This window comes from Corallococcus sp. AB032C (assembly GCF_003668935.1).
Classification (GTDB): Bacteria; Myxococcota; Myxococcia; order Myxococcales; family Myxococcaceae; genus Corallococcus; species Corallococcus exiguus.
Window position 1 is genome coordinate 1 of sequence record NZ_RAWP01000043.1, and the last position, 57,671, is coordinate 57,671.

Annotated in this window: 46 protein-coding genes (1 of these 46 running past the window's edge); 22 read left to right on the top strand and 24 right to left on the bottom strand. The window is 69.9% G+C overall.

Annotated elements, in window-relative coordinates:
- The 6 genes from D7X99_RS20070 to D7X99_RS20095 form a co-directional block, all read right to left on the bottom strand.
- The coding region (locus D7X99_RS20070; protein ID WP_121779185.1) for an ABC transporter permease at positions 1–992 on the bottom strand (992 nt) is incomplete at its 3' end.
- 4 nt (positions 993–996) lie between these two features.
- Entirely contained in the window at positions 997–2,235 is a 1,239-nt protein-coding gene (locus D7X99_RS20075; RefSeq protein WP_120579770.1) for an ABC transporter permease, read from the bottom strand.
- Positions 2,232–2,987 carry an ABC transporter ATP-binding protein gene (locus tag D7X99_RS20080; RefSeq protein ID WP_120579769.1) on the bottom strand — a complete coding sequence of 252 codons (756 nt, stop codon included), beginning with the start codon at positions 2,985–2,987 and terminating at the stop codon, positions 2,232–2,234. Before D7X99_RS20080 ends, D7X99_RS20075 begins: the two co-directional genes overlap by 4 nt.
- Entirely contained in the window at positions 2,984–4,237 is a 1,254-nt protein-coding gene (locus D7X99_RS20085) for an efflux RND transporter periplasmic adaptor subunit (RefSeq protein WP_121779186.1), read from the bottom strand. Before D7X99_RS20085 ends, D7X99_RS20080 begins: the two co-directional genes overlap by 4 nt.
- Positions 4,234–5,559 carry a TolC family protein gene (locus tag D7X99_RS20090; protein ID WP_121779187.1) on the bottom strand — a complete coding sequence of 442 codons (1,326 nt, stop codon included), beginning with the start codon at positions 5,557–5,559 and terminating at the stop codon, positions 4,234–4,236. The genes D7X99_RS20085 and D7X99_RS20090 overlap by 4 nt, the downstream gene beginning before the upstream one ends.
- Positions 5,556–6,254, bottom strand: a complete 699-nt coding sequence (locus tag D7X99_RS20095; protein WP_121779188.1) for a YIP1 family protein — start codon at positions 6,252–6,254, stop codon at positions 5,556–5,558. The genes D7X99_RS20090 and D7X99_RS20095 overlap by 4 nt, the downstream gene beginning before the upstream one ends.
- A 216-nt stretch (positions 6,255–6,470) precedes the next feature.
- Between D7X99_RS20095 and D7X99_RS20100 the strand changes: the two genes are divergently transcribed.
- Together D7X99_RS20100 and D7X99_RS20105 are read left to right on the top strand one after the other, a co-directional pair.
- Positions 6,471–9,041 carry an AAA family ATPase gene (locus D7X99_RS20100; protein WP_121779189.1) on the top strand — a complete coding sequence of 857 codons (2,571 nt, stop codon included), beginning with the start codon at positions 6,471–6,473 and terminating at the stop codon, positions 9,039–9,041.
- 242 nt (positions 9,042–9,283) lie between these two features.
- Entirely contained in the window at positions 9,284–10,126 is an 843-nt protein-coding gene (locus tag D7X99_RS20105) for a Rossmann-like and DUF2520 domain-containing protein (protein WP_121779190.1), read from the top strand.
- Between the two features lie 45 nt (positions 10,127–10,171).
- Here the strand turns inward: D7X99_RS20105 and D7X99_RS20110 are convergent, their stop codons facing one another.
- On the bottom strand, positions 10,172–11,497 hold the full coding sequence (locus D7X99_RS20110) for a hypothetical protein (protein WP_121779191.1): 1,326 nt from the start codon (positions 11,495–11,497) through the stop codon (positions 10,172–10,174).
- Positions 11,498–11,718: 221 nt separating this feature from the next.
- Between D7X99_RS20110 and D7X99_RS20115 the strand changes: the two genes are divergently transcribed.
- Positions 11,719–14,706, top strand: coding sequence for a hypothetical protein (locus D7X99_RS20115; RefSeq protein ID WP_233613553.1), 2,988 nt, complete (start codon positions 11,719–11,721; stop codon positions 14,704–14,706).
- Here D7X99_RS20115 and nadD read toward each other — a convergent pair.
- The 5 genes from nadD to D7X99_RS20140 form a co-directional block, all read right to left on the bottom strand.
- Positions 14,703–15,263, bottom strand: coding sequence for a nicotinate (nicotinamide) nucleotide adenylyltransferase (nadD, locus tag D7X99_RS20120; protein WP_120598149.1), 561 nt, complete (start codon positions 15,261–15,263; stop codon positions 14,703–14,705). The genes D7X99_RS20115 and nadD overlap by 4 nt on opposite strands.
- A 10-nt stretch (positions 15,264–15,273) precedes the next feature.
- Positions 15,274–15,948 carry a hypothetical protein gene (locus tag D7X99_RS20125; protein WP_121779193.1) on the bottom strand — a complete coding sequence of 225 codons (675 nt, stop codon included), beginning with the start codon at positions 15,946–15,948 and terminating at the stop codon, positions 15,274–15,276.
- 7 nt (positions 15,949–15,955) lie between these two features.
- Positions 15,956–17,146, bottom strand: a complete 1,191-nt coding sequence (locus D7X99_RS20130) for an exo-beta-N-acetylmuramidase NamZ domain-containing protein (protein WP_121779194.1) — start codon at positions 17,144–17,146, stop codon at positions 15,956–15,958.
- A 44-nt stretch (positions 17,147–17,190) separates the two neighbouring features.
- Positions 17,191–18,522: an adenylate/guanylate cyclase domain-containing protein gene (locus D7X99_RS20135; RefSeq protein ID WP_121779195.1), complete on the bottom strand. Its 1,332-nt coding sequence runs from the start codon at positions 18,520–18,522 to the stop codon at positions 17,191–17,193.
- Positions 18,523–18,589: 67 nt separating this feature from the next.
- A complete protein-coding gene (locus D7X99_RS20140) occupies positions 18,590–19,324 on the bottom strand; it encodes a lipopolysaccharide assembly protein LapB (RefSeq protein ID WP_121779196.1) in 735 nt (244 codons plus the stop codon).
- A 75-nt stretch (positions 19,325–19,399) separates the two neighbouring features.
- Between D7X99_RS20140 and D7X99_RS20145 the strand changes: the two genes are divergently transcribed.
- The 7 genes from D7X99_RS20145 to D7X99_RS20175 all read left to right on the top strand — a co-directional run bounded on the left by D7X99_RS20145 (position 19,400) and on the right by D7X99_RS20175 (position 32,509).
- Positions 19,400–21,805 carry an endonuclease MutS2 gene (locus D7X99_RS20145; RefSeq protein ID WP_121779197.1) on the top strand — a complete coding sequence of 802 codons (2,406 nt, stop codon included), beginning with the start codon at positions 19,400–19,402 and terminating at the stop codon, positions 21,803–21,805.
- 79 nt (positions 21,806–21,884) lie between these two features.
- Positions 21,885–24,128: a putative metal-binding motif-containing protein gene (locus D7X99_RS20150; RefSeq protein WP_121779198.1), complete on the top strand. Its 2,244-nt coding sequence runs from the start codon at positions 21,885–21,887 to the stop codon at positions 24,126–24,128.
- A gap of 78 nt (positions 24,129–24,206) precedes the next feature.
- On the top strand, positions 24,207–26,393 hold the full coding sequence (locus D7X99_RS20155; protein WP_121779199.1) for a putative metal-binding motif-containing protein: 2,187 nt from the start codon (positions 24,207–24,209) through the stop codon (positions 26,391–26,393).
- Between the two features lie 358 nt (positions 26,394–26,751).
- Positions 26,752–27,270 carry a putative metal-binding motif-containing protein gene (locus D7X99_RS44675; protein WP_368667777.1) on the top strand — a complete coding sequence of 173 codons (519 nt, stop codon included), beginning with the start codon at positions 26,752–26,754 and terminating at the stop codon, positions 27,268–27,270.
- Between the two features lie 372 nt (positions 27,271–27,642).
- Positions 27,643–28,233, top strand: coding sequence for a DUF642 domain-containing protein (locus tag D7X99_RS20170; RefSeq protein WP_121779202.1), 591 nt, complete (start codon positions 27,643–27,645; stop codon positions 28,231–28,233).
- A 275-nt stretch (positions 28,234–28,508) separates the two neighbouring features.
- Positions 28,509–28,931 (top strand): hypothetical protein, encoded by a 423-nt coding sequence (locus D7X99_RS42345; RefSeq protein WP_147476198.1) that lies wholly within the window; start codon positions 28,509–28,511, stop codon positions 28,929–28,931.
- 197 nt (positions 28,932–29,128) lie between these two features.
- Positions 29,129–32,509, top strand: a complete 3,381-nt coding sequence (locus D7X99_RS20175; RefSeq protein WP_121779203.1) for an ATP-binding protein — start codon at positions 29,129–29,131, stop codon at positions 32,507–32,509.
- A 4-nt stretch (positions 32,510–32,513) separates the two neighbouring features.
- Here D7X99_RS20175 and D7X99_RS20180 read toward each other — a convergent pair whose 3' ends face one another.
- Positions 32,514–35,951 carry an ADOP family duplicated permease gene (locus D7X99_RS20180; RefSeq protein WP_121779204.1) on the bottom strand — a complete coding sequence of 1,146 codons (3,438 nt, stop codon included), beginning with the start codon at positions 35,949–35,951 and terminating at the stop codon, positions 32,514–32,516.
- Between the two features lie 167 nt (positions 35,952–36,118).
- On the opposite strand from D7X99_RS20180, the gene D7X99_RS20185 reads away from it, so the two are divergent.
- The 4 genes from D7X99_RS20185 to D7X99_RS20200 all read left to right on the top strand — a co-directional run bounded on the left by D7X99_RS20185 (position 36,119) and on the right by D7X99_RS20200 (position 38,647).
- On the top strand, positions 36,119–36,901 hold the full coding sequence (locus tag D7X99_RS20185) for a class I SAM-dependent methyltransferase (protein ID WP_121779205.1): 783 nt from the start codon (positions 36,119–36,121) through the stop codon (positions 36,899–36,901).
- A 15-nt stretch (positions 36,902–36,916) separates the two neighbouring features.
- Positions 36,917–37,375: a YdeI/OmpD-associated family protein gene (locus D7X99_RS20190; RefSeq protein WP_121779206.1), complete on the top strand. Its 459-nt coding sequence runs from the start codon at positions 36,917–36,919 to the stop codon at positions 37,373–37,375.
- An 80-nt stretch (positions 37,376–37,455) separates the two neighbouring features.
- On the top strand, positions 37,456–38,100 hold the full coding sequence (locus D7X99_RS20195; protein ID WP_147476199.1) for a hypothetical protein: 645 nt from the start codon (positions 37,456–37,458) through the stop codon (positions 38,098–38,100).
- Positions 38,101–38,143: 43 nt separating this feature from the next.
- Entirely contained in the window at positions 38,144–38,647 is a 504-nt protein-coding gene (locus tag D7X99_RS20200) for a hypothetical protein (RefSeq protein WP_121779208.1), read from the top strand.
- On the opposite strand, the gene D7X99_RS20205 is transcribed toward D7X99_RS20200, so the two are convergent.
- From D7X99_RS20205 to D7X99_RS20215, 3 genes are read right to left on the bottom strand one after another with little or no spacing between them, the layout of a single operon-like run.
- The gene (locus tag D7X99_RS20205) at positions 38,614–39,576 is read right to left on the bottom strand and encodes a bifunctional 2-polyprenyl-6-hydroxyphenol methylase/3-demethylubiquinol 3-O-methyltransferase UbiG (protein ID WP_121779209.1); all 963 of its coding nucleotides are present in this window, start codon (positions 39,574–39,576) and stop codon (positions 38,614–38,616) included. The genes D7X99_RS20200 and D7X99_RS20205 overlap by 34 nt on opposite strands.
- 24 nt (positions 39,577–39,600) lie before the next feature.
- On the bottom strand, positions 39,601–39,720 hold the full coding sequence (locus D7X99_RS20210; RefSeq protein ID WP_199756355.1) for a zinc-binding dehydrogenase: 120 nt from the start codon (positions 39,718–39,720) through the stop codon (positions 39,601–39,603).
- A 28-nt stretch (positions 39,721–39,748) separates the two neighbouring features.
- The gene (locus D7X99_RS20215; protein WP_121779210.1) at positions 39,749–40,972 is read right to left on the bottom strand and encodes an MFS transporter; all 1,224 of its coding nucleotides are present in this window, start codon (positions 40,970–40,972) and stop codon (positions 39,749–39,751) included.
- A gap of 77 nt (positions 40,973–41,049) precedes the next feature.
- On the opposite strand from D7X99_RS20215, the gene D7X99_RS20220 reads away from it, so the two are divergent.
- A complete protein-coding gene (locus tag D7X99_RS20220; protein ID WP_158627039.1) occupies positions 41,050–41,943 on the top strand; it encodes a LysR family transcriptional regulator in 894 nt (297 codons plus the stop codon).
- A gap of 4 nt (positions 41,944–41,947) precedes the next feature.
- Here the strand turns inward: D7X99_RS20220 and D7X99_RS20225 are convergent, their stop codons facing one another.
- A complete protein-coding gene (locus D7X99_RS20225; protein WP_121779212.1) occupies positions 41,948–42,829 on the bottom strand; it encodes a sigma-70 family RNA polymerase sigma factor in 882 nt (293 codons plus the stop codon).
- Complete coding sequence (locus D7X99_RS20230; RefSeq protein WP_121779213.1) at positions 42,816–43,277, bottom strand: carboxymuconolactone decarboxylase family protein; 462 nt, start codon at positions 43,275–43,277, stop codon at positions 42,816–42,818. The genes D7X99_RS20225 and D7X99_RS20230 overlap by 14 nt, the downstream gene beginning before the upstream one ends.
- A gap of 116 nt (positions 43,278–43,393) precedes the next feature.
- Between D7X99_RS20230 and D7X99_RS20235 the strand changes: the two genes are divergently transcribed.
- Positions 43,394–44,005 carry a pyridoxamine 5'-phosphate oxidase family protein gene (locus D7X99_RS20235; RefSeq protein WP_121779214.1) on the top strand — a complete coding sequence of 204 codons (612 nt, stop codon included), beginning with the start codon at positions 43,394–43,396 and terminating at the stop codon, positions 44,003–44,005.
- A 3-nt stretch (positions 44,006–44,008) separates the two neighbouring features.
- On the opposite strand, the gene D7X99_RS20240 is transcribed toward D7X99_RS20235, so the two are convergent.
- The 3 genes from D7X99_RS20240 to D7X99_RS20250 form a co-directional block, all read right to left on the bottom strand.
- Complete coding sequence (locus D7X99_RS20240) at positions 44,009–45,043, bottom strand: ABC transporter ATP-binding protein (protein ID WP_169827409.1); 1,035 nt, start codon at positions 45,041–45,043, stop codon at positions 44,009–44,011.
- The gene (locus D7X99_RS20245) at positions 45,043–46,701 is read right to left on the bottom strand and encodes an iron ABC transporter permease (RefSeq protein ID WP_121779216.1); all 1,659 of its coding nucleotides are present in this window, start codon (positions 46,699–46,701) and stop codon (positions 45,043–45,045) included. Before D7X99_RS20245 ends, D7X99_RS20240 begins: the two co-directional genes overlap by 1 nt.
- A gap of 424 nt (positions 46,702–47,125) precedes the next feature.
- Entirely contained in the window at positions 47,126–48,172 is a 1,047-nt protein-coding gene (locus D7X99_RS20250; protein WP_121779233.1) for an ABC transporter substrate-binding protein, read from the bottom strand.
- 158 nt (positions 48,173–48,330) lie between these two features.
- On the opposite strand from D7X99_RS20250, the gene D7X99_RS20255 reads away from it, so the two are divergent.
- Complete coding sequence (locus D7X99_RS20255) at positions 48,331–49,323, top strand: aldo/keto reductase (protein WP_121779217.1); 993 nt, start codon at positions 48,331–48,333, stop codon at positions 49,321–49,323.
- Between the two features lie 73 nt (positions 49,324–49,396).
- Positions 49,397–50,755 carry a family 16 glycosylhydrolase gene (locus tag D7X99_RS20260; RefSeq protein ID WP_121779218.1) on the top strand — a complete coding sequence of 453 codons (1,359 nt, stop codon included), beginning with the start codon at positions 49,397–49,399 and terminating at the stop codon, positions 50,753–50,755.
- A 58-nt stretch (positions 50,756–50,813) separates the two neighbouring features.
- Here D7X99_RS20260 and D7X99_RS20265 read toward each other — a convergent pair whose 3' ends face one another.
- Positions 50,814–52,022 carry a polysaccharide deacetylase family protein gene (locus D7X99_RS20265; protein ID WP_121779219.1) on the bottom strand — a complete coding sequence of 403 codons (1,209 nt, stop codon included), beginning with the start codon at positions 52,020–52,022 and terminating at the stop codon, positions 50,814–50,816.
- A 102-nt stretch (positions 52,023–52,124) separates the two neighbouring features.
- Between D7X99_RS20265 and D7X99_RS20270 the strand changes: the two genes are divergently transcribed.
- From D7X99_RS20270 to D7X99_RS20285, 4 genes are all read left to right on the top strand, one after another.
- On the top strand, positions 52,125–52,994 hold the full coding sequence (locus D7X99_RS20270; RefSeq protein WP_233613557.1) for an ABC transporter substrate-binding protein: 870 nt from the start codon (positions 52,125–52,127) through the stop codon (positions 52,992–52,994).
- An 11-nt stretch (positions 52,995–53,005) separates the two neighbouring features.
- Complete coding sequence (locus D7X99_RS20275) at positions 53,006–53,785, top strand: ABC transporter ATP-binding protein (RefSeq protein ID WP_233613559.1); 780 nt, start codon at positions 53,006–53,008, stop codon at positions 53,783–53,785.
- Positions 53,782–54,717, top strand: a complete 936-nt coding sequence (locus tag D7X99_RS20280) for an iron ABC transporter permease (RefSeq protein WP_121779222.1) — start codon at positions 53,782–53,784, stop codon at positions 54,715–54,717. Before D7X99_RS20275 ends, D7X99_RS20280 begins: the two co-directional genes overlap by 4 nt.
- 142 nt (positions 54,718–54,859) lie before the next feature.
- On the top strand, positions 54,860–55,699 hold the full coding sequence (locus D7X99_RS20285) for a lipopolysaccharide assembly protein LapB (protein ID WP_121779223.1): 840 nt from the start codon (positions 54,860–54,862) through the stop codon (positions 55,697–55,699).
- Positions 55,700–55,720: 21 nt separating this feature from the next.
- Here the strand turns inward: D7X99_RS20285 and D7X99_RS20290 are convergent, their stop codons facing one another.
- Together D7X99_RS20290 and rnr are read right to left on the bottom strand one after the other, a co-directional pair.
- Positions 55,721–55,939: a DUF3185 family protein gene (locus tag D7X99_RS20290; RefSeq protein ID WP_014396547.1), complete on the bottom strand. Its 219-nt coding sequence runs from the start codon at positions 55,937–55,939 to the stop codon at positions 55,721–55,723.
- A 51-nt stretch (positions 55,940–55,990) separates the two neighbouring features.
- On the bottom strand, positions 55,991–57,671 hold the 3' portion of the coding sequence (gene rnr / locus D7X99_RS20295) for a ribonuclease R (protein ID WP_121779224.1). Its footprint extends 1,571 nt past the window's final position; only the last 1,681 of its 3,252 coding nucleotides appear in the window; its start codon lies beyond the right edge, outside the window; the stop codon is at positions 55,991–55,993.

A 57,671-nucleotide genomic window follows, 5' to 3' on the forward strand; every position in this document is an offset into this window, starting at 1 on the left:
TGAGCGTCTCGTGGGCTCGGAGACGTGTATAAGAGACAGCCAATCTCCCGCGTCCGCTCCGTCACCGACATCAGCATGATGTTCAGGATGCCGATGCCGCCCACCACCAGCGACAGCAGGCACACGCCCACGCCCGCGAGCGCGATGACCTGGGACAGCTCGTTGAAGGACGCCGTCATGGACTCGTTGGTGTGCAGCTCGAAGTCGTTCGGCTCCTGCGGCGTCAGGCCCCGGCGGCGGCGCATCAGGTTCACCACTTCATCCTGCGCCTTCTGGAACGACGCCCCGTCGCGCGCCTGGATGTCGATCTCCACCGAGCGGTTCTTGCCGTAGAACTGCTGGAAGGCGCGCATGGGCAGGATGGCCTGGTTGTCCTGGCTGGCCATCCCCATGACGCTGCCGCGCTTCTGCAGCACGCCAATCACCTGGAACGGCCGGCCCTGCAACCGCACCTCGGAGCCCACCGGGTTCATGCCCGGGAAGAGCGTGTCCGCCAGGTCCACGCCAATGACCATCACCGGGCGGCCGTCCAGCGTCTCCGTCTCGTTGAAGAAGCGGCCGGTCGCCACGACGACGCCGCTCGTCTCCAGGTACGTGGGCTCCGTGCCCAGGACGCTCACCGAAGGGGGCGTCTCCCGGAACGCCGTGGTCAGCTTCTTGCCCCACTCCTGGGCCAGGGGCGTGGCCGCGCTCACGGAGGGACACGACTCCACGATGGCGCGCACGTCGTCGCCGAGCAGGTCCTTGCGCTTGGCGTACTTCGCCCAGTTGATGCGGCCGAAGCCGGTGGGCCACTTCGTCACCTCGAAGGTGTGCGCGCCCAGGCTGCCCAGGTTCTTGTTCACCTGTTCGCGCAGGCCCTCAATCAGCGCCATCATCGTGATGACGGTGGCCACGCCGATGACGATGCCCACCAGCGTCAGGAGTGAGCGCAGCGGGTTGCCCAGGAAGGTGCCGAGCGCCAGCCGCAAGTTGTCCAGGAAGGCCCGCATTGCCCTATTCGTAGCGGAGCGCTTCCACCGGGTCCAGCCGGGCCGCACGCGCGGCCGGCCAGATGCCGAACAGCAGGCCCACCAGCGCCGCGAACGCCACCCCGCCCACCACCGTGCCCGGGCGCACGTCCGCCGCCAGCGGCGTCACCAGTGACACGATCTTCGCCGTGCCCAACCCCACCGTCGTCCCCAACAGTCCCCCCACCGCGGACACGCTGGAGGCCTCCATCAGGAACTGGAGCACGATGGTGCGCTGGCGCGCGCCCAGCGCCCGGCGGACCCCAATCTCTCGCGTCCGCTCACGCACCGACACCAGCATGATGTTCATGATGCCGATGCCGCCTACCAACAGCGTGATGAGTCCCACGCCCGTGGCCACCGCGTAGAGCGCGCCGGTGAGCTGCTCGTAGGTCGCCGCGAGCGAGTCCGTCCGGTTGACGTTGAAGTCGTCCGGCTGGCCCGGTGGCGTCGCGCGCACGCGCCGCATGATGCCCACCAGCTGGTCCTCCACCTTCGCCATCTGCCCCGCGTCCGCCACGGCGATGGCGATCTGCATGGGCCGCCCCTTGCCGAAGTTGGAGTTGAAGGTCTTGAACGGCATGAACACGGACATGTCCATGTTCTCCGCCACGACCTTCCCCTTGCGCCCCAACGTACCCACCACCTGGAAGGGCCGCCCGTCGATGCGCACCGTCTGACCCAGCGGACTGATGCTGGGAAAGAGCGAGGCGGCCACGTCCGCGCCCAGCACCGTCACCGCCCGGTTTACCTCTTCGTCCGCGCGGGTGAGGAAGCGTCCGGACACGACCTCGTAGTTGCCAATGGCCAGGTAGTCGCTCCACACACCGTTGATGCGCACGTTGGAGACCTGGAGGGCGCCGTGCGACACGTCGGACGTGCGCAGCACCGCCGGGGAGATGGCGGTGATGAAGTCCGCCTGGGCGCGCAGCTGCGCCACCTGCTCCAGCGTGAAGTTCTTCCGGTTGCGGTAGAGCCACCAGTTGCCCTTCACCATCCAGGGGTACTTGGAGATGAAGATCGTGTTCGCGCCCAGCGTGGCCAGCTGCTTGTCGAAGGACGCGTTGAGCCCCTGGATGATGCCGACAATGGCCAGGAGCGTCGCCACGCCAATGCCGATGCCCAGTGTCGTGAGCACCGTGCGCATCCGGTTCGCCCGGAGGGAGAACACCGCGATGCGGGCCCCCTCCAGCACGTCCACGCGGAAGCCCTTCCGGAAGCTCACGCGGTGCCCGCCTGGGGTGCCGCGTGCACGCCCAGCGCCACCTCCGGCCCCGGCCCGTCCGCGACGATCTCCCCGTCGCTCAACCGGATGGCCCGGGGACAGCGCGCGGCCAGCTTGGGCTCGTGCGTGACGAGCACCAGCGTGTGCCCCGCGCGGTGCAGCTGCTCGAAGAGCTTGACGATCTCCTCGCCGGTGGCCGAGTCCAGGTTGCCCGTGGGCTCGTCCGCCAGGAGCATGGACGGCTCCGACACCAGCGCCCGCGCGATGGCCACGCGCTGGCGCTGACCGCCCGACAGCTCGTTGGGCCGGTGGTGCATGCGGTGCGTGAGCTGCACTTTGTCCAGCGCCGCCTTCGCCCGCTCGCGCCGCTCCTTCGCGCCCATCCCCCGGTACACCAGCGGCAGCTCCACGTTGGCGAGCGCCGTCTCCCGGGGCAGCAGCTGGAACGTCTGGAAGATGAAGCCGATCTCCACGTTGCGGATGACGGCCAGGTCGTCGTCGTCCATGCTCGACACGTCCTTGCCGTTGAGCATGTAGCGGCCGCTCGTGGGCGTATCCAGGCAGCCCAGCACGTTCATGAGCGTGCTCTTGCCGGAGCCGGACTGGCCGATGATGGCCACCCACTCACCCCGCTGGATGCCAAAGGACACGCCGCGCAGCGCGCGCACCTCTTCACCGCCCACGAAGAAGGCCCGCGTGAGCCCCTCCACCTGGATGAGGGGGCCCGCGTCCGGTGCAGGGGCCGACGTCACGACTTGCCCTTCGCCGCGGCCTTCTCCGGCTCGCGCACCGCGTCCCCGTGGGACAGCTCCTTGGACAGCGTGCGGTAGGGGCCTTCCACCACGCGGTCCCCGACCTGCAGGCCCTCCAGCACCTCCAGCTCCGTGTCGGAGGCGATGCCGGTGCGCACGCGGCGCACCTGCGCCTTGTTGTCGTTGTCCACCACGAACACGACCTTGGCCAGCGACTCCGTGCGGCGCTTGGCGGTGAGGGACGTGCCCTCCACCGGCGCCTGGTAGTCCGGCAGCGAGCGCTCCGCGCGCACCGTGACGGCCTGGATGGGCACCAGCACCGCGTCGTTGTGCGTCTCCGCGCTGATGCGCGCCTCGGCGCTCATGCCGGGGAGCACGCCCGGCGGACGCGCGTCCAGGGCGACGGTGATGGGGAAGCTCGTCACTTCGGCCTCCGTGCCCGGGTTCTTGATGGTGGCCTTCTGGGCGATCTCCACCACGGTGCCGGTGAAGGACTGGCCCTCCAGCGCGTCCAGCGTCACCTCCGCGGGCTGGCCGTACTTCAGGTGGACGACCTCGTGCTCACCCACCTCGAACTTCACCTCCATCTGGTTGAGCGCGGCGATGGTCATCACCACGTCCTCGGAGAAGTCGGAGCCGCGCACGCGCTCGCCCACTTCACGCGTCAGCTCAATCACGTTGCCGTCGATGGGGGACAGGAGCGTGGTGCGCGCCAGGTCCGTGGAGGCCTGCTCCAGCACGGCGCTGCTCTGGGCCACGCGCTGCTTGGCGGCCGCGAGGCGCGCCGCGGCGGTGTCCACCACCGCCTGGGACTGCTCCACCTCCGCGGCGGACGCGAGCCCCTTCTCCGCGAGCCCCTTCACGCGGGCCAGCTCCGCGCGCTGGCGCACGGTGTCCACCTCCGACACCTGGACCTCGGAGCGGGCCGCGTCGCGGGACGCGGTGGCCTGCTTCACGGCCGCCTCGTAGTAGCGCTTGTCGATCTGTCCCAGCACCTGCCCCTTGGTGATGGGGTCACCGTCCTTCACCTTGAGGGCGACGAGGTCGCCGGACAGGTTGGAGGAGATCTTCACCGTGGTGGCCGCCTGCACCTTGCCCGCGCCGGTGATGGTGCGGGTGATGGTGCCCTTGCGGGCCTTGGCCATCTGGACTTCCTGCGTCGGGGGCGGCCGGTCCCGCAGGCCGCCCACGGTGATGGCCACCGCTCCAAGCAACAGCGCGCCGGCGATTGCCGCCTTCCACCACGTCATTGTGAGTCTCCCGGGTTCAGCGTGCCCATGGCCCGGAACAGGGCATAGCGGGCGATTTCGACATCGATGCGGCTCTGGAGCAACACCAGCTCCGCCTGGGTCAACTTGAGCTGCGCGTCTCGCACGTCCAGCGTGGAGCCGGCGCCCGCGCGGAAGCGCTCCTCCGCCAGTGCCAGGCCCTGCTGGGCGACCGTCAGGTTGTCCGCCGCGAGCTTCGCGGAGGCAATCTGTCCTTCCAGCACCTGGTGGGAGCGGCGCACCTCCGCCTCCAGCTCCCGCGCCGTCTGCGCGAACGTCAGCTCCGCCTTGCGGATGTTGACCTGGGCGCGCGCGGACTGGGCGTCGGTATTGAAGCCGTTGAACAGGTCCCACGTCAGCGTGACGCCGCCGTTGAACATGTTGCCGTAGCCGGGCTCGCTGAAGAACGAGCCCGGGGCCTGGCTGTTGTGCGAGTACCGCGCGGACAGGCCCACGCGGGGGATGTAGTCCCCCTGCACGATGGCCCGCTGGAGCTCCGCCACCTGCACGCGCTGCTGGAGCGCCTTGAGCAGGGCGCGGTGCTCGCGGGCCTGCTTGATGGCGTCATCCAGGGGAGGCGCCGGCGCGGGCTCCTGCTGGAACACGCCGGGGTCCACCGCCTGGAGCAGCTCGGTGCCGGGGCGCGCCAGCCACACGGCCAGCTGCACCTGGTCCGCCACCAGCTGGTTCTGGCGCTGCACGATGTTGATGCGGTCGTTGCCCAGGTTGACCTGGGCGGCGATCTCCTCGGACTTGCCCACGCGGCCCGCGGTGAAGAGGGCGCGCGCGCGCTCCAGCTGCACCTCGCTGCGCTGCGCCGTGGCGTTGAGCACGCCCAGCGTGGCCTGCGACAGGAAGAGGTTGAAGAAGCGGCGGATGGCCTCCAGCTCGGAGGTATCCGACTCTTCAATGGACTGGTTGCGCGTGGCGTCCACGTTGACGCCCGCCTGCTCCAGCTGCTTCCAGAGGCCGCGGTTGTAGATGACCTGCGACACGCCGAGGGACGCGAAGTAGCTGTCCGCCGTGTTGGAGGTGGCCACCACCTCCCGCGTGACGGTCTCCGTCTCACTGATGGGGACGGTGAAGACCTGCCGTCGCCGGCCCACGTAGTCCAGGCTGGGGCCCAGGTTGAGCTGCACCTGCGGCAGGAGGCCGGAGCGCGCCACGCGCTGGTCCTCCTGGGCCACGGCGACGTCCAACGCGGCCTGGAGCGCCTGGGTGTTCTTGCGGCCCAGCTGGCGCGTCTCCTCCAGCGTGATGGGCGTGGCGGTGAGCAGCGTCGCGACAACGAGGAAGGCGCTCACTGCGCACCTCCCGCCGGCAGGCCGATGAAGAAGACGCCCACGTACATGAGGTACATCACCCCGATGAGCACCAGCGCGCGCCCGAGGCGCATGCCGGTGGCGGTGGAGAAGCCCACTCCCAGCAGGCCCACGCTCCACAGGTTGAAGAAGTCCACGCCCTTGAGCACGCGCTGCATCTTCGGCGTCAGGCCGTCCAGCAGGGCCAGGCTGGAGGGCACGAGCCGCTCCGCGCGCAGGTCGGTGAGCGAGTGCTGGTAGCCCGCGCACAGCGCGTAGATGAGGTGGTACAGCGCGATGGGCAGCAGCGCCACCGCGGCGGCCGTCATCAGCTGCCCGAAGGCCGCGGGCTTGTTGAAGAGCCAGGCCGCGATCCAGAGGATGCACGCGAGCGCCAGCACCATCAGGGGCATCACGATGAGGCCCTTGGCGATGCCGCCCACCAGCGCCTTGCGCGACGCGGTTTGAATCTGCTCGGCGATGTCGGACTCGGACACGCTGGACGCGGTCGAGTCCGTGGGCAGGGCGCTCACGATGGAGGTGGTGGCGTCCCAGCGCAGCGCGTAGACGGTGCCGGAGATGGCGACGCAGAAGGCGAGGATGAGGAGGGGCCACAGCCAACGCCGGGCCTCGACGGCGGCGCGCATCCCCCCAAGAGGGTCCACGAAGACGCGCGCCGGTTGAGCAAGGGAGGTCATAGGGATGGGGTCTCTGGGCGGATTACGCAGCCCTCCCGGAGTGATTGCCCGGTCCCTTGAATTGAGTCGGGAAACGGGCGGGCAGCCAACCGAAATCCGGCCGCGGCCCAAGGTTTACCCTGCCTTGCATCCATCCTGTAGCGGTCTGTAGCCTAAATTTTGCGGCCGAGCGGCGGACGGTGTATTCCGCTCGGCTGGACGCTTGCCGGAGCATGAATGGTCGACAGCACGGATCTCGCCCAGGTTCTCCATGAGGCGCATGACATCGCCCGCAGCGTCGCCCAGAAGCCCACGTCGGCCCACGTGTTGCTGGCGCTCTTCACGGTGGAGAACCGTGCCCAGCTCCTCCTGAAGGAGAAGGGCGTGGACGAGGACGCGCTCCTCCAACTCATCACGGAGGCCCCGGCGGAGACGGGCAACGTGGTGCAGGAGCTGACCGCGCGCGCCCGCGAGCTGGCCAGTACCTTCCGTGCGGGCGAGGCGGACTGCCTGCACCTGCTCATCGCCATCATTCGCAAGCGCTGCGCCGCGAGCGACCTGCTCGGGCGGACGGGGTTGGACCTCATCTCCCTGTCCAACACGGCGCTCGCCTATTCCACCAGTGGCGGCCTGCCACGTCGGCTCCAGCCGGGCTACGGCCAGGCGGTGGCCACGCGCGCGCCGGTGAGCCGTCCGGTGGGCGCGCCGCCATCTCCCCTCCCCTCCTCCACGTTCGCGCTGAGCGTGCCGCGTCCGGCCCCCGCGCCGGCTCCGGTGATGACGCCCCCGGTGACGACCCCGCGCACGACGCCCGCGCTGTCGCCGAGAGATCTCATCGACGTGGACGAGGACGACGTGACGCAGGACGCCGTCTCGGAAGCCCCGCCGCCGCCGATGCCGCGCATGGCGCCGCCCGCGCCTCCGGCCCCGGTGGCCCGCGCGACTCCGCCCGCCCCGCCGCCTCCCGCGCCCGTGGTCAAGCCGTCCTCGACTCCGCCGTCCCAGGCCAAGGGTCAGCCGCTGACGCTGGACGCCAAGGCGTTCCCGATGCTCACGTCCCTGGGCCGCAACCTGAGCCAGGCCGCGCGCGAGGGGAAGCTGGACCCGGTGGTGGGCCGCGCGCGCGAGGTCGAGGAGGTCATCGACATCCTGGGCAAGCGCCGCACCAACAACCCGTGCCTGCTGGGCGAGCCCGGCGTGGGCAAGACGGCGGTGGTGGAGGGCGTGGCGCAGCGCCTGATGGGCCTGCGCGGCACGCTGGCGGAGAAGATCCTCGTCGAGCTGGACATGGCCACGCTGGTGGCGGGCACGCAGCTGCGCGGCTCGTTCTCCGAGAAGCTCAACGCACTGAAGGAAGAGGTGCGGCGAGCCGAGGGGCGCGTGGTGGTCTTCATCGACGAAATCCACACGCTGGTGGGCGCGGGATCCACGGGCGAGGGCCCGCAGGACGCGGCCAACGAGCTGAAGACGGCGATGGCTCGCGGCGAGTTCCCCTGCATCGGGGCGACGACGCACGACGAGTACCGCAAGTTCATCGCGGCGGACCCGGCGCTGGAGCGGCGCTTCACGCCGGTGGTGGTGAATGAGCCGTCGGTGCCGGAGACGGTGCAGATCCTCCAGGGCATCATCGGGCGCTACGAGGAGCACCACGCGCTGCGCTACCTGCCGGAGGCACTGGAGGCGGCCGCGTCGCTGGCGAGCCGCTACGTGACGGACCGGTTCATGCCGGACAAGGCCATCAGCGTGGTGGACCTGGCGGGCAGCCGCTGCCACCGCGAGGGCAAGCACCGGGTGGACGCGGCGGACGTGGCGCGCGTGGTGGCGAAGCTGGCGGGCGTGCCGGAAGAGCGGCTGCTGATGAACGACTCCGCGCGGCTGCTCCGGCTGGAGAACGACCTGGCGGAGCGCGTGATTGGCCACGGCGACGCGGTGGTGCGCATCTCGCGGGTCATCCGCCGCAACTACGCGGGCTTCGCGTCGCGCCGTCCCATGGGCAGCTTCCTCTTCCTGGGCCCCACGGGCGTGGGCAAGACGGAGATGGCGCGGGCGCTGGCGGAGGTGCTGTTCGGCAACCGGGACGCGCTGGTGCGCCTGGACATGAGCGAGATGTCCGAGTCCCACGGCGTGTCGCGCCTCATCGGTTCGCCCGCGGGCTACGTGGGCTTCGGTGAAGGTGGGCAGCTCACGGAGCCGGTGCGCCGCCGGCCGTCGTCGGTGGTGGTGCTGGACGAGATCGAGAAGGCGCACCGCGAGGTGCAGATGCTGATGCTCCAGGTGTTGGAGGAGGGGCGGCTGACGGACGGCAAGGGCCGGCACATCGACTTCTCGAACACGGTCATCGTGATGACCACGAACCTGGGCGCGGAGGCGTTCAGCCGCACGGGCCGCGCGGTGGGCTTCGGCGCGGCGGACGCGGCCGAGGGCAAGGCGCTGGACATGGCGTCGGACACGGCGCGCAAGGCGCTGCCGCCGGAGCTGTGGAACCGCATCGATGAGCGGCTGCCGTTCCGTCCGCTGGCTGAGCAGGAAGTGGCGAAGATCGCCACGCTCATCCTGGCGGAGAGCAGCAAGCGGCTCGCGACGGAGCGCGGCATCGTCTACACGGCGGGCACGGACGTGGTGGGTCACCTGCTCAAGTCCGGTGGCTTCGACCCGATGCTGGGTGCGCGGCCGATGCGTCAGGTGGTGCAACGGCTGGTGGAAGGCCCCCTGGCGGAGCGCATCCTCTCCGGCGAATTCGGCGCGGGCGACCGCGTGCGCGTGGCCGTGCAGGCCGGTCAGCTCCAGTTCGCCCGGGACGCCGCCTGACCGTGGCGCGGCGAGGCCGGAGCAGCACCGTTCGCTCCGAGCCCGAAAGTCCAGCGCGTCCTCGCACGGCGGGCTCGCGCAGCCGGCCGGCTCGCGATGCTTCAGTTCCCGCTGCGACGGCACGAACGGCTTCGATGGCATCACGAAGCCAGCCGGCGAGGGAGCCTTCGGCTCCCGCTGCGACGGCACGAACTGCTCCGATAGCATCGAAAGGTCGTCCTGCGCCGCGCACCACAGCGTCTGTGACGGCAAAGGCGCGACGGGTCCCCGTGGTCATCGTCGGCGCGGGCCGGCTGGGAGGTGCTCTCGCATTGGCGCTGCAGGCGAAGCGCTGGCCCGTGCGAGTGCATTCGCGCGACTTCGCGGGCCATGAGCGCACGCGGGCCCTGGGCCTCAAGCCCGCGACCCCAGCGGACCTGAAGAAGGCGCGCGTCTGCGTGCTGTGCGTGCCGGACGCGGCGGTGCCTTCGGTGTCCGAAGCCCTGTCACGCGAGCTGCCGCGCACGGTGGCGCTGGTGCACACCGCGGGCGCCCTGCCCCTCTCCGCGCTGGGCACGCAGCGGGGCCGCGCGGTGGGTTCATTCCATCCACTCTGCGCCGTGTCCTCCGCGTGGGACTCGCTCGCGGGCCACACCGCAGCCATCAGCACGCGCTCCCCTTCCCTGCGCGCCGTGCTCCAGCGCATGGCCGAGGACGTGGGCTTCGCGATGTTCGACGTGCCGGAAGCACACCGGGCCGCCTACCACGCGGGCGCGGTGCTGAGCGCCGGTGGACTGGTGGCCCTGGCGGACGCGGCCGTGGGCGCGCTGGGCGCGGCGGGCATCGAACCCGAGGCCGCGCTGAAGGCCCTGCTGCCGCTGATGCGCTCGGCGCTGCGAGGCATCGAAGCGCGCGGTCTCTCGGGTGGACTCACCGGCCCCATCGTCCGAGGGGACGCGGGCGTCGTCGCGGCGCACCTCGCGGCGCTGCCTCCCGACATCGCTCCGCTCTACGCACAGCTCTCGCGGCGGGCCCTACAGCTGGCCTCGGAGCGGCTCCGTCCGGAGCCCCATGCCGCGCTGGAAGCACTGCTCGCGAAGAAGTAACGGCGCGCGTCCCGGTCGCCCCGGACGCGCGCCCGTCCCACCGGACTAGGTGAGGATGATGCGCGGGCTCTGCAGCGCGCGGCGCACGATGGCCAGCGCCTGCTCGGAAGCGGCCTCGGCCTCCGTGAGGCGGCGCAGGCAGACGTCGCCGCCCACCGACACGGAGCGCTTCAGGTCCGCCAGCAGCGTCAGCGCCGCCTGCAGCATCTCCTTGCTCTGCGGAGACTCCGCGGCCGGCTTGCCCGCCGCCTGGGTCACGTGCGCCGTGAAGCGCTGCACCGCGTCCATGGTCGCGTTCGGGTCGTACTTCTCCAGCATCGGCTTCAGCCGGTCCGGGTTGATGCGGATGAGGCGCAGCGCGCCGACCTTCTGGAAGGCCGGGTGCACCAGGCCGATCTCCGACATCTCGAACGCGCCCAGCAGGCCCTCGTCCGGCGCGCGGTGCGAGTGCGGCACCACGTCCACGAAGAGCGCCAGCGGATCCGCGCCCTGCTTGAACGCCTCCAGCTCGTCGTCGTCCAGCGGCGGGAAGCTCGCGGGCGTGCCGATGAACAGCAGCGGCAGCACCACGTCGTGCCAGAACTCCTCCGGCGCGGAGCCCGTGCCGCCCACCGTCGCCACCAGGTGCGTCAGCAGCTCCGCGAGCCGCGGGGCGCGCTCGGCCTGCTCCGCCAGCGTCTTGCCCTGCTCCATGCGCTGCAGCGACGTGACGATCTGCCCCTCGAACTGCTGGCGGGCCTCCGGCGGCAGCGGCGGCTGGGTGCGGCCCAGCGCGTCACGCACGTCGCGCGCCAGCGCGTCCGTCTTCGCCTCCAGCGCCTGCTTCGCCTTGGCCGGATCCACCACGATGAACTGGAGGAAGCCCGGGTCGAACAGGCGCTGGTACTCCTGGGGCCCCAGCCGCTGGGGCTGACCGCCACCCAGGGCCTGCGCCGGGTTGGTGCCGAACTTCACCTGCCCCAGCGAGCGGCGGATGTCGGCGGCCAGGTCGTCCAGCCGCGTCAACTTGCCCTGCGCCAGCGCGTCCATCACCGCCCCGAACGGGGACAGCATGATGATGGCCTCGGGGAAGCCCAGCGAGGCGCCCTCCGGCGAGTCCCGGTTGGGGAACCAGAACGCCTGGTGCTCGGAGATGAGGCGCAGCGCGAAGCCGCCCGCCAGGCCCAGCGCCGCGCCCTGGTGGTTCGGGTTGTTCGGGTCGAACCGGCCGCCCAGCAGCTGGATGACCGACGTCTCCACGTCCGCCCACGGAGCCTTCGTCAGGTCGACCGGTGCGCCGCTGGCCTTCTCCAACGCGGCGGAAAGCTGGAGCTGCGCATTGTGGACGTGCTGCGGAACAGGGAGCCCCTGGGGCTCGGCGGGTTCGGTCATGGGAAGGTTCCTGTGAGGAATGCGACGCGTTCCCTTATCGTGAAAAACGCGCTCCTGACTACGATTTGTGCTCGGTAGGATGCACCGCCATGTCAGCTTCTCGCGGGTCTGCCCGCCAGCCCGCCATCCTCGCTTGTCTCCTCCTGCTGCTGACATCGGGGTGTGCTTTCGTCGCACCCCGTTTCCCGCAGAACGTCCAGGCGTCGTTCGCCCGGGACGACATGCACAAGCTGACCACGCGGTCGATGGAGCTGTACTACCCGGCCCATCTGCGCGGGACGGCGCTGCGGGTGGCCGCCCGGATGGAAGGCTGCGTGGAGCGGCTGCGCGGCGACGCGTGGAGCAAGGCCGAGCGCAAGCGGGTGCTCGTCTACCTGACGAGCGCGGACTTCAACAACGCGTACGTCCAGTCGGAGTTCGCCAGCACGCCGCAGCAGATGGTGCTGCCGCAGCACATGACGCTGGAGCAGTTCAACCTGCTGGGTCTGGGTGAGACGGACATCGGCGACGTGGCCTGTCACGAGTCCGTCCACTACGTGCAGATGCAGCAGGTGGGCGGACTGTGGAACGTCCTGAACCAGGTCACGGGCGGCCTCTTCCAGCCCAACATCTTCACCGAGTCCTGGTTCCTGGAGGGCCTGGCCACCTACTACGAGGGCCGGCTGGGCAAGGACACGGGACGTCCCTACAGCCCGGTGTGGCGCGGCTGGTGGGAGGGCGCGGTGGTTGCCCAGAAGGGCGAGCTCAACGCGGGCTACCTGTCACCGGAGAACCGTGCGCTGGATCCGTTCGGCGGCAACTACCTGACCGGTATGAACTTCGTGGAGTACCTGGCGAAGACGTACGGCGAGAAGCGTCTGTGGAAGCTGGTGGACGAACAGGGCAGCTCGTTGTTCCCACCCCTCGCGGTGACGCTGCGGTTCAAGCGGGTGTACGGCAAGGACATCGGTTCGCTGTTCAGTGAGTACGAGCAGAGCCTCCAGAAGAACCTCCAGGTGCGCGAGCGCCCCGCCACGCAGCAGGTGCTCGTGCGGGAGGCGGGCTACTTCTCGCGGCTCGTCGCGAACCCGGTCGACGGGAGCACGGCGCTGGTGAGCGTGGGCCGTGAAGCCATCACGCACCTCACCGTGTACGAGCGCGACGGCCGCGAGCGCTTCAGCCGCGCGCTGGTGCGGCTGTTGCCGGGGCGCCGCTGGGTGGTGGCCAGCTCGTCGCTGGTCAGCGGCATGACGTTCAGCCGGGACGGCCGGTGGCTGTACCTGGTCAGCGCGGACATCGACTCGGTGGGCAGCTACACGGGGAAGCTGTGGCGGGTGGACGCGCGCACGGGTGACGTGGTGCGGCTGTGGGACGACCTGGTGGGCATGGGCGGCGACCTGACGGCGGATGGCCGGTCCTACGTGTTCGTGGAGGTGAGCGGCGACGCGGCCAACCTCGTGCGGTTGGATCTGGAGACCGGTCAGCGTGAGCGGCTGACTGACTTCAAGGCGCATACGGCGCTAGGCACGCCCGTGACCTCACCGGACGGTGGACGGTACGTGTTCCCCATGTACGGCGTGGAGGGGTGGGACCTGGTGCTGCGCGAGCCGGACGGTTCGCTGCGCTGGCTCACGCGGGATGGGCTGTTCAACTACTCGCCCCGGTGGTTGGACGACGATCACCTCGTCTTCCTGCGCGAGCACGAAGGCCGGCTCCAGGCGCACGTGATGACGGTGTCCACCCGGCGCATCGCCCGCGTCACCGACGCGCCAATCCTGGTGATGGACGCGGCACCCGCGGGCGGGGACGCCGTGGTCTTCCTCAACCGCGACGGCATCAACTTCACCGTGGACCGCGCGCCCCTCACGGAAGCCCTGGCGGAGCTGAGCGCGACACCCGAGCCGCCGGCCGAGAGCGTCGCGACCGCACCGGCACCGGAGACGGAGACCACCGCACAGGGCACGGAGGCACAGGAGGGCTTCGTCGCCTTCCCAGGCCAGCCCGCGCCTCCGACGGAGGCCCCCACGCAGGCCGCTGCCGACGTCCCCCTGGCACCGGTGGCGCCGCCGCCCCTGCCGGTGGACCCCGCCCATGACGTGGACGCGCCCGTGACGCCTCCGGCCGTCGTCGGCCACGCGGTGGACGTGCTGACCGACGAGCCCTATTCGCCGCTCGAAGGCTTCTTCATCCCGAACTACCGGGTCCCCTACTTCTACACGGTGCCCAACGACGTCGACGAAAACGACCCGTACTTCGCGGGTGGCATCTCCATCGCGGGCCAGGACCGGTTGGGCTTCAACGCCTACGCGCTCACGCTGACGTACGACCTGAAGGAGAAGCAGCCCGGCGTGTCGTTCGCATACGGCAACGCGATGCTGTCGCCCTTCTACCTCCAGGTCTCCGCGTCACGCCTGCGCGAGAACGAACGCACGGATCTGCAGGCCACCGTGTTCGCGTCCCGGACGTTCTGGACGACCCCCGTGAGCTTCGGCGTGCTCGCGCTCGACCGCCGCTTCGACGCCACGGATCGCCGGCCGTCCATCACCACGCGCCTCATCGGACCGGAGGTCGCCGCGTCGTACTTCGCCGGCGAAGGCACGTCCTACGGCGGCACGCAGCGCGGACTGGGCCTGTCCGTGAGCGGCGGCATCTTCCCGAAGGCCTTCGCGCGCGACTCCACCGTGGGCGACGTGCGCCTGGGCGTGGACGGCTACCTGGGCGGCCTGCCCTTCATCGGCAAGGACAACCTCCTGCTCTCCGTCGCGGGCCGCGCCCTGCCTGGCGCGCCGGATGACCTGCTGGAGGTCGGCGGAATCCTTCCGGGCCAGGCCTTCTTCATCAACCGCGACAGCACCACCGACGGCGGCCTGCCGCTCCAGCTCCAGCCGGGCCTCGCCTTCAGCGAGTACCTGCGCGGCTACGAGGACCACACCTTCCGCGCGCGCAACGTGCTGCTCGCCAACGCGCGCTACCGCTACCGCTTCATCATCGACTACGGCTGGGCGTCCACGCTGTGGGTGCTGCCGTCCCTCTTCGTCAGCCAGCTGGAGCTGGACGCGTTCGGTTCGCTCGCGCGCACGGACAACCGGACGAACCACGGGGCCGTGGGCGGCTCCGCCACGCTGCGGCTCACCATGGGACAGGCCTACGCGCTCTCGATCTTCTACCAGTACGCCCACCGCTTCGATGACGGCTTCGGCGACCTGCACATCATCGGGATGACCTTCTAGCGAGGCCCGCGCAGGCCATACAGGCCTTCATCGCGCGCCACCTGGAGCACCGCGGAGGGCACCAGCTCCGACGGCTCCAGGCCGCGCGTCAGCTGGTCGCGAACCTGCGTGGAGGACACCTCCGCCAGCGGCGGCCCCACCGTGTCCGGCGCCGGGTAGCCCGCGCGGTAGAGCACCGTCACGTGCGCCATGCGCTGGATGCGGTCGAAGTCCTTCCACTGCGGCAGGTCCCTCAGGATGTCGCTGCCGATGATCAACGAGAACCGCGTGTCCGGGTGGCGCTCCACCAGGTACGCCAGCGTGTCCACCGTGCGCCCGCCGCCGCCCAGCTCGCGCTCCACCAGGCTCGTCTGGAGCCAGCCGGACGTCTCGCGGCAGAGCGCCTCGCACATGCGCACGCGCGCCTCGAAGGGCTCCAGCTGCTTGCCGAACGGATGGTGGAACGTGGGCATCAGCCAGACGGCATCCACGCCCTGCGTCGCGTGGACGTAGGAGGCCGCCATCAGGTGGCCCACGTGCGGCGGGTTGAACGAGCCTCCGAGCAGCGCGACCTTCACGGCGGGCCTCTTATTTGACGGTGAGCTTCGTCGAGCGCGAATCGACCTGCAGCACCCGGGGCGGCAGCACCAGGTGTCCATCCAACCGGAACGCGGAGAAGCTCAGGTTGCGCTCCGCCTTCTCCAACAGGCCGCACGTCTGCTCCGCGGCCCCCACCAGCCGGCCCGGCGTCACGAAGTAGCGCGGGCCAATCTGCACCACCGCCGGCTCGGACTCCTTGCCGTGGATGAACACCTGCGCGTTGAGCAGGTCGTCCCGCACCAGGTCGTTCTTGTCGTGCACCACGCAGCAGAGCGTGTCCCCCACCAGGTCCATGGCCTTGTTGGCCACGGCGAGATCCCGGTACGCCAGCGAGTCGCGGTCCGGCACGCGCACGAAGCGCTCCATCACCAGCCGCCGGTCGTCCTCGGACGCCAGGTCCGAGGGGGCCTCGCGGGACGCGGGCGTGCGCCCGAGTCCGTCCTGGGGCGCCACCAGCCACTGCGTCACGTCCGCCAGGAAGTCCGCGTCCGAGTACTCGCGCCCTCCCCGGCTCTTCTTGCGGCGCCACAGCACCCACTCATCCAGGTCCGTGTAGCGCGCGCCGGTGAAGAGGAAGCGCCGGGCCCCCTTCGCCCGCAGCAGCTCGTAGGCGGCGTCGAAGGCGTCCAGGTCGCCATGCGTATCGGAGAAGACACCAATCACGTGGAGGTCACCGCGAGGAAGCGTACAGCAGGGCGGGCTCGCGGCGCTTGCGGAAGGCCTCCGTCTGCGCCTCGAAGCCTTCGAGCATCCGGTCCAGGGGCCACCCCTCCTCGATGCCGCGACGCACCTGGTCGGTGCCGCACAGCAGGTCGAACGCGGGCACGTCCTCCACGAACTCGTACGCGTCCGCTCGCCAGGCGAACTGCCCCGGCCCGATGTCGTGCAGCGCCTGGGTGATGGCGATGCCCGTGCGCAGCGGCTGGAACACCTTGCGGTCCGTGACGTGGATGAAGGCCCCGCTGCACGACTGGCCCGTGTACTTGTCGAACGTGGGGGTGAAGCCCACCGGACGGAAGGACACGCCCGGCAGCCGCTCCTTGTCCAGCCGCGCCATCAGCTGATCCGCGTCCACCCACGGCGCGCCGAACTGCTCGAAGGGCCGGCAGGTGCCGCGGCCCTCGGACACGTTGGTGCCCTCCAGTTGGCACATGCCCGGGTACACCAGCGCCGTGTCCGCGGTGGGCATGTTGGGCGACGGCGGCAGGAACGGCAGGCCCGTGTCGCTCCAGTGCATGTCGCGCGTCCAGCCCTCGCACGGCACCACCGTGAGCTCACAGCCGAAGCCCTCCTGCGCGTTGAACAGCCGCGCCAGCTCCCCCGCCGTCATGCCGTGGCGGTTGGGCAGCGCGTACAGCCCCACGAAGGAGCGGAACTTCTCCCCCACGAGGTTGCCCTCCAGCGTCACCCCATCCAGCGGGTTGGGCCGGTCCAGCACGTAGAACGGCACGCGGGCCTGGGCCGCGGCCTTCATCGCCAGGGCCATGGTGTAGACGTAGGTGTAGTAGCGGCTGCCCACGTCCTGGATGTCGAACACCAGCGCGTCCAACCCCTTCAGCCACTCCTTGCGGGGGGAGAGCGACTCGAAGGTGGAGCCGTAGAGGCTGTGCACCGGGACGCCCGTCTTGCGGTCGCGGGCCTCGTCCACGGCCACCATGTACTGGGCCTCGCCGCGGATGCCGTGCTCCGGCCCGAAGAGCGCCGCCAGCGTCACGCCGTCCGTGCCGGCCAGCAGATCCGCCAGGTGGCGGAAGCGCGAGTCCACGCTCGTGGGATTGACGATGGCGCCCACGCGCTTGCCCTTGAGCGCGGAGAACCCCTGCGCCGCCCACACATCCAGTCCCGTCTTCACCTTCGTCACGTTCAGTCGCCTCGTCCCGCGGATACGCGCGGGCGCAGGAAGGGTCAGTTCGCGGGGAGACGCTTGAGCGCGTCCGCCGCCGCCTGCTTCGAGTCACAGGTGCCCAGACCGAGGAACCCACCGGCCGTCCCTTCATTCGGGCCCCCGTCGTCGGCCAGGGATTCCAGCGCGCCGCGCGCGTCTTCCAGGCGCAGGCCGCCCACGGCCGCCGCCGCGCTGGAGCGCACGCCGCACTGCTCGTGCTTCAGCAGGGAGATGAGCCGGGACGACGCACGGCCGTTGGCGTCCTTGCGCACCGCCGCCGCGTAGTGGACCACCGCGGCGCTCATGTTGCCCTGCGCCTCCTCCAGCCGCCCGCTGAAGTAGGCGCGCTGGTCCGCCTCCTCCAACTTGATGAGCCGCTTGGCCTCGTTCACGCGCTGGATCTTCTCCGGGCCGGTGGTGCCCTCCACGTCACGGATGGCCCGCATCGTGGCGCCGCCTCCGCCGACGAGCAGCCCCCCGCCCAACAGCACCACCACCAGCCCCGCGCACATGCTCCAGCCGGCCACGGTGGACGACACCTTCGTCGTGATGGCGGGCGGCAGCTTCGCGTACACGCGCGCCCAGAGCGCATCCGTCGCGGTGCGCGCCTGCTTGCCCAGCACCGTGGCCCGCTGCCCCACCGCCGCCGCGCCCGCCGCAGCACGCTGGCCCACCGCCACCGCGCCCTGCCCCATCGCCGCCGCGCCCGCCGCCGCGCGCTGGCCCAGATCCAGATTCGACTCCACGCGCGCCAGGGCCAGGTTGCCGTAGGGAGGCAGCGAGGCCGCCTCTTCCGGCGAGGGCAGCACCGCGTCCGGCGTGGGCGCCAGCACCCGGTAGGGCGCGCGCGGCACGCGGAAGACGCGGATCTTCCCGGGGATGCCCTTCAGCTCGAACGCGCCCACCTCCTGCGACGGCACCTCCGCCTTGTTCATGGAGAGGTAGACGGCCTCCGTGAAGAAGACCTCGCCCGCGTCGGTGATGCCCTCCACGCGGGCGGCGATGTTCACCGGCTCGCCGAAGATGTCGTTGGTCTCCACCCGCACTTCGCCCACGTTCACCGCGACACGCACGTGGAGCTGCTCGTCCTCCAGCAGCTGCCGGTTGTGGTGCCAGAGCCGGTCCTGGATGGCGATGCCGCTCAGCACCGCCTGGGTGGGGGACTCGAAGGTGACGAGGAACGCGTCGCCAATGGACTTGATGATGCGTCCACCGAACGCCTTGAACAGCGGCGCGAGCAACGCGTCGTGCACCTGGAGCAGACGCTGGTTCTCCTCCAGCGTCTGCCGGCTGGTGCGTTCGGTGAAGCCCTTGATGTCGGTGAAGACGATGGCGAGGTTGGCGGTCTTCAAAGCGGGGGCAGTGTATGCAGCGCGTCGCGCGAAGCAATCGCCACGGACCGCGCTCCGCCGCTCGCTGTCAGCGCTTTGAAGGTTTGAGGGCCCGCATGTTGCGCTTCTCCGGCGCCGTCAGCTGCGCCCTCACCTTCGCTGCGAGCTGGGGCCTGTCCGTCCGCTCGTAGAAGGCCGCCAGGGTCCTCAAGACACCCGGGTTGTCCGGCTGGGCGTCGCGCGCGGCCAGGAACTCCCGCTCCGCGTCCAGCGTGCGGCCCTGTTTCTCCAGCACCGCCGCCAGCTGCATGCGCACCTGCACCCACGCGGGCCGGGACTTGGACAGGGGGCGGTAGTGCAGCTCCGCCTTGAGCCAGTCCCCGGCCTGCGCCCAGAGGCCCGCGAGCCGGAAGCGCGCGTCGTCATAGGACGGGCGCAGGGTCACGGCCTTCTCATAGGCGCGGATGGCGTCGAAGGTGGCGCTCTTCTCCTCCAGGAGCTGCCCCTGGAGGAAGTACACGCGGGGGTTGTCCGGGGCCTCACGAAGGGCCGCGTCCAGATGGGCGCGGGCACGGTCCAGCTCCGGGGCGCTGCCCCCCTTGAGGAGCAGCCGCGCGGCCTCCAGCCGGGGCAACTCCCAGCGGGGCTGGTTAGAGATCAGCCGCTCCAGGGCGACCAGTGCACCCACGTCGTTGCCCGAGGTCTCCAACGCCAGCGCATCCGCCAGCGGACTGGGGGCCGGGGTCGCTTGCGCCGTCAGGACCGGAGAGGCCGGTGCGTCGGACGCGCCCGCAAGCAGCGCCGCCACGAGAACCCACATCATGGTTGGCAGATAGCAGGTCCCGGTGGGCCACCTCAATACTTCCTCTTGACGGACACCCGGCCTCGCATGAAACCCATGACCGTGCAGATTTCCCAAAGGACGCTGGAAGACCTTGGTTTCTCGGAAGTGCTCCGCGCGCTGACGCAGCGCTGCCGCACCGAGCCAGGAAGGGAGCGGGTGCTGGCCCGTCCATTCCTGGACACCGAGACGGAGGTGGCCGAAGCGCTGGCGCTCGTCGACGAGGCCCGCTTCCTCTCCCAACAGCAGTTCTCCATGCCCCTGGGCGGCGTGACGGACCTGCGCACCGCGGTGGGCCACGCGGAGAAGGGCGGCGTGCTGGAGCCCCGCCAGCTCATCGACGCGGCCCAGCTGCTCTTCGCCTTCGCCCGCACCCGCGAGGCCCTGGACGAGCGCAAGGAGCGCATCCCCCGCCTGGTGGAGATCTCCAAGCGCCTGCCCTTCCTGGAGGCCATGGCGCGCCGGTTGGATCAGTGTTTCGAACCGGACGGAACCATCTCCGACCGCGCCAGCCCCGAGCTGAAGGAAGCGCGCGACCGCGCACGCGGCCTGCACCGGCGGATCAAGACGCGCCTGGACGAGATGCTCCACGACCTGACGTTCACCACCAAGCTGCGCGAGAACTACTACACGCTGCGCAACGGGCGGTACGTGGTGCCGGTGGTGTCGAACTACCGCGCGGAGGTGGACGGCATCGTCCACAACGCCAGCCAGACGGGGCAGACGCTCTTCATGGAGCCCCAGGCGATGGTGGGCCTGGGCAACGACCTGGCCATCGCGCAGTCGGAGGTCGCGGAGGAGGAGCTCAAGGTCCTCCAGGAGCTGAGCCGGCTCGTGGGCCGCGAATCCACGCGCATGCTGGAGGGCCTGGAGGCGGTGGCGGAGCTGGACGAGGTGGAGGCCATCGCCATCCTGTCCGCGGACCTGGACGCAACGACGCCCACCTTCGTGGGTGTGAAGGAGCTGCAGCTGCGCGCGCTGCGACACCCGCGCCTGGTGCTCAAGGGCACGGAGGTGGTGTCCAACGACGTGACGCTCACCGAAAGCGCCCGGGCGCTGGTGGTGTCCGGCCCCAACGCGGGCGGCAAGACGGTGACGCTGACGGGCGTGGGGCTGTGCGCGCTGATGCTGCGCGCGGGCCTGCCCATCCCGGTGGGCGAAGACTCCCGGATGCCGCTGTACCGCTCCGTGCACTCCACCGTGGGTGACACGCAGGACCTGTCGCAGGGCCTGTCCTCGTTCAGCGGCCACGTCACCCTGCTGCGGGACATCCTGGCGGCGGTGGGGACGGACTCGCTGGTGCTCATCGACGAGATCGCCTCGGACACGGATCCTCGCGAGGGCGCGGCCATCGCCATCGCGGTGCTGGAGGAGCTGTTGGGCAAGGGGGTGTACGTCCTGGTGACGACGCACCTGGAGGAGCTCAAGGCGCTGGCGCACATGGATCCGCGCTTCCTCAACGCGCGCGTGGGCTTCGACTCCAAGCGGATGGCGCCCACGTTCCGGTTGCAGATGGGCGCGTCCGGTCAGTCGTCCGCCATCGACGTGGCGGCGCGAGTGGGCCTGCCCCTCTCCGTGTGCGAGCGCGCGCGGGAGCTGTCGCTCAACGCGGGCGGCCCGCTCACCAAGGCGCTGGCGGCGGCGGAGGACGAGCGGCGCAAGCTCTACGAGGAGCTGGAGAAGGCGCGCATCGCGGCGAAGGAGGCGGAGGCGCTCCGCGCGGACCTGGAGAAGCAGAAGGTCGCCTTCGAGCGCGAGCGCAAGGGCCGGATGATGCAGTTCAACGAGGACGTGCACTCGGCCAGCGAGCACGCCGCCCAGGAGGTCCGCGATCTGCTGGCGAAGCTGCGCTCGGAGCAGAGCGAGAAGGCGCTCTCCGAGGCACGGCTGCAGCTGCAGCAGCGCGCGGACGAGGCGCAGAAGCGCGCGGCGGCGGCGAAGGCGGAGCTGTTCCAGGTGGAGGCCCCGGGGCCCGCGACCCTCAAGGTGGGCGCGTGGGTGCACCACTCCGGCCTGGGCCGGGACGTGGAGATCCTGGAGCTGACGGAGGGCCAGGCGGTGGTGTCCGCGGGCGGCGCGCTGAAGATGCGCGTGGCCACGACGGAGCTGTCCGGTTCGCGGGGCAAGAAGCCGCAGCAGGCGAAGTTCCCGGAGCAGCGGAAGGGCGAAGCGGCCCTGAAGCGCGCGGCCTCCGCGGCGCCGGCGCAGGTGGACGCCACGCACTTCCGCTGCGACGTGCGAGGCATGCGCGCGGACGACGCGCTGGCGGAGCTGGAGACGTTCCTGGACCAGGGCCTGCGCAAGGGCGAGGAGGCCGCGCTCATCATCCACGGGCACGGCACGGGAGCCCTCAAGCAGGCCATCCGGGACCACCTGGCCGCCTCGCCGTACATCCGCATGTTCCGCCCTGGCGAGAGTCACGAGGGCGGAGACGGCGTCACCGTGGTGGCCCTGCGCGGCTGAGTTCCCCTGTTGACGGGGAGTCGGGGTCTTACCGGCCCCGCTCCCCGGCGCAGGGAAGTGTTGGCTACAGTGCGGCGCCATGTATCGGCTCTGCCTGTTGGGATGTGTGGTGCTTCTGGCTGCCTGTGGGGAGAAGGCTCCCGACGAAGGCGCCATCCGTGTGTCCGTGAAGTACGGCTCCTTCCAGCCCGCGTGCGTGCGCGTGGAGGCGAAGGACGCGAAGGGGCACCAGGAAGCCACGGACATCCTCTCCAGCCAGTTCAAGAACGCGGAGAAAAACGAAGTCCTGGTCGCGGTGCGCCGGAAGGCGGACTGGGACACGGCGCTGGACATCACCGTGTCGTCGTACGCAGCGACCGACGGCAACCGCTGCTCGGGTGAAGCGGTGGAGCGGTTCACGAAGACTGCTCTTACGGTCGTTCCCAAGGAGTACACGCGCTACGACGTCACGTTGGCGGCGGTGGATGGGGACGGCGACGGCGCCCCCTCCCCCGTCGGCCTTGAATGGGCGGGCGTCTCCGACTGCGACGACACGCGGAACGACGTCCATCCGGGCGCCGAGGAGAAGTGCGACACGGCCATCGACTTCGACTGTGATGGCAAGAAGGCGTGCGCGGATGCGAAGTGCGCGCAGAAGACGTGCACGGACGGCGACCTTTGCAACACGGACAAGCGGTGCGTCGGCGTGGGGGCGGCGGCGCTGTGCGGAGGTGGCACGCCAAAGTGCACGCAGGGCGCGGGCCAATGCCAGGCGACGGTGACGTGCGAGGCTTCCACGGGTGCGTGCATCGACGGGAATGTGGTCGTCGGCACGGCCTGCGACACTGGGAACCCATGCATGCTCAATGGCCGCTGCACCGCGGGCAAGCAGTGCGTGGGCGACCCGAAGGCGTGCACCACGCCGTCGAACACCCAGTGCCAGGAATCCACGGGCACCTGCAACCCGACCAATGGCATCTGTGCGTACGCCCCCAAGCCGGTCACCGCGTCCTGCGTGGACGGCGACGCCTGCCACGATCCGGGCTTCTGCGATGGCCAGGGCACGTGCATGGGCACGGACACGCCCTGCCCTCCCAGGGAGTGCAATACGGTCGCGGGCTGCACGGCGAATAACTCCTGCATCTACGCGGGGGATCCCGCGCAGTTCAACCTGCCGTGCAGCGAGGATGGGTCCGGAACGCCGCGCGTGTGCCGCGCGGATGGTGAATGCGTCGCGTTCCCGTACACGCCCAGCAACTTCAATCCGAACACCATTCCTGGCGGTGACATCGGCGATCTGACGACCACGGGAGCGGTGGTGTTCGACACGGAGACCCGGACCTGGACACCCCAGGCGAACGGAGGCCCGGACACCACCGCCTTCAAGGTCCTCACGCAGCCCCAGACTGGCGGTGCCCCCGAAATCCTGCTCATTCCCGTGCGGACCCTGTCCCTGGGTGGCGAACTGCGCATCGTGGGCACCCATCCGGTCATCCTCGCCGTGTATGGGGATGCGACGCTGAACCACGACATCCTGGCCAGCGGGCGCATCGTGAACGACTCACCGGTTCCTGGAGCCGGCGGCAATCAGGCGTGCGCCACGTCGTCGCAGGGAAAGCCCGGGCAGTTCAGCGGAGGCCAGGGCGGCGGCGGAGGTGGCGCGGGTGGAGCGACGGCCGGAGCCAATGGCGGCAAGGGGGTCAACGCCAACGCCACGCCGGGCGACGCGGGTCCCCAGCAAGGCTCGACCCCCACGCCTCTTCTGGGTGGGTGCGCGGGAGGCGTTGGCGGTGGCACGGGCAACGCGGCCGGTGGGCCTGGCGGTGCTGGCGGTGGCGCCTTCCAGCTCTCGGTCGCCAGGACACTGACCATCGGAAAGATCCTCTCGGTGAGCGGCGGTGGTGGCCTGGGCGGCAAGGTGAGCACTTCGAATGGTTCGGCGGCGGGGGGTGGTGGCGGCGGGAGCGGCGGCCGCATCGTGCTGGAGGGCTTCCAGGTGACCCTGACGTCCAACGCGCGGATCACCGCCAATGGCGGCGGCGGTGGCGAAGGCGCCGCTGCCAGTGATGGAAGGAATGGCGCGAGTGGCAGCGAGGACTCCAACAGCAGCGCCAACGGCGGCGCGGATGGCACTCCCCTGGGGGGTGATGGTGGCAAGGGTGGCACTTCGAGCGCCCCCACGTCTGGCGACAACGGAGGAACGCTCGTGCTGGTGAACGGTGCTGGTGGCGGTGGCGGTGGCGCCGCGGGCTCCATCCACCTGCGCAGTGTTCGCTCCTGCGTCCTGAACAACGCCGTGCTCAGCCCAGCTCCCACGGGTGACTGTCCCGCCCCCTCCCCCTGACGTGTCGGGTTGGCCACCGGTTACGTCATCAGCCGCGAGGTTTCAGCGGAGAAGGGACGACAGGTAGACTGCGGAACCATGTATCGGCTCTGCCTGTTGGGATGTGCGTTGCTGCTGGCCGCCTGCGGAGAGAAGGCTCCCGACGAGGGAGCCATCCGCGTGTCCGTGACCTACGGCACCTTCAAGCCCGCGTGCGTGCGCGTGGAGGCGAAGGACGCGAAGGGGCACCAGGAGGCCACGGACATCCCGGCCGGCGCGTTCAAGAACCCGGAGAAGCAGGAGGTCCTGGTCGCGGTGCGCCGCAAGGCGGACTGGGACACGGCGCTGAGCCTCACGGTGTCGTCGTTCACGGAGGCTGCGGGCGACCGGTGCGCGGGCGAGGTCGTGGAGACGCGCCCCAGCGAGCAGCCCGTGGTCGTTCCCGCGAAGGCGTTCGCGCGGTGGGACCTCCGGCTCTCCGCCGAGGACAGCGACGGGGACGGGCACCTCACGGGTGCCACCTGGTCGATGCCGCCCGACTGCGTGGACTCCGATCCCACCATCCATCCTGGCGCCACCGAGACCTGCGGCGACACGGTGGACCTCAACTGCAATCAATTGGTGGGCTGCCAGGAGGCGAACTGCTGGGGCACGGCATGCGACGACGGCAATGCCTGCACGCTGAACGATCGCTGTGTGGGCCAGGGGATCGAGGCGCGGTGTGCTCCCGAGACCACGAAGACCTGCCCCCAGTCTGGCGGCGCGTGCCAGCCACGTCAGGAGTGTAAGCCCGAGACAGGCATGTGCGAGACCATCAGCTCCCCCGAGGGGCAGCCCTGCGACGACGGCAACAAGTGCACGAACGCAGACAAGTGCGACGCCAACGGGACGTGCTCGGGCACGCCGCTGTCTTGTACCACCACGGAGCAGTGCCTGGCGGCCCAGGGCACTTGCAACGTGAACACCGGCACCTGTGACTTCACGCCGCTCCCCAACACGACTCCCTGCCAGGACAACGAGAGGTGCACCGAGCCGGACCGCTGTGATGGGAACGGCCACTGCGTGGGAACGCCCAAGGTCTGCACGGCGCCGCTGTGCCAAAAGGTCAAGCAGGTCTGCTCGGCCACGAGCGACTGCGAGTTCGAGCCCGACGTCAACGGCCTCTGCACGACTTCGGGAGGAGTTCCCGGTGTGTGCCAGGCGGACCTCTCGTGCAGCCCGTTCCCCTACCGGCCCTACAACTTCGATCCGACCACCATCGCGGCCGCGGACATCGGTGAGCTCAAGACCAGCGCCGACATCACGTTCAACACCGCCGACAAGAGCTGGAACCCCACGAGTGCCATCTCCACCGCGGCATCGCTCAAGATCATTTCGATGCCGCAGCAGAATGGGAATCCACCCGTGCTGCTCATCCCGGTCAAGATCCTCGATCTGAATGGAACGCTGCGAATCATTGGCCCTTCCCCCGTCATCCTGGCGGTCTATGGCGACGTGAACCTCAGTCAGTCCATCCTCGCCTCGGGCATCATCACGAATCCCACTGCGGCTTGCGGCACCTCCCAGGGCGGGAACGGGACGTACGGCGGAAAGAATGGCGGAGGCGGTGGCGGCGCGGGCAATGGCAGCCCTGGCGTCAACGGTGGAGCGGGCTACAACAACAGCCAGAGGTTTGGCGCTGCGGGAACCTCCCGGCCCACCGGGGCCGAGCCCCTTCTGGGAGGCTGCCCGGGCGGCAACGGTGGCGGCAATGGTTCCGCAACTCCCGGCACGGGCGGAGCCGGTGGCGGCGCCATCCAGCTATCGGTCGCGCGCAACCTGACGATATCGAAGGCCGTCGGCGCGAGTGGCTTTGGTGGCCAGAAAGGCATCGGCGGGGGCGGAGGAGGCGGCGGCAGTGGCGGCCGGGTGGTGCTGGAAGCCTTCCAGCTGACACTCAGTTCGAGTGCTCGCGTTACCGCCAATGGTGGCGGCGGTGGCGAGGGAGGATCCAGCACCAACAATGACGGCGTGAACGGAGCCAATGGCAATGAGGACTCCGCGAGTCCGGCCACTGGAGGCACCGGTGGGAACGACACGGGAGGCGCTGGCGGCGCCGGAGGGGCGGGCACGTCGGGTCCCGTCAAAGGCACTGAAGGAACCAAGGACAGCTTCAATACCGAGGGCAGCGGCGGTGGTGGCGGTGGCACCGCAGGCTACATCCACCTGCGCAGCGTCCAGTCTTGTTCCCTCGCGAGCGGACACGTCATCAGCCCTCTCGCCACGGGTGGCTGCACGGTCCCCTGACCCGCGTCCCTCTTGGAATTCTGGCAATAGAGGGTTGACGGGTACAGTGCGGCACCATGCGTCTGCTCTGTCTATTGACCTGTGTGGTGCTGCTGTCCGCCTGCCGCATGAAGGAACCCGCCGAGGCGTGCTTCGCGTGAGGGTGAAGTGCCCCTCCTACCGACCTCAATGCCTACGCGTAGAGGTAGATGACGGACTCAATAAGGTGGGAACGGACCTTCCCTCCGACCAACTCAAGGGGCCTGACTCGAAGGACGTTGAGGTCGCGATGGTCCGCAAGCCGACGTGGGGCGTTCGGCTGAACGTGACGGTGACTTCATTCTCTGCCTTCAACGGCAATCAATGCGCGGGGGCCGTCATGGAGGTCCACGAGGACCGTGCGTTGAAAACACGGTCCGGCAAGTCCATCGATTGGATCGTCACCTTGCTGGCGGTGGACCGGGATGGGGATGGCTTTGTCGCGAGTGTTCCCGGCACGGCGTCACCCGACTGTGATGACTCCCGTGCGGACATCCATCCAGGGGCTCCGGAGTTGTGTGACGTGGGGGTCGACTGTGATTGTGATGGCCTCAAGTCCTGCGCGGACAGCGACTGCTTGGGGAAGCCCTGCCTGGATGGGGATGTCTGCCATGAACAGGGGCTTTGTAATGGCAGCGGCACATGCACCGGCACCCCCACGCCATGCCCAGCCAAGGTTTGCAATCAGGTAACGGGCTGTACGCGCATTGCGTCCTGCTACTACTCGCCCGATCAGACACAACTCCACCAGCCCTGCGGCGACTACGGGTCTGGCGTCCCGCAGGTCTGCCGCGCCGATGGCCAGTGCTCCCCGTTTCCCTATGCTCCGAATCGATCAAGACGGAGCCAACGGCGCTAATGGCAGCGAGACCCGTGGCGTTCCTGCCACCGGCGGCTCAGGAGCGAGCACCGCAGGTGGTGGGGGTGGCGAAGGCGGTGCGTCGAACCTTCCTTTGAAGGGCGCCGGAGGAGGTTTGCAAGGAGGAGGTGGCGGTGGCGGTGCCGCGGGCTCCATCCACCTACGCAGCGTCCAGCCCTGTGTCATCAATGCCTCATCCGTGATCAGTCCCGCACCCACGGGTGGCTGCGCACCCCTCTGACCCGCCCGGAGGCCAACCAGGCCAGCAACCCCACTGTGAAGTTTCACACACTTAATGTGAAATCATGTATAGTATGTTTCGCCTGTCGCACGACGCGCGGGCGAAACACATCTCAGGGGGAATCACATCATATGAATGGCAAGCAAGTGCTGCGTCGCGGCGCGGTGGTGGGCTTTGGCTTCTTCGCGCTGATGGGCTGTGGGGGCCCGGATGCCGCGATCCAGGAGCCGGAGCTCGGCAACGTCGAGCAGGGCGTCGTCGTGTCGACCAACGGCAGCTTTGAGAACAACAACATCGGCAATTTCAACTACGTGGTCCTCAACGCCGGTAGCACGGCGCTGCCGGGCTGGACCATCACCGGCGGCATCAAGGTGATGAAGAACACGTACAAGGCGGCGCAGAGCGGCATCCAGTCCATCGACCTCAACGGCCTGGGCGCGGGCTCCCTGTACCAGGACGTCCCCACCGTCGTCGGCGGCGGCTACACGGTGTCCTTCTACGTGTCCAACAGCCCCACCTGCACCACCGTGTCCCGGTCGGCCACCCTCAACTACGGCCCGAGCACCGCCAGCTTCTCCAACAGCTCCGGGACGTGGTCGACGTTCCCGCGCACCTACGTGTTCAACGCCACCAGCACCGTCTCGCGTATCGAGCTCATCAGCACCTCCGGTGGCGTCGGCTGCGGTCTGGCCATCGACAACCTCACCGTGACCGGACCGTGATGCACGCGGTCCGCTGATCCATGCGGGCTCAGGGCCGCCGCTCCCCTATTCGTGGGGCGGCGGCCCTCTCTGCGCCTGGACGGTGGACCCGGGGTCGCGTGACCGCCCCGCTCCATCCCACAAACGCAGCATCTGGTTCTGACCCTCCTGGAGGGCAGCAGTCAGCGCAACACCACCACCCGCCAAGCCACACACACTGGAAGTGAACACACCTAGAGTGTGTTTCGCCCGACATGAAGCACGGGCCAAACATTTCTCAACGGGAATCACACCACATGAATGGCAATCACATGCTGCGTCTCGGCACCCCGGTGGGCTTTGGCCTCTTCACGCTGGCGGGCTGCGGGGGGCCGGACGCCGCGCGCACCGAGCCGGAGCTGAGCAGCGTCGAGCAGGGCATCAACGTCGCCACCAACGGCAGCTTCGAGACCCACGCCATTGGCTCGTCCAATTACGTCATCCTCAACGCCGGCAGCACGGCACTGCCGGGGTGGACCATCACGTCCGCCATCAAGGTGATGAAGAGCCCGTACAAGGCGGCGCCCGAAAACCTCCGCGTTCTCCACGACGTCCGGCGCATGGAGCCAACCGCGCATGTACGGGTTCACCGCCACCAGCACCACCACGCGGATCCAGTTCACCAGCACGTCGAAGTTCACCAACTGCGGTCTGGCCATCGACAACTTCAAGGTGGGTGACCGGACCGTGATGCACGCGGTCCGCTGACCCGGGCCGTGGACGGTCGCCTGGTCACCCTCCAGGGGACCGCCGTTCATCGATGCACGTTTCGCCAGGGCCTCCGCTCTGCGCACTGGCCATCGCCCCGCGAAACCCCGAAGTTCCACAATCCAGCAGTGGCCTCCATTCTTGAAGGCGCGCCTGGGCGTGGAGGCACATGGGCGCGGTGGACGACATCCTGCGAGGCGGTGGCGCGTGTGGCGCCCTGCTTCGGCAGGTGGACTGGGCGAAGACGTCCCTGGGCCCCGTGGAGACCTGGCCCCAGTCGCTGCGCACGGCCGTCAGCATCGTGCTCGCGTCCGACTATCCGCTCTACGTCGCGTGGGGTCCGGAGTTCGTCCAGTTCTACAACGACGCGTACCGGCCCATCTGTGGGCGCACGAAGCACCCCGCCGCCCTGGGACAGGCCGCGGCCGTCACCTGGCCGGAGGTCTGGCACATGCTGGGCCCCGGCTGGGAGCGCATGCGCCAGACCGGCGAGGCCATCTTCGTCAATGACCTGATGATGCCGCTCGACCGCAACGGCTTCGTCGAGGAGTGCTACTTCACCTACAGCCACTCGCCCGTGCGCGACGAGTCCGGCGACGTGGCGGGCATCTTCGCGGCGCTCACGGAGACCACCGGACAGGTGGTGGGTACGCGGCGGCTGGACATGCTGCGCGAGCTGGGTGCCTCCACCGCGGACCGGGCCACCACGGACGACGCCTGTCGCGAGGCCATGCGCGTCATCGCCGCGGCGCCGCTCGACGTGCCCTTCGCCCTGCTCTACCTGGTGGACGACGCCACCGGCACCGCGCGGCTCGCCGGGACGAGCGGGATAACGGCGGGGGATGCGCTCGCTCCCGAGTCGATGCCCCTCCCGGACAGCAAGGGCCAGGCGCGCGCGGACTGGCCCCTGGGCTACGCCGCGAGCACCCGCGCGGCCTTCCTCTGGGAGAGGCTGCCAGGGGAGACAGGCACCGTCGCGGTGGGGCCGTGGCCGGAGGGAACGGCCTCCGCTTGGGTGCAGCCCCTTCCGCGCGTGGGGCATGCGCGGCCCGCGGGCTTCCTGGTGACGGGGCTGAGCCGCAGGCTGGCGCTGGACGAGAAGTACCGGGGCTTCCTGGAGCTGCTGGCCCGGGGCGTGACGACGGCCATCTCCCAGGCCCGCGCTCGCGAGGAGGAGCGCCGCCGCGTGGAGGCGCTGGCCGCGTTGGACCGCGCGAAGACGGACTTCTTCAGCAACGTGAGCCACGAGTTCCGGACTCCGCTGGCGTTGATTCTGGGGCCGGTGGAGGACGGGCTCCAGGATTCGCTGGAGCCGCTCGGCCCCCGGCAGCTCGAACGGCAGCGGACGGTGCACCGCAATGGCTTGCGGCTGCTCAAGCTCGTCAACACGCTGCTGGAGTTCTCCCGCATCGAAGCGGGCCGCCTGCACGCGACCGGGGTGCCCACCGACCTCGCCGCGCTCACCCGCGGGCTCGCCAGCGGCTTCCGCTCCACCGTGGAGCGCGCGGGCCTGACGCTCGACGTGGACTGTCCCCCGCTGCCGCATCCCGTGAAGGTGGATCCGGATCAGTGGGAGAAGATCGTCCTCAACCTCATCTCCAACGCGTTCAAGTTCACGCACCAGGGCGGCATCCGCGTGAGCCTGCGCTGGCGGGGAACGCAGGTGGTGCTGCGCGTGGCGGACACCGGCACGGGCATTCCACCGGAGGAACTGCCGCGCATCTTCGACCGCTTCCACCGAGTGCAGGGCGCGCAGGGACGCAGCTACGAGGGCAGCGGCATCGGGCTCGCGCTGGTGCGGGAGCTGGTTCGCCTGCATGGCGGCGACGTGCAGGCGGAGAGCCGCCCCGGACAGGGCAGCACCTTCTCCGTGACACTGCCCGCGGAGGCGCCCTCCCTGGCCGACGCTCCACGGGAGACGGCGGCGTCCACGTCCGCGCGCGCCCCGACGAGCGCGACCGCCGCGGCGTTCCTGGAGGAGGCGTCCGGCTGGTTGGGGCCGGAGGCCACGCCGGCCTTGCTCGCGGTCGACGCGGCCCCCAAGCCCCTCATGAGGACCGTGGGCGGCCATGTCCTGTTCGCGGACGACAACGCGGACATGCGCGCGTATGTGCACTCGCTGCTCGCGGACCGCTTCGAGGTGACGCTCGCGGCGAACGGGCTGGAGGCGCTGGAGTCCTGCCGGGCCCGGATGCCGGACCTCGTCATCAGCGACGTGATGATGCCGGAGATGGATGGCTTCGGGCTCCTGCGGCGGCTGCGCGAGGACCCGGCGACGGTGCACGTGCCCGTCATCCTGCTGTCCGCGCGCGCCGGCGATGAGGCCACGGTGGAGGGCCTGCGCATGGGCGCCACCGACTATCTGGTGAAGCCGTTCTCCGCGCGGGAGTTGCTGGCGCGCGTGGAGGGAAATCTCGCGGCGGCGCGGGCGCGCAGGGAGCAACGCCTGGCGGAACGGGAGCGCGAGAAGCTGATTGCCGTGGTGGAGCAGTCCTCGGACCTCATCGGCATTGGAGGACCGGACGGACGGGCGCTGTTCGTCAACGAGGCAGGCCAGCGGATGCTGGGACTGGAGGGGCCGGAAGCGGTGCGAATCACGCACCTGTTCGACTACTTCCTGGAGGAGGACCGCGCCTACGTGCGCGACGTCATCCTGCCCAGGCTGCGCGAGCACGGGCGCTGGGACGGAGAGTTCCGCCTCCGCCACTTCCGCACCGGAGCGGCGATCCCCGTGCACTACAACTTCTTCACGCTGCGCGATGCCGCGACGGGCGAGGACATGGGCATCGCCACGGTGAGTCGCGACATCACCGAACGCCACCGGCGCGAGGCGGAGGCGCGAGAGCAGCGGGAGTTCGAGCAGCAGCTCATCGGCATCGTCAGCCACGACCTGCGCAATCCGCTCAACGCCATCCTCCTGTCGGCGAACGCCCTGCTCCAGCGCGATGACCTGGGGGACCGCGCGACGAAGAACACCGGCCGCATCATCAGCAGCGCCGAGCGCGCCAACCGCCTCATCCGCGACCTGCTGGACGTGACGCAGGCGAGGCTGGGCGGAGGGCTGCCGGTGCAGCGGCGCCGCATGGACTTCCACGAGGCCACGCGCCACGCGCTGGAGGAGGTCCAGGTGGCGTTCCCTGAGCGACAGGTGGTCCTGGATCAACAGGGTGACGGCCTGGGCGCATGGGACGAGGAGCGGCTGGGTCAGGTGGTGCAGAACCTGGTCACCAACGCCCTTCGCTACGGCGAGCCGGGCTCCACGGTGCGGGTGTCCACGCGCGAGGAGAGGGAGGAGCTCGTCCTGGAAGTCCACAACCGGGGCCGGCCCATTCCGCCGGAGATGCTGCCCACCCTCTTCCAGGCCATGCGGCGCGGCCACCATGACGAAGGCCGCTCGTCGCGCAGCGTGGGACTGGGGCTCTACATCGTGCAGCAGGTGGCGCGCGCACACGGAGGCCACGTGAGCGCGACCTCCAGCGAAGAGGCCGGAACAACGTTCACGGTCCGCATGCCGAGGGAAGCGCCCCCCGCCTACGACACCGTGTCCTGAAGCCCTATTCGTCCGCCCGGAGCGCGATGGCGGGCGTCACGCGCAGCGCGCGGCGTGCGGGCAACCAACTGGCCACGAGCGCCACCGCGCCCAGTAGGAGGGGCACGCCTCCGAACGTCAGGGCGTCCAACGCGCCCACGCCGTAGAGCATCCCCGCGAGGCCGCGCGCGAGCACCGCCATGGCCGTGAGCAGGCCGCTCATCACCCGCGTGCGGCCCAGACTCTCCTCGACCACGGCCTCCAGGTCGCGCACCTGGACCAGCGGCAGGTTTGGATCCACCGCGCGAAGCTGTTCGCGCAGCGCGGGCAGCAGCGCCTGCGAGTCCCGGGTGGCGCGCACGGCGATGACCATGAACAGGCCCTCGAATTGATCCATGGGCAGGTACACCTCCGCGCGCGGCTCCTCCGCGAGGCTCGCGTGGTGCACGTCGCCCACCACACCCACCACCTCCCGGAACGGCTCGCCGTCGAGCGTCAGCCGTGCGCGCTGGCCCAACGCCGACCCCTTCGACAGGAAGCGCCGCGCGAAGGTCTCGTTGACCACCATCACCGGCGCCGCGCCCGCGCCGTCCATGGAGTTCACGTCGCGTCCCTCCTTCAGCGGGATGCGCAGCGTGGCGAAGTAGCCGTCGCTCACCGCGCGGAAGTTGACCGCTTCGCGCGCCTGGGCCTCCGCCTCTGTCTCACCGGGCAGCACCACCGCGCTGAAGCCGTTGCGGTTCCACAGCGGCAGTGTGCTGGCCAGCCCCGCGGACTGCACCGACGGCAACGCCCGCACCCGCGCCAGCAGCTCCGCGCTCACCTGCCGTCGGCGGGTGTCATCCCTCCCGTAGGCCTCGCGGGGGAATGACAGGTCCATCGCGCTGACGCCTCGCGGGTCGAAGCCCGGCGCCACGGAGTGCAGCGCATGGAGCGTGCGCAGCATCAGGCCCGCGCCCACCAGCGGCACGAGCGCCAACGCGACCTGCGCGACCACCAGCACGGCCCGCGCCCGCATCGGTCCGGTCACGCCCTTCCCTCCGCGAAGCCCTCCGAGCGCCCCCTTCGCCTCCGCGCGGGATGCGCGCAGCGCGGGCACCAGGCCGAAGAGGACGCTGGTCGTCAGCGACAGGCCCGCCGCGATGGCGAGCACGTGCGGCTCCAACCGGAGCTCCTCCGGCGACACGACCTCTCCGGGGACGAACACGCGCAGGAGGTCCATCCCCCACAACGCCAGCAGCAGGCCCGCCGCGCCGCCCATCAGGGCCAGCACCGCGCTCTCCGCCAGGAACTGCCGCACCAGCCGTCCCCGGTCCGCGCCCAGCGCCATGCGGATGCCCAGCTCGCGCGTGCGCTGGCTCACCGTGTACACCAGCACGCCGTACAGGCCCACGCCCGCCAGCGTCAGCGCGAGCACCGCCATGGCCGTGAGCAGGCCGCTCATCACCCGCGTGCGGCCCAGACTCTCCTCGACCACGGCCTCCAGGTCGCGCACCTGGACCAGCGGCAGGTTTGGATCCACCGCGCGAAGCTGTTCGCGCAGCGCGGGCAGCAGCGCCTGCGAGTCCCGGGTGGCGCGCACGGCGATGACCATGAACAGGCCCTCGAATTGATCCATGGGCAGGTACACCTCCGCGCGCGGCTCCTCCGCGAGGCTCGCGTGGTGCACGTCGCCCACCACACCCACCACCTCCCGGAACGGCTCGCCGTCGAGCGTCAGCCGTGCGCGCTGGCCCAACGCCGACCCCTTCGACAGGAAGCGCCGCGCGAAGGTCTCGTTGACCACCATCACCGGCGCCGCGCCCGCGCCGTCCATGGAGTTCACGTCGCGTCCCTCCTTCAGCGGGATGCGCAGCGTGGCGAAGTAGCCGTCGCTCACCGCGCGGAAGTTGACCGCTTCGCGCGCCTGGGCCTCCGCCTCTGTCTCACCGGGCAGCACCACCGCGCTGAAGCCGTTGCGGTTCCACAGCGGCAGTGTGCTGGCCAGCCCCGCGGACTGCACCGACGGCAACGCCCGCACCCGCGCCAGCAGCTCCGCGCTCACCTGCCGTCGGCGGGTGTCATCCCTCCCGTAGGCCTCGCGGGGGAATGACAGGTCCATCGCGCTGACGCCTCGCGGGTCGAAGCCCGGCGCCACGGAGTGCAGCGCATGGAGCGTGCGCAGCATCAGGCCCGCGCCCACCAGCGGCACGAGCGCCAACGCGACCTGCGCGACCACCAGCACGGCCCGCGCCCGCATCGGTCCGGTCACGCCCTTCCCTCCGCGAAGCCCTCCGAGCGCCCCCTTCGCCTCCGCGCGGGATGCGCGCAGCGCGGGCACCAGGCCGAAGAGGACGCTGGTCGTCAGCGACAGGCCCGCCGCGATGGCGAGCACGTGCGGCTCCAACCGGAGCTCCTCCGGCGACACGACCTCTCCGGGGACGAACACGCGCAGGAGGTCCATCCCCCACAACGCCAGCAGCAGGCCCGCCGCGCCGCCCATCAGGGCCAGCACCGCGCTCTCCGCCAGGAACTGCCGCACCAGCCGTCCCCGGTCCGCGCCCAGCGCCGCGCGCACCGCCACCTCGCGCTCGCGGGCACTGGCGCGCGCGAGCAGCAGGTTCGCCACGTTGGCGCACGCCACGCACAGCACCAGCGCCATCACTCCTGCCAGCAGCCACAGTTGCTCGCGCGAGGTCTCCACCACCTGTTCATGCAACGGCACCAGCCGCACCCCGGGCGCCGCTTCACTGCCGCCCATCGTCGCGGCCCACGCGCGCGAGTGTTCCTCCAGCTCCGCGCGTGCGCGCTCCAGCGGGACACCCGGCCGCAACCGGCCCACGCCCCGCAGGTACAGCTCCTCCGAAGCCTGACCCGGAGGCGCGGGCGTCAGCGGCTTCCACAGGTCCACGCCCGGCCAGAAGCGGAACGACGCGGGCAGCACGCCCTGGACGACATGGGGTGCGCCATCCAACGTGAGCGTCTGGCCCACCACGTCCGCGCGTCCACCGAAGTGGCTCCGCCAGAAGGCGTGGGACACGAGCACGCTCCGGTCTCGCCCTGCCCCCTGGGACTCCGGTCCGAAGTCCTGTCCACGCTCGGGCCGCACACCCAGCAGTGACAGCAGGCCCGGCGTCGCGAGCCCCGCGCGCACCCGCTGCGCCGCGCTCGGGCCGGTCAGCGTGTAGTCCATCGCGGTGGCGCCCTCGATGGCCTGGAACGCGCCCGGACGCTCGCGCCACGCCTGGAGGTACGAGTACGCCACACCGCCCCGCTCACGCTGCGGCGTGGACTGATACAGGCGCAGCAGCTCCTGGGGTTCAGGGTACGGCAGGGGTTTGAGCAGCACCTGATACACGAGGCTGAAGACGGCGGTGGTGGCTCCGATGGCGAGCGCGAGCGTGGCCACCACGACCGAGGTGAACACGGGCTCGCGGCGCATCCGGCGCAGCGACAGGCGGACGTCTTGGAGGAGCTGGGACATGGCGTCGGTCCAGGGCGGGCTGCAACTCTAGCGCCACGGCCGCCCTGCGGGTCGGAGGGCCTCCGGGACGGACGCGCGGTGTCCGCTCGTGGCACGTGGTGTCCCGCAAGCGGACAGTGACCTTCTTTTCGGAAGGAAGGCGCGGGTGCGGGCGATATGGATCGCCCATGCGAAATGCACTGATGGCGGCATCGTTCCTGGCCCTCGCGGGCTGCTCCCACTCGACGCCCACGGCTCCGGCGTCTCCCACCCAGACGCATTCGGCGGCCGTATCCGCACAGGCGCTGGTGGATGCGCCGGACCGCACGGAGGCGGACCGCAAGCTGGACGCGGGCCGGCATCCGGCCGCCCTGCTGGAGTTCGTGGGCGTGAAGCCCGGCATGCACGTGGCGGAGCTGATGGCGGGCGGCGGCTACACCACGGAGCTGCTGGCGCGCGCGGTGGGGCCCGAGGGCAAGGTGTACGGCGAGAACCCCAAGGTCGTGCTGGAGCGGTTCGCGGAGAAGCCGTGGCAGGAGCGGCTGGCGCGGCCAATGAACCAGAACGTGGTGCGCCTGGACCGTGAGCTGGACGCGCCCTTCCCGCCCGAGCTGAACGGCACGCTGGACGCGGTGGTGAGCCACATCATCTACCACGACACGGGATGGCTGGGCGTCGACCGGGCGAAGATGAACGCGGCGGTGTTCCAGGCGCTCAAGCCGGGCGGCGTGTACGTCATCCTCGACTCCAGCGCGAAGGCGGGCACGGGCATCACGGAAGGCCAGACGCTGCACCGCATCGACGAGCAGCTGGTGCGTGACGAGGTGCAGACCGCGGGCTTCCAGTTCCAGGAGGAGAGCAAGGTCTGGCGCAACCCGGAGGACACGCGCGACTGGAGCTCCAGTCCGGGCGCAGCGGGCGAGCGCCGGGGCACGAGCGACCGGTTCGCGTTCAAGTTCGTCAAGCCGTAGGCCAGGGACACGCTCATGGCCGCGCGCAAGTTCAAGGCGAAGCTCGAGGTTGCCAATGACATGGGAGGCCGGTTCGTGCGCTGTCCGTTCGACAGCCGCGAGGAATACGGAGAAGCCCGGCCGCCCGTGGTGGGCACCGTCAACGGCGAGCCCTTCCGGAGCCGGTTGATGGTGTACGGAGGCATCACGTACCTGGGCTTCACCAAGGAGGTGCGCGAGGCCGCGGGCGTCGAGGACGGCGCGATGCTGAGCATCACGCTGGAGCGGGACACGGCACCTCGGGAGATCGAGGTGCCGGAAGACCTCCAGCGTGCACTGGACGCGGAGCCCGCGCTGCGGGACGTCTTCACGAACCTGGCGTTCACGCATCGCAAGGAGTTCGTGAAGGCGCTCACCGAAGCGAAGAAGGAGGAGACCCGCGCCCGCCGCCTGGCCCAGACGCTGGAGAAGCTGCGCGCCAAGGTGGCAAAGTAGCCTCGGAGGCACACGAAGACATGGTTCCCAGGTGGCTTCGACTCGAGGAGGAAACGACCCTGTGGCGGGCAGTGCCCATCGTGGCGCTGCTGCTGCTCCTGGTCGCGGTGGTGTCCTTCGCCCCGTTTCCCCAAGCGCTGCTGATGGGTTACAGGAACAGCCCGCTCGCGGCCGCGGCGGGGCTGTCCTTCGTCCTGGCCATCGCGGCCATCCTGTCACGGGCACTCAAGCCGAGCCGTCTGCTGTCGGTGCTTTCATGGCTCCTGGCCGTACCGGTGTTCCTCTTGATGCTCCTGGCGACGGCGGTGGCCTTCGGCCCGTTTGCCCTGCTGCTGCTGGATTTCCCGCTCGTGATCGTGGCGGGGCTGTTCTTCGCCCTGGCCGTCCTGGAAATCCTGTCACGGGCGTCCAAGCCGAGCCGGCGGTTGTCGGTGCTCGCACTGCTCCTCGCCGCACCGGTGTGCTTCTTCTTCTCTGGCACGGCATACCAGCTCCGCGTGCTGTACCGGCTTCATGCCGTGGCGACCGAAGCCTGCCGGGCCGCTCGCGAGAATGCCCAGCCGACGTCCGATGACGCCTTCGAGCATGCCGTCCGGCTCGCGAAGCTGTCGCCCTCACAAAGCGCTTCCATGGTGCTGAGCTGCAACAGCCAGTTCGATCGGGTCTACATCACCAATGGCTTCGACCCGGTGTGGGGGATCTCCGACGACGGGGTCCTGCACTGACCCCTCCATGGAACGCCAGGGGAATGAAGTAGCATCCGCCCCGATGACCTCTCCTCGTCCAGCGCCTTCTGCCCACGCCCAGTCCCAACAGAAGACACGCCTCCTCGCCTGTGGCGCGTCGGCCCTGCTCTTCGTGCTCGCCTGTGCGACGCCCGCGATGACCGTGTTCAACGCGAACAAGCGTGACGAGGAACAGATGTGGGGCCTCGCGCTGCTGCTCATGGGTTGGCTGGGGGTGTTCACGATGCAGTTCGGCTGGTTCGCGAACCCCCTGATGTGCGTGGCCTTCGTCATGCTCCTGGTGGGTGCGGACCGGAAGGCGCTCTGGGTCGGCGGCGCGGCGTGCATCCTCGGACTGACGTCGCTCACCTGGTACATCAACCCCATCCCCGCGGACGAAAGCGGCGGGGACCGCTACCTGGAGCTGCTCTACCCCTCCATTGGCTTCATCTTCTGGCTGGGCAGCCTGCTGGTGATCCCTCTCACGGCCCATCACCTCTCGCAGCCCGAGGCTCAGGCGTCTTCGTCACCCGAACCGGAAGCCTGACCTCGGACCGCCGTGAGCAGCAGGTCGTATTTGCCGCCCAGGAACGTGCGGAAGCCGTGCTGGTGCAGATAGCGGCGGTAGAAGGACAGGTCCTTCACCAGCAGCGACAGGTCCGGCTCGCGAAGGTTGCGCACGCGCGCGCCGTACACGACCTCTCCATCGCGGAAGCGTGAGTTGGGGAAGCCCAGCACCAGCGAGGCCTTGGGCTCCAGGTGCTCCTGCACCAGCTTGCGCAAGAGCGCCCGGTCATCCACGCCCGGGCTCTGCAACGTGCCCACCGACACCACCGCGTCGAAGCGGCCCAGGTCCGAGGGCAACGCGTTCAGGTCCGCCTGCACGAACGCATGGCGCGGATCCGGGAACGCCGCCCGAGCCTCCGCCAACGCGCTCGCGCTGTGGTCCACACCGACGAAGCGGATGTCCTCCACCTCCGTGAACGCGGCCAGCTCATCGCCCCGGTTGACGCCCAGGTCCAGGAGCCGAGCCCCCGGGAGCAATGCCAGTCGCCCCACCGCCTCCAGCCAGGGCAGCAGGAAGCCCGCGTCCTCGAACTTCCGCACGCGCGCGAAGTCGGACGCGGCGCCATAGCGCTCCTGTGGCGCCTCCGTCCGCGTCCCGCCTCCCGCGTGCCACGAAGCCTCCGAGCCCAGTGGCTCGAACGTGAGCCGCACGTGCGTCGCGTCCACTCCGCGAGGCGTGCGCAGGCGGCACGACAGCCCCTCCGCCAGGTCGCACCAGCTCCGCAGCGGACGGTGCACGAGCCCACCCTCCACGCGCTCGCCGGGATAGCGCCCGTGGCCCAGGTCTGGATCCGGCACGTCGATGGACACGGGCCCGGACGACACCAGCGCCTCCAGGTGGCGAAAGACGACGACCAACGGCTCGTCGTGGAAGCGGCGTGGGCTTTCGGCGGAGGGGCGCGACGACATGCGCCGCACCCTACTCCGCGTGGCTCAGTGGGACTCCACCACGATCTTCCCGAACGCGCCCTTCCGCAGGTGCTCCAGCGCGGCGGGCAGGGCCTCCAGCGGATAGCGCGCGTCGATGACCGGCTTGAGCCCGGTGGAGTCCACCGCGCGCTCGCGAAGAAGCTGCCTTCGGTCAAGTGACGGAAGGCGAAGCGGCGGCCCGCCGCGCCTGGACCTGTTCCCACACGAACGCGAGGACCAGGAACCCACCGCCCACCGAGCACACGCCCCGCCAGCCCGCGTGGTCCCACGCGATGGCGGAGAGCGCCGAACCGCAGGCACCGCCCACGAAGTAGAACATCTTGTAGAGCGTGTTGAGGCGCGTCTGCGCGGTGGGGTGCAGGCGGTACAGCTCCGTCTGGTTGGACACCGTGGCGGCCTGCGCCCCCAGGTCCAGCAGCACCACGCCCGCGATGAGCCCGGCCCACAGCGTGCCGAAGACGGCGAACACTCCGAACGCCGCCAGCATCGTGACGATGCACGCCCGGACGATGCGCCGCGCACCAATGCGCTGCGCGTGCCGCCCCGTGACGTTCGCGGCGAGCGCCCCCACCGTCCCGATGAGACCGAACATGCCCGCCGTGCCCGGCCCCTGGTGGTACGCGTCACTGCTCAGGAAGAACGCCAGCGACGCCCAGAACGCGGAGAGCGCGGCGTACATCAGGGCGCCCGTGAGCGCGATGGCCCGGAGCCCCGGCAAGTCCCGCTGCAGCGTCCAAAGCGACTGGAGGAGGCGCGGATACGTCAGCCGCGTGGAGGACTCGTAGCGAGGCAGCCCCAGCCGCAGCGTCATCGCCAGGCCCACCATCGTCGCACCGGCCGCGAAGTACACCCCGCGCCAGCCCAGGTGTGTCGCCACGAAGCCGCTGAGCGTGCGGGAGATGAGCACGCCCACCAACGCGGCGCTGAGCACCACGCCCAGGTTCCTCCCTCGCTCCTCGGGCGAGCTGAGCGCCGCGACGAAGGGGATGAGGATCTGCACCAGCACCGCCGTGAGCCCAATGGCCACGCAGGCGGCCAGGAACAGGGGGAACGAGGGAGCCAGACCCGCCGCGAAGAGCGCCGCCGCCGCGAGCCCCAGCATCGTCACCAGCAGACCGCGCTTCTCCAGCACGTCGCCCAGCGGCGTCAGGAGCACCAGTCCGGCCACGTAGCCCAACTGCGACATCATCGGCACGGAGCCCACGGCGGAGGCGGACAGGCCGAAGGTCTGCGCGATGACGCCCAGCAGCGGCTGGCTGTAATAGACGTTGCCCACCGCGAGCACCGTCGCCGTCGTCATCGTCCACAGCAGCCGGCGATCCATCGGCGCGGCCTGGGGCACGGCGACGGGGAGCACGGCGGAGGAGGTCTCCATGCGACATGCCTAGCGCTCCCCCACCCATACTTCCAATATATCCTGGGTCTGGAATCCAGACCTGGAGCATATGGACCATGGAGCTGCGCCACCTGCGGTACTTCGTCGCCGTCGCGGAGGAGCTCAGCTTCACCCGCGCCGCGAAGCGTCTGCACATCGCCCAGCCGCCGCTCAGTCAGCAGATCCGCAAGTTCGAAACCGAGCTGGGCGGCGCCCTCTTCGAACGCGAAGCCCGCGCGGTGCGCCTCACGAAGCTGGGGCGCGAGCTGTTGCCGGAAGCGCACCAACTCCTGGAGCGCGCGAAGCGATTCCAGGAGCACGCGGCGAGGCAGGCCCGGGGCGAACAGGACGTGCTGGTGCTGGGCCTCATCTCGTCGTTCGCGACGCCCCGGTTCGCGGCCATGCTCCGGGCCTTCCAGAAGAAGGTGCCCGGGGTCCACATCGAGCTGAGCAACCATCCGTCCGCGTGGCAGTTGGAGGCGCTGGAGCGGGGCACGTTGGACGTGGGCATCCTGCGCCCGCGCGAGCGGATGCCTCCGAACGTCGTCTCCCACCTCATCCGACGGGAGCCCTTCCGGCTGGCGGTGCCCTCACGGCATCCGTTCGCGAAGCGGAAGGCGGTGGCGTGGAAGGACCTGCGGGATGAGCCGCTCATCCTGGTGGAGCCCGGCGTCGCGCCGCCGGACTACTACGCGGCGTTCTTCGACCGGCTCCGCGACGCGGGGGTCGAACCGGCGGTGCGCCAGTACGCGCAGAACGTCGCGACGAAGATCTGGTTCGTCTCCGCGGGCTTCGGCATCGCGCCCATGCCGCACACGCCCGACACGGAGCACCACTCCGGCGTGGCCTTCATCGACCTGCCGGAGGACGCGCCGGTGACGAACACCGCCATCGCCTGGCGCAAGGCCGGAAGCTCCCCGGCCCTGCTGCGGTTCATCGAGTTCGCGCGCGAGTCCTTCGCCGCGCACTGAAGCCCTACGCCGGCTCCCCTTCCACCATCCGCCGGATGCCCTTCAGCTTGTCGGGGTTGCGCGTGATGTAGAGGGCGACGATGCGGCCATCCTCGATACCGAGCGCCGTCGTCTGCAGCGTCCCGTCCGGCTCCAGGGTGACGAACGCGGGCAGGCCATCGATGGTGCCCTCATGCACGAGTTGCGATGCGTTCGCGCCCGCGCGTCGGACAAACGCCTCGAGCATGCGCACGATCTTCTCCTGGCCGAAGATGGGATTGAGCACCGCCTTCGTCTTGCCGCCCCCGTCCGCGTAGAGCACGACATCCTGGGCGAGGAGCGCCTGGAGCGCGTGCGTGTCACCGCTCCGGGATGCGGCATAGAACGCCGAGGCCAGCTCATGGCCCCGGGCCTCCGTCACGGGAAAGCGGGGCCGTGCCTCCTGCACGTGGGCCCGCGCCCGGCTGGCGAGCTGACGGCAGGCCGCCGGATCGCGGTCGATGGCCTTCGCCACCTCCTCGAAGTCCATGCCGAACACGTCGTGCAGGAGGAACGCTGCCCGCTCCAGCGGAGACAGGCGCTCCAGGGCCATCATCAGGGTCAGCGTCAAGTCGTCGCCCTCCACCACCGGCTCGATGAGGGGCTCTGGAAGCCAGGTGCCCACATACTCCTCGCGGCGGACGCGCGCGGACTTCAGGACGTCCAGGCACAGGCGCGTCACCGTGCGGACGAGCACGGCCTCGGCGTCCCGCACGGCCGCGCGGTCCGTCTGGTGCCAGCGAAGGTACGCCTCCTGCACCACGTCCTCCGCCTCCGCGACGATGCCCAGCATCCGGTAAGCGATGCGGAGCAGGCGGGGGCGGAGCGGATCGAAGACGTTTGCGGGGTTTTCGTCAGGCGGCTTCACTGCGAGCGGTCACCGGGTGCATGGACCGGAAGCCGACGGAGATCCGGTTCCAGGTGTTGATCAAGCCAATCAGGAGGGTCAGGCTCACGATCTCCTCTTCGGTGAAGTGCGGCTTGAGTGCATCGTAGTCCGCATCCGGGGCGTGCGTCTGGGAGACGAGCGTCAGGGTTTCAGTCCAGCCCAGGGCCGCCCGCTCGCGCTCGGTGTACAGCGGCGACTCACGCCAGCCGTCCAGCAGGTAGATGCGCTCCTCGGTCTCTCCGTGCGCGCGGGCGTCGCGGGTGTGCATGTGGATGCAGAAGGCGCAGCCATTGAGCTGCGAGGCGCGGATCTTCACCAACTCCTGGAGGTTCGACTCCAGCCCGAGCGCCGACACCTTCCCGCTGTACTCCATCACGGACTTGAGGGCTTCCGGCGCGACCGCGAAAGGATTCATCCTGGCCTTCATTAGGAACTCCTTGTTCTGAGTGGCGAAGTGCCTTCCCACCCCCAGGACGACGCAGCCGGTGCCGCGTGTGACATGGGCATTTAAAAAGAGAAGATGGCCACCAGGAGGTGTCCCGGATGGAGACCGTGAAGGATTTGGAGACACTCGAACGCCTGTATGGGGTTCCTGGGAAGTCGTCCGTGCTCAAGGAGGTGGACCACGTCCACCCGGCGTACCGGCCCTTCATCGAGCGCTCGCCGTTCATGGCGCTCGCCACCTCCGGCCCCGAAGGGCTGGATGTATCGCCTCGCGGGGATCCCGCGGGGTTCGTGGTCATCGAGGACGCGCACACGCTGCTGCTGCCCGACCGCCGAGGCAACAACCGCTGCGACTCGCTGCGGAACATCCTGGCGGACCCGCGTGTCGCGCTGCTGTTCTTCGTCCCGGGCGTGAACGAAACCCTGCGAGTCAACGGCCGGGCGAGCATCGTCATCGAACCGTCGCTGCTGGAGCGCTTCACCTTCGAGGGCAAGCTCCCGCGCTCCGTGCTGCGCATCACCGTGGAGACGGTCTACTTCCAGTGCAGCCGCGCGTTGATCCGCTCCGGCCTCTGGGACCCGGCCCGACAGGTCACTCGCGCCGAATTCCCGAGCCCCGGCGCCATCCTCGAAGCGCTGAGCCCGGAGAACTTCGACGGCGGCGAGTACGACCGCGAGCTGCCGGGCCGGTTGAAGACGTCGCTCTACTGAGCCTCAAGCGCCCGCGTCGAACACCGTGGCCTTGCGCACGCGCACCCGGAGCGTCTGGCCGGCGCGCACGCCCTCCAGCGCCGGCCCGATGACGCGCAGGAACGCATCTCCCACGGGGAAGCGGTACTCCGCCGCGTGCCCCAGGAACAGGCGAGCGGAGAGCACCAGCGGCGTTCCAGTCTCCCCCAGCTCCAGATCCTCCGGACGCACGACCAGCGTTCCCGGCCCGGGCTTCGCGTCCACGGGCAGATCGAACGAGGTCTCCGTCCCCGCGCAGTGGAAGGCGCCCGCGCGCACCTCGCCCCGCAGCACGTTCGCGCCTCCGACGAAGCCCGCGACGAACGGAGTCGCCGGTTCCCGGTACAACCGCTCCGGCGTATCCACCTGTTCGATGACGCCCCGGTTCATCACGGCGATGCGGTCCGACAAGGCCAGCGCCTCGCCCTGGTCGTGCGTGACGAACACCAGCGTCGTGCCCAGCCGGGCTCGCAGCGCGGCGATCTCCGCGCGCAGCTCCTCGCGCAGGGCCGCGTCCAGGTTCGACAGGGGTTCGTCCAGCAGCAGCACGCGAGGCCCCGCCACCAGCGCCCGCGCGAGCGCCACGCGCTGCAACTGGCCACCAGACAATTCGTGCGGCATCCGCGCCGCATAGGCCTCCAGCCGAACCCAGCGCAGAGCCTCACGCACGCGTGAAGCCACCTCGTGGCGGGGAGCCTTCCGGAGCGACAGGGGATAGGCGACGTTCGCTTCGACGCTGCGATGCGGCCAGATGGCGTAGCTCTGGAACACCATGCCAAGGCCGCGCTTCTCGGGAGGAACGCGCACGCCGGGTCCAGCGACGACTTCATCCCCCAGGCGGATGACGCCCGCGTCCGGATGCTCCAACCCCGCGAGCATCCGCAGCGTCGTCGTCTTCCCGCATCCAGAAGGGCCCAGCAGGGACACCAGTTCGCCCTGACCCACTTGAAGGCTCAAGCCACGCACCACGGGCGTCCCGCCGTAAGCCTTGACCAGATCCTCCAGGACGATGGCCGCCATCACCGCACCTCCGGAACTCGACGCCCAGCCCACGCCAGCACGGCCTGTCCCGCGACCACCAGCGCCACGAACGCGCAAGCGAGCACAGCCGCGGCGGCCGGATCCGCGTAGCTCTGCAATTCGAACAGCAGCGTGCCCAGGACCTCGGAGCCCGCGGGCACCAGCAGCACGGACAGCGTGATCTCCGTGGCGCATGCGAGGAACGCGAGCACGAACGCCACCGTGAGCGCGGGCCGCAGCAATGGAAGCGTCGCGTCCACGAACGCACGCACGGGTCCGGCACCGCCGACGCGCGCGGCCTCCGCGAGCGAAGGATCCACCTGGGCCAGGGCCTCGGAGCTGTTGCGTTCGCCGAGCGCCAGGTACTTCCCCACGTAGCCCACGAGCATCAGCCACGGCGTATGCGCCAGGGCCAGCACGAACGCAAAGCGCTCCAGCACGACCAGCCGCCAGTCCCGAGAGAACGCCACCAGCAACGCGAGCGCCAGCACCGTGCCCGGAACCGCGAAGGGCCACACCGCCATCGCTTCCACGGCCGCGCCGCCGCGACGAAAAGTCCGCCGAAGGAGCGCACCTGCAAGGCCCAACGCCACCACCAGCAGGCCCGCCCCCGCGGCGAGCAGCACACTGTGTCCCGTGGCCCGCAGCATGCGCGCGTCCCACAGCACGCCAGACCAGTGCGACAGCGTCAGCGTGTCCCAGGTCAGCGCAGCGCCGAAGCTTCGTTGCAGCGAAGTAAGCAGGATGGCCGCCAGGGGCAGCACCACCAATATCCCGCCCACGAGGCCCACACCGGCGAGCGCCGCGGTCCGCCACGCCCCCAACGCGAGCACGCGAGGAGACACGCCCTTCCCCGCGCTCAATCGCACCCGTCCGCTTCGGCCCAGCACCCAGGTCAGCCCCAGCGCCAGCGGAGTGAGCAGCAGGAGGAACGACGCGAGCACTGACGCACGAGGCAACCCCTCCTCGCTGCCCAACAGCACCAGTTCATAGATGCGCGTGGTGAGGACGCGAGTGGGCGGAGACGCCGACACGCCCAGCAGGTACGGCACACCAAAGGACGACGCGGCCATGAGGAACACCATCACCGCGCCCGACAACAGCGCCGGCATCACCAGGGGAACGGTGGTGTTCATCACTGCGCGAAGCGGAGAGGCGCCACACACCCGGGCTGCCTCTTCCAGAGCCGGGTCCACACGCCGCAGCGCCGCCGCCCCCGCGAGCAGCACCAACGGCAGGCCCGATAGTCCCTCCACGAACGCGATGCCCGCCGCGCCATAGAGGTTGAACACGTCCGCGCCCAGCATGCGGTTCAGGTAGCCGGCACGAGGGCTCGCGAGCGACAGCCACCCCATGCCCCAGATGAACGCGGGGATGGCGGACGGCAGCGTGAACAGCACGGTGAACGCACCACGCAGGGGCAGGTCCGTGCGGAACAGGAGGAAGGCCAGCGGAGCCCCCAGGCACAGCGCCCACGCCGTCGCGCCCAGCGAAATGCCCAGCGTGTTCACCAGCGCCCCGGACTCCGCCGCGAGCACCGAACCCAATCCCCCCGTCGCCGCCCCCACGCCCCGCACCAGGAGCGCCACGACCGGAACCACCGCGAAGAGCAGCAGCGGCGCGAGCCACAAGGCCAACGCAACCCACCGCCCCCTCATCGCGCGCCCCCATCAAGGCTCACGCGCTGGCGCTTGCGATGCGCCAGTCCCTCAACCAAGCCGCCAGTCCAAACGGATGAGAAAGGAAGAATCCTGAAGAGGCGCCCCGGCGGCGGCCCACTGAAAAAACCTGTCCGACTGTCCGACAGGTTTGGCCTACCGAGCGAACCGGTCCGGCTGTCGGACACCCTGGCCCCACCGCGAGAACCTGTCCGGCTGTCCGACAGGTTTGGACAGCTGGCGGCGGCACCGCGTGCTGACGGCATCCCGCTGTCGTTCCCCATCGTTCCGGCTGCATCCCCCGCCAGGTCGGAGGTGCTCCCTTCCCAACCGAGCAGCGAAAACCTGTCCGACAGTCGGACAGGTTTTGATCGCGCCGCTCCGGCGGGGGCCCACTCCCGTCCTCCGTTGGGGCGTTCCTGACTCATCGCGCGAACGCCCGGCTGAAGGCTTCTTTGATGTCGCCGCCGTGCAGCAGCCCCTGCTCCAGCAACTCCGGCGTCCAGGGCTGCGCGCGGCTCAGCAATCCGTCCACGCCGGACTCTCCACGCGGGCCGCTCAGGCGCGGGTCCACGGCGTGCATGTCCCCCTTCTCCACGATGATGCGCTGGCCCTCGGGCGACAGCAGCACGTCCACCAGCGCCTTCGCCGCCACCGGATTGCGAGTCGACGCGAACAGTCCCACCGGTCCCGGGATGACCACCGCGCCATCCTCCGGCCAGATGACCTTGATGGGACTGCCCTTCGCCTTCGCCGTCAGCGCGTTCTCCAGCAGCAGCACGCCCGCGTCGACCTCGCCGCTCTCCACCTTCTGGAGCACCGCCGCGTTGCCACCCGCCACCACCGCGCCCCGCACCCTCAGCCCGGCGAAGTAGGCATCTCCGCGCCGCGCGTGCAGGAACACCGCCCACGTGAACGCGGTACCCGACGTGAGTGGATCCCCGATGGCCACCCGTCCCTTCCAGCTTCCATCCACCAGCGCCGCGAACGACTTCGGCGCCTCGCCCGCGCCCACGCGGTGCACCAGCACCATCGTGGACAGCCGTACCGCCGCGTACCTCGCGTCCAGGTCCAGCAGCGTTCGCGGAATGCGCAACGCGTTCACGGACGCGTAGCGCAGGAACGCGCCGTCCCGCGCCAACCGCTCGTAGAGGAATGGATCCGACGTCATCAGCACGTCCGCTCGCACCGCGCCCCCGGCCCGCTCCGCCTCCAGCCGACTGGCCACCTTCTCACTGCCGGCCTGGTACCAGTGCACCTGGACTCCGGGCAGCCGCTCCTTGAGCAAGGGCTCCAGCGCATCCAGCACATGCCGGTACATCGACGTGTAGACCCACACCTCGCCGGACGGGGTCGATGCCTGTGCCACGGCAGCGCCTCCCGACGGCGCGGCGGATTCGATGCGGCACGCGGCCAGGAGGATCAGCGCGAGGAGCGGACCCACGCGCCGCACAAGGAGGGGGATGCGCATGCGGGTGTCGATTATGCGGCACACGCCCGCCCTGCACACGCACTCCGCAGCGGTGGCTCCTGCACATTCGACCCTCGCGCCCGTTGTCCCGGGCGTCGCCCGGTCCCAACGTCGGCCTCCCAGACGCTGCCTGCCCTCTGGAAGAAGGACGCCCGCGCATGACCCGGAAGGAATTCCTCGCCGCGACGCTGTCGCTGATGGTTGCCCCACCCGTACTCGGGGCTTCACCCGCGAAGGCGAAGAACACGTCCGCAGTGCCCCGCCGCAAGCTGGGCCGCACCGGCCAGGAGGTGTCGTGCATCGGGCTCGGGGGTTTCCACATCGGCAAGCAGAAGGAGGAGTCGGAGAGCATCGCGCTCATCCGCGGCGCGTTGGACCAGGGCATCAACTTCCTGGACAACTGCTGGGACTACAACGACGGCAAGAGCGAGGAGCGCATGGGCAAGGCGCTGCGCGACGGCTACCGCGCCAAGGCCTTCCTGATGACGAAGGTCGACGGCCGCGACAAGAAGACCGCCGCGAAGCAGATCGACGAATCCCTCCAGCGACTCCAGACGGACCACCTGGACCTGCTCCAGCTCCACGAAGTCATCCGCGACAACGACCCCGACCGCGCCTTCGCCGAAGGCGGCGCCATCGAGGCCATGAAGGACGCGCAGAAGGCCGGCAAGGCGCGCTTCCTGGGCTTCACCGGCCACAAGTCCCCGGACATCCACCTGAAGATGCTGGAGACAGCGAAGAAGCACGGCTTCCGCTTCGACACCGTGCAGCTGCCCCTCAACGTGATGGACGCCCACTTCAACAGCTTCGAGAAGCGCGTGCTGCCCGTGCTCGTGAAGGAGGGCATCGGCGTGCTCGCCATGAAATGCATGGGCGACCCGTTCATCCTGGACAGCAAGACCGTCACCGCGCCCGAGTGCCTCCGCTACAACCTGTCCCTGCCCGTCAGCGTCGTCATCACCGGCATCGATTCGCAGGAGCGCCTGCAGCAGGCGCTGACCGCCGCGCGCACCTTCAAGCCCTTGAGCGAAAAGGACGTCCAGGCCCTGCTCGCCAGAACGAAGGACGCGGCCCAGGACGGCGCCTACGAGAAGTACAAGACGAGCCACCACTTCGACGGAACCGTCCAGAATCCCCAGTGGCTCGGCTGAGGTGCTTCCAGACTTCCTGGCAAGACGCGTTAAAACCGGCAAATATGAATGCTCCCCCTACCCCGGAGCATTCATGCACCGCCCTTTCCGAGCAGGCCTCGTCGCCGCAGGACTCCTGACCACCCTCTCCGGCTGTTCTCCCGAGCCGGAAGCCGCCGCCCCGGTGGAGGCGGAAGGCTATGGCCAGACGCAGCAGGGCGAGCGCGCCTACGACCCGGGCTCGGGGTGGTCGCTGTCGTGGCAGGACGACTTCACGGGCACGGCGCTGAACACGGGCGCGTGGAACGTGCTGACGAGCAACTGGGATCCGGTGACCAACAACTGCAACTTCGGCACGGGTGAACTGGAGTTCCCGCGCGCGCAGAACGTGGCGGTGGCCAACGGCAAGCTGATCATCTCGGCGGAGCGCACGGCGGACAACCCCACGGACTCGCGCTGCGCGGGACAGTACCGGTCGTTCTATTCCGGCCGCATCCACACCAAGGGCAAGGTGGAGGGGCGCTACGGGAAGATCGTCGCGAGCATCAAGGTTCCGCCGGGCTACGGCATGTGGCCGGCGTTCTGGACGCTGGGCTCGAACATCCAGAGCGCGGGCTGGCCGGCCGCGGGGGAGATCGACATCCTGGAGTGGAAGTCCACGGAGCCCACGTGGATGAAGTCGGCGCTGCACTGGCACAACGGCGGCAACGCGGACTGGGGCACGGGCGCGAGCCGCGGCGTGGACCTGTCGCAGGACTTCCACACGTACGAAGTGGAGTGGACGGCGAACACCATCGTGTTCCGCCTGGACAAGGACTTCGTGTCCACGGCGACGTTCAATCACAACGAGTCGGAGTTCCAGCAGAACCACTACCTCATCTTGAACCTGGCGCTGGGAGGCGTCTGGTACGGGAACCCGGCGCCCGCCTCCATCGACCTGGCCTGGGGCGCGAAGAAGACGATGGAGGTGGAGTGGGTGCGCTGGTACCAGCCGGGCGGCTCGCAGTCGCTGGGGCTCACCAACCCGGGCTTCGAGAACGGCATGACGGGCTGGACCACCTGGAGCCCGAATGGCACGGCCACGGCGGCGTTCTCGGAGACGTACAACGGAGGGCACTCGGGCAGCTTCCACCTGACGCAGTGGACGTCCGCGGCGGCGTACGAGGCGTGGACGTACCAGACGAAGTCGGGCCTGGCGTCCGGCAACTACAAGCTGCGCGCCTGGTTCCGCAAGGGAGGCACGTTCGACTTCGCGCGCTTCCAGGTGAAGAACTGCGGTGATTGCGCTGCGGCCATCACCAACCTGGGCACCTACGGCAACTACACGCTGCTGGAGACGCCCGCCATCAACGTCACCAACGGCTACCTGGAGTTCGGCCTGCACAGCAAGTCGCCGGCCCACAACGGCTCCAACTTCATCCACATGGATGACGTGGAACTTATCAAGCTGTAGGCCCTGATTGTCTTCACGCGCGCGCCGGAGAGGACACCGGCGCGCGGTGACGCTACGACTACGGCACGAGCACGAAGTCGTCCACGTACAGCGTGCCCTGATCCGAACCCGATTCATCCATCACGTAGAAGTCATCCACCGTGCCAGACGTCGCGCCCAGGGCGCTGAGCGGAATGGAGACCTTCTGCCAGGTCCCCGCCGAGATGGGGTGCCCCAGCGCCGTCTCCAGGCTGATGCTGCCCAGCGGCGTGCCGCCGTTGTAGAGCGCCAGCCGCACCTGCTGTCCACCCGTCGTGCCTCCGTGCACCCAGAGGTCGATGGACTGGTACAGCGACAGGTCCAATCCCGAGTGGTGGAACATCAGCGCCTCCCAGTAGTCCGGCTCGAAGCTGACCGCCGTGGAGCCGGAGTGCACCGTGACGGACTGGTCCAGATCATGCGTCGCCCAGCTCCAGTTCTGGAAGCCGCTGCCCATCGCGTCGTCGTAGACCACCGTGCCCACGGACGGCGGCGCCTCCGTGAGGCCGTCCGTCAGCGCGAGCCCCTGCTCCACCGTCACCGTGCGGATGCCCGTCGACTGCACGTAGTTGAGGATGTTCGTGAAGTTCGTCGTCCGGTACTGCGTCTCTCGCGTGGGCGTGCTGCTGGTGAACTCGTGGAAGAGGATGATGAGCCAGCTCTTCTCCGCGATGGCCTGGTTGATCCACCCCTTCACCTGCGCCACCGTCACGGCGCTCGACACGTCGTTGGCGCGCAGTTCGTAGATGACCGTGTCCTTGAAGTTGCGGCCCGCGTTGATGGTGCGGTGGCTGGCGTACTCCGTCTTCAGCGCCGTCATCACCGTCGCGTTGTACGCGCCGTAGGGTGACGCGAAATCCTTGCCGCACGTCGCCCCCACGTTCGTCTGCAACCACGTGCGCGAGTCGTGCAGTTCCGACGTCAGCTGCGCGGGCGTCAGCGACGTGAGGTCCGAGTGCGTGCGCGTGTGGCTGGCGATTTCATTGCCCTCCGCCTTGAGCGTCTGCACCTGCGCGAGGCTCATGTAACCGCCCCAACCCTGCGCCACCGCGTCGGTGACCAGGTAGTACGTCGCGGGGATGTTCCGCGACTTCAGCGCCGGCCGCGCCAGCGAGTACTGCGTGCTCCAGCCGTCATCCAACGTGATGGAGATCATCCCTTCCGCGAACGGCGACGCGGCAAAGGCCGAGGAAGTGCAAAGCAGCGCCGCGGCGCATAGCGCGCGGGACGTCCAATTCATCCAGGTCATGTCCGGGTATCCCCTCTGTGAGGAACTCCCAGGATAAGCGAAACCCAGACACCGCTTCCCGGACACCCGTCCGTGACGCGCGTGCTAGAAGTCGGCCCGCCCATGAGTCTCTTCCGCCTCCCCTCCCTGCTCTGCGTGGTGCTCGCGCTCGCGGCGGGCTGCCAGCGTCCCGCCCCCTCCTCTCCGGAAGCCCAGGCGCGGCGGATCGTCTCGCTGTCGCCCTCGGTCACGGAGACGCTGTTCGCGCTGGGCGCGGGCTCGGAGATCGTGGGCGTGTCCGACTACACCGCCCTGCCCCAAGGCACGCCCGCCCTGCCCAAGGTGGGCACCACGTTCGCGCCGAACTTCGAAGCCATCGCGAAGCTCAAGCCCACGCTGCTCGTGGATCAACAGGTGAAGCAGGCCCCCGCGGAGGCGCTCTCCGCGCTCGCGCCGCTGAAGGTGCTGCCGTGGACTTCGCTCCAGGAAGTCGTCGGCAGTGTGAAGGAACTGGGCCGGCTGAGCGGCCGCGAGCCCCAGGCCGCGGCGCTCGCGGAGAAGCTGAACCAGACGCTGTCTCGCCCCGCGCCGAAGGATGCTCCCCGCGTGTTGCTGGTGCTGGGCGACACGGCGGGCACGCTGTCGGAGGTCTGGTACATGAAGCGCGCGTCACTGCACGGCGCCGCGCTGGAGGCGGCGGGGGCTCGCAACGCCGTCGCGGAGGACGTCACGGGGCCGCCCAACCTGTCGCTGGAGGGCGTCATCGCGCTGGATCCGGACGCGGTGCTGGTGCTGATCAGCGCGCCGGCCCTGGATGCCGCGAAGCAGGCGCAGCTCCTCGCTCCATGGAAGCAGCTCACCGGCCTGCGCTCGGCGCGGGAGGACCGGGTGCGGCTGGTCATTGGGCCCGACGTGCAGTCCACCGGGCCCGCCATCCTCGATGTCGTCGAGCGGCTCCGCGCCGCCTTGGGCACCCTGCCCTCCTCGCGATGACGGCCGGGCTGATGCTGGACGCGGTGACGGTGCGGGCTCGGGGGCGGACGCTGCTGGACAGCGTGTCCCTGCGCGTGGCCCCCGGTGACTTCGTGGCCATCGTCGGGCCCAACGGCGCGGGCAAGTCCACGCTCCTGCGCGTGGCGCTGGGCCTGCTGCGTCCGGACGCCGGGCATGTGTTCGTGGACGGGCAGGACATGTCGGGCCTCGCTCCCCGGGAGCGCGCGGCGCGGCTCGCGTGGCTGCCCCAGCGGCTGGAAGCGGCGGAACCCATCACCGCACTGGAGCAGGTCGTCTCCGCGCGCTACCGCTTCCCCGAATCCCGCCGCGCCTCCGAGACAGCGGCGCACCAGGCGCTGGCGGAAGCAGGCGCCCAATCCTTCGCCCTGCGTCCCATCACGGAGCTGTCCGGCGGTGAGCGGCAGCGCGTGGCGGTCGCCGCGCTGCTCGCGCAGGAGACTCCACTGGTGCTGCTGGATGAGCCCGCCAACTTCCTGGACCCCGCGCAGCAGTTGGAGCTGTACACGCGCATGGGCCACCTCTGGCGCGCGGGGCGCGGCATCCTCTGCGTCACCCACGACGTCAACGTCATCTCGCACGCCCACGCGCCAGGCACGCGCGCTCCCCGCGTCGTAGGCCTGTTCCAGGGCCGCGTGGCCTTCGAGCGGAACCACGACGCCCCCGACCTGGGCGAACAGCTGGGCGAGCTGTTCGGCGTTCGCATGCACGGGATGTCCGTGGAAGGCCATCGCGTCTTCGTGGGCCTGCCCCGGAGCGGAGGCGCCTCGTGAAGGCCTGGCTCCTCCTGGCGGTCTGCGTGGCCGCGTGCGCTGTGGCGCCGTTCATCGGTCCGGGGCTCTCCCCGGACTCGGCGGACTTCGTCTTCTGGCAGCTGCGCGTGCCCCGCACGCTGATGGCCATGTTGGTCGGCGGCACGCTGTCGCTGGTGGGCGCGGTGTACCAGTCCCTCTTCGCGAATCCGCTCGCCGCGCCCAGCACCGTGGGCACCACCGCGGGGGCGACCCTGGGCGCGCTGGTGGCCATCATCCTGGGGGCGCGGCTCGCGCCGGGTGGAGCGCCGATCATCACCGCCGCGGCCTTCATGGGGGCGCTCGGCGTCAGCCTGGTGGTGGCCGCCATCGCCGCGGGCCGCCGCGTGCGGATGAACGACGTGGTGCTCGCCGGCATCGCGTGCTCCATGGCGGCGGGCGCCATCTCCACCGGCCTGCAGTTCACCGCGGACTCCGCCGAGCTCATGGCCGCCATGCGCTGGTCGCTCGGCCACCTGCCGCAGGTGGGCTACGCGGGCGTGCGGCTCCTCACCCCGTTCGCGGCCGTCACCATCGTGGGGCTGCTCGCCCTCACCCGCGCGCTGGAGGTCTTCATCGCCGGCGAGGAGCACGCCGAGTCCCAGGGGGTCCCCGTCCGCCGCGTCCGCACGGTGGCCATTGGCCTGGGGGCGCTGGGCGTCGCCGCCTGCGTCGCGTGGTGCGGCCCCATCGCCTTCGTGGAGCTCATCGTCCCGCACCTGGTGCGCCGGACGCTCGGTGTGAGTCGCCGGGTGCTGCTGCCTGGGTCCGTGGTGGTGGGAGCCGCGTTCCTCGCGTTGTGCGATGCGTCGGCGCGGATGATCCTCCCCGGGCGTGAATTGCCCGTGGGAGTGGTGACGGCCGCCCTGGGCGCGCCCCTGCTCGTCTCCCTGCTCGCGCGCGCACGCTCCTGAAGCGCCCTGCCGGACAGGGCCACCCGGAGCGCAGCACCGCCTTCAGGACGAGGGGTACACGAGGCGAGTTCGGGTATATTCCGCGCCGCGTGGGGCCCCCGGCTGGGACGTGCCCCCTGGAACTTCACGAAAGGCTTTGGGCATGAAGCGACTGGGTAGCGTGGGTTTGATGCTGGGTGTGCTGACCCTGGGCGGTTCCTTCGGCTGCGCCGATGAGAAGGAAGAGAAGGCCAAGGAGCACCGCGCCAAGGGCTCCAACTTCCTCCTCGAGAAGAAGTACGCGGAGGCGGCGAAGGAGTACGACGAGTCGCTGAAGATCGACCCGAACCAGGAGAAGGTCTGGGAGAAGATGGCCTTCGCGCACCTGCAGGCGGGTGAGACGGACCAGGCCGCGCAGGCCGCGCTGAAGCTGCTGGACTACGCGAAGACGCCCGAGGCGAAGGCCGACGTCTACCGCAACGTCGCGGCGATGTACGCGAAGAACGGCCCGCTGGAAAAGGCGAAGCAGTACTTCGAGGAGTGCCTGAAGATCAACCCGAAGGACACCGACGCGCTCAGCTGGATCGCGGAGGTGCACTCGCAGCGCGGTGGCGCCCGCAACCCGAACGCGCCCGCGGTCCCGGCGGAGCTGGACCTGGCGCTGAAGACGTATGATCAGGTCATCGCCATCAACCCGGACCTGCCCAACCCGTACCTGAACAAGCGCGTCGCGATGTTCAAGTACATCGAGCACGAGAAGTCGCTGCAGCAGGCCGCCGAGCAGGAGGCCATCGAGGCCGCCACGCCGCCCAAGCCGGAGAAGGGCAAGAAGGCCGTGGTGGATCCGCAGGCCGCGGAGCGCGTCGCCGCCGCCAAGGCCAGCGCCGCCGCGCACGCCAAGCGCATTGAGGAACTGACGGCCCAGGTCACCGAGGCGACCAAGCAGTTCGGCGAGGCGACCAAGCGCGCCAAGGCCGCGCAGGCCTCCGGCGCCACCAAGTAGTCCGGGTGGAGGGGACGGGGCCTAACGCCGGCCTCGTCCTCCCCCGAAGAGGGCCAGCAGCACGCCGCCCACGAGCGCGGCGCCGCCGCCCGCGACGTAGAGCGTGGTCTGCTCGGTGTTGCGTCCGGTGATGAGCTCGGTGGCGCGCTCCGTGAGCGAGTCCCGCGCCTTGAGCCCGGTGAACAGCAGCACTCCGCCCGCCACCGCGAGCATCAACCCCACGATTCGCACAGCACCCACAAGGCCTCCTTGAGTGGAACGGCTGCGTGGCCGGAAGGTCCAGCCCCGCGTTCAGCGCTTGCGCTTGCCCGGGGCGCCTCGCCCCTGCTTCTTGCTCGCGCCCTTCGAGCCGCCGGCCTTCGTTGGCGCGGACGTCTTCGAGGGCTTCGCGCTCGCGCCAGAGGCCGCCTTGCGGACCTTCTTGGACGCGCCCGCGCGGCCCGGAGCCGCCTCCGTGGAGAGCTGGCCCCGCTGCGCGGCCAGCGCGCGGATCCGGTCGAAGCCCGGGTGCGGTGAAGCGGCTGGAGCGGTGTCGTCGGAGTCGAAAGCGGGCGGCGTGAAGGCCTCGCGAGAAGGCTTCGCGCGGGAAGCAGCCGCGTCGCCCGAACTCTCCGCGTCCCAGGTCTCACGGGAGCGCTTCGCGTCGCGCACGGCCTCGTCGCCGGAGCGGTCCGCGCCGGAAGGCTCGTCGCGGGACGTCGTGCCGGACTCGATGCCCTCATCGGCCGCGGGGAACGAGGGACGGATGACCTTGCGCTTGCCCTTGGCTGGAGCGGCGGGCTCCGCCTTCGGCGCGGAGGACTCTTCCGTGCGAGAACGCAGGAAGCGGGACGTGGCGCGAGCAGGCGCGGCCTCCTCGCGGCGCCCTTCCCGGCTGAACCGTCCTCGCGGACGCTGCGCGGCCGGCGCTTCTCCCAGGACTTCATCGCCATAGCCGGAGACCGTCGCGGCCTCCACCGTGGCGGCGTCCTCGGGCGTGGGCGGCTCCCACGCCTTCTTCACGCCGAACGGCGTCTCCTCCGACTCGCCGAGCGACCGCCACTGCTCCGCGTCCGCGGCCTGGTCCGCCCCAGCGGGCTTGCGCGACGGCGTGCGGCCCGTCTTCGAGGCCTCGCGCTCGCCGCGTCCGAGCCTGCCACCCTTGTGACGGCCCGGCGCTTCGTTCACGTACTCGCGGCGGCGCGGGGGCGGACGTTCGCCACCGGTCCGCTGGAGCGGGGCCTCGTCCGCGAACTGGAGCGCCTCGAAGTCGATCTTCCGCGACGTCGTGTTCGCGGACAGCAGCCGCACGCGAAGCTTCTGCCCTACGCGCACGCGCCGGCCATTCGAATACACGAGCGAGTGCGTGCGCTTGTCCAGCTTGGAGCCCGGCCCCAGCGACTCCGCCTTCACCAGGCCCTCGACGTGGACCTCGTCCAGCTCCACGAAGAAGCCGAACTCTGCGATGCCCGCCACGGTCGCGTCGAACTCCTCGCCCACGCGGTCCTTCATCATCAGGGCCGCGTAGAACGCCACCACCTCGCGCTCCACCGTCATGGCCGCGCGCTCGCGCTCCGAGCACTGCTGCGCCATGCCCTCCAGCCGCTCCTCCTCGCGGTCCAGCTGCGCGTCCGAGGGCTTCTTGCCCTTGCGCGCCCACACCGCCTTCAGGACGCGGTGCACCAGCAGGTCGGGATAGCGCCGGATGGGCGACGTGAAGTGAAGGTAGTTCTCCGCCGCCAGGCCGTAGTGGCCCACGCGCGTCGCCGTGTACACGGCCTGCATCATGGAGCGCAGCAACAGCTGGTTCAGCGCCCGCTGCTCCGGGTGCCCCTGCAGCTGTGTGATGAACGCGTCCAGCTCCTTGGACGAAACGCCATCCTCCACGTCGAGCTGGAAGCCATACGCCTCCGCCAGCACCGCGAACGCCGCCAGCTTCTGCGGATCCGGCTCGCCGTGGAACCGGTACACCGTGGGCAGGCCCTCGTCCTGG

Excerpts from the sequence above, each read along its gene's own strand:
- D7X99_RS20085 (WP_121779186.1), bottom strand. The coding sequence starts at position 4,237 with ATGACGTGGTGGAAGGCGGCAATCGCCGGCGCGCTGTTGCTTGGAGCG.
- D7X99_RS20095 (WP_121779188.1), bottom strand. The coding sequence starts at position 6,254 with ATGACCTCCCTTGCTCAACCGGCGCGCGTCTTCGTGGACCCTCTTGGG.
- D7X99_RS20100 (WP_121779189.1), top strand. The coding sequence starts at position 6,471 with ATGGTCGACAGCACGGATCTCGCCCAGGTTCTCCATGAGGCGCATGAC.
- D7X99_RS20110 (WP_121779191.1), bottom strand. The coding sequence starts at position 11,497 with ATGACCGAACCCGCCGAGCCCCAGGGGCTCCCTGTTCCGCAGCACGTC.
- D7X99_RS20115 (WP_233613553.1), top strand. The coding sequence starts at position 11,719 with ATGCACAAGCTGACCACGCGGTCGATGGAGCTGTACTACCCGGCCCAT.
- D7X99_RS20140 (WP_121779196.1), bottom strand. The coding sequence starts at position 19,324 with ATGATGTGGGTTCTCGTGGCGGCGCTGCTTGCGGGCGCGTCCGACGCA.
- D7X99_RS20145 (WP_121779197.1), top strand. The coding sequence starts at position 19,400 with ATGACCGTGCAGATTTCCCAAAGGACGCTGGAAGACCTTGGTTTCTCG.
- D7X99_RS20150 (WP_121779198.1), top strand. The coding sequence starts at position 21,885 with ATGTATCGGCTCTGCCTGTTGGGATGTGTGGTGCTTCTGGCTGCCTGT.
- D7X99_RS20155 (WP_121779199.1), top strand. The coding sequence starts at position 24,207 with ATGTATCGGCTCTGCCTGTTGGGATGTGCGTTGCTGCTGGCCGCCTGC.
- D7X99_RS44675 (WP_368667777.1), top strand. The coding sequence starts at position 26,752 with ATGGAGGTCCACGAGGACCGTGCGTTGAAAACACGGTCCGGCAAGTCC.
- D7X99_RS20170 (WP_121779202.1), top strand. The coding sequence starts at position 27,643 with ATGAATGGCAAGCAAGTGCTGCGTCGCGGCGCGGTGGTGGGCTTTGGC.
- D7X99_RS42345 (WP_147476198.1), top strand. The coding sequence starts at position 28,509 with ATGAATGGCAATCACATGCTGCGTCTCGGCACCCCGGTGGGCTTTGGC.
- D7X99_RS20175 (WP_121779203.1), top strand. The coding sequence starts at position 29,129 with ATGGGCGCGGTGGACGACATCCTGCGAGGCGGTGGCGCGTGTGGCGCC.
- D7X99_RS20180 (WP_121779204.1), bottom strand. The coding sequence starts at position 35,951 with ATGTCCCAGCTCCTCCAAGACGTCCGCCTGTCGCTGCGCCGGATGCGC.
- D7X99_RS20185 (WP_121779205.1), top strand. The coding sequence starts at position 36,119 with ATGCGAAATGCACTGATGGCGGCATCGTTCCTGGCCCTCGCGGGCTGC.
- D7X99_RS20190 (WP_121779206.1), top strand. The coding sequence starts at position 36,917 with ATGGCCGCGCGCAAGTTCAAGGCGAAGCTCGAGGTTGCCAATGACATG.
- D7X99_RS20200 (WP_121779208.1), top strand. The coding sequence starts at position 38,144 with ATGACCTCTCCTCGTCCAGCGCCTTCTGCCCACGCCCAGTCCCAACAG.
- D7X99_RS20205 (WP_121779209.1), bottom strand. The coding sequence starts at position 39,576 with ATGTCGTCGCGCCCCTCCGCCGAAAGCCCACGCCGCTTCCACGACGAG.
- D7X99_RS20215 (WP_121779210.1), bottom strand. The coding sequence starts at position 40,972 with ATGGAGACCTCCTCCGCCGTGCTCCCCGTCGCCGTGCCCCAGGCCGCG.
- D7X99_RS20220 (WP_158627039.1), top strand. The coding sequence starts at position 41,050 with ATGGAGCTGCGCCACCTGCGGTACTTCGTCGCCGTCGCGGAGGAGCTC.
- D7X99_RS20230 (WP_121779213.1), bottom strand. The coding sequence starts at position 43,277 with ATGAAGGCCAGGATGAATCCTTTCGCGGTCGCGCCGGAAGCCCTCAAG.
- D7X99_RS20235 (WP_121779214.1), top strand. The coding sequence starts at position 43,394 with ATGGAGACCGTGAAGGATTTGGAGACACTCGAACGCCTGTATGGGGTT.
- D7X99_RS20240 (WP_169827409.1), bottom strand. The coding sequence starts at position 45,043 with ATGGCGGCCATCGTCCTGGAGGATCTGGTCAAGGCTTACGGCGGGACG.
- D7X99_RS20245 (WP_121779216.1), bottom strand. The coding sequence starts at position 46,701 with ATGAGGGGGCGGTGGGTTGCGTTGGCCTTGTGGCTCGCGCCGCTGCTG.
- D7X99_RS20250 (WP_121779233.1), bottom strand. The coding sequence starts at position 48,172 with ATGCGCATCCCCCTCCTTGTGCGGCGCGTGGGTCCGCTCCTCGCGCTG.
- D7X99_RS20255 (WP_121779217.1), top strand. The coding sequence starts at position 48,331 with ATGACCCGGAAGGAATTCCTCGCCGCGACGCTGTCGCTGATGGTTGCC.
- D7X99_RS20260 (WP_121779218.1), top strand. The coding sequence starts at position 49,397 with ATGCACCGCCCTTTCCGAGCAGGCCTCGTCGCCGCAGGACTCCTGACC.
- D7X99_RS20265 (WP_121779219.1), bottom strand. The coding sequence starts at position 52,022 with ATGACCTGGATGAATTGGACGTCCCGCGCGCTATGCGCCGCGGCGCTG.
- D7X99_RS20270 (WP_233613557.1), top strand. The coding sequence starts at position 52,125 with ATGAGTCTCTTCCGCCTCCCCTCCCTGCTCTGCGTGGTGCTCGCGCTC.
- D7X99_RS20275 (WP_233613559.1), top strand. The coding sequence starts at position 53,006 with ATGCTGGACGCGGTGACGGTGCGGGCTCGGGGGCGGACGCTGCTGGAC.
- D7X99_RS20285 (WP_121779223.1), top strand. The coding sequence starts at position 54,860 with ATGAAGCGACTGGGTAGCGTGGGTTTGATGCTGGGTGTGCTGACCCTG.